At 53.3% G+C, this 57,671-nt stretch carries 54 protein-coding genes (2 of these 54 cut by a window edge); 25 read left to right on the plus strand and 29 right to left on the minus strand.

Features of this window, described 5'->3' with window-relative positions; translation table 11 throughout:
• Together gpsA and cysE are read left to right on the plus strand one after the other, a co-directional pair.
• Positions 1–176, plus strand: partial view of an NAD(P)H-dependent glycerol-3-phosphate dehydrogenase gene (gene gpsA, locus G8S19_RS00565; RefSeq protein ID WP_061066824.1) — the final stretch only. The gene continues 844 nt to the left of window position 1, outside the view; 176 of the gene's 1,020 nt are visible here — the last part of the coding sequence; the start codon falls outside the window, past its left edge; the stop codon is at positions 174–176.
• A gap of 78 nt (positions 177–254) precedes the next feature.
• Complete coding sequence (gene cysE / locus G8S19_RS00570) at positions 255–1,076, plus strand: serine O-acetyltransferase (protein WP_003024160.1); 822 nt, start codon at positions 255–257, stop codon at positions 1,074–1,076.
• Positions 1,077–1,162: 86 nt separating this feature from the next.
• Here cysE and trmL read toward each other — a convergent pair whose 3' ends face one another.
• The 6 genes from trmL to G8S19_RS00600 all read right to left on the minus strand — a co-directional run bounded on the left by trmL (position 1,163) and on the right by G8S19_RS00600 (position 7,460).
• The gene (gene trmL / locus G8S19_RS00575; protein WP_003024163.1) at positions 1,163–1,636 is read right to left on the minus strand and encodes a tRNA (uridine(34)/cytosine(34)/5-carboxymethylaminomethyluridine(34)-2'-O)-methyltransferase TrmL; all 474 of its coding nucleotides are present in this window, start codon (positions 1,634–1,636) and stop codon (positions 1,163–1,165) included.
• A gap of 46 nt (positions 1,637–1,682) precedes the next feature.
• Positions 1,683–3,023, minus strand: a complete 1,341-nt coding sequence (locus tag G8S19_RS00580) for an aromatic acid/H+ symport family MFS transporter (protein WP_101742502.1) — start codon at positions 3,021–3,023, stop codon at positions 1,683–1,685.
• Between the two features lie 196 nt (positions 3,024–3,219).
• Positions 3,220–4,410 carry an FMN-dependent L-lactate dehydrogenase LldD gene (gene lldD, locus G8S19_RS00585; protein ID WP_124021918.1) on the minus strand — a complete coding sequence of 397 codons (1,191 nt, stop codon included), beginning with the start codon at positions 4,408–4,410 and terminating at the stop codon, positions 3,220–3,222.
• A complete protein-coding gene (lldR, locus tag G8S19_RS00590) occupies positions 4,407–5,183 on the minus strand; it encodes a transcriptional regulator LldR (RefSeq protein WP_048213701.1) in 777 nt (258 codons plus the stop codon). The genes lldD and lldR overlap by 4 nt, the downstream gene beginning before the upstream one ends.
• Entirely contained in the window at positions 5,180–6,835 is a 1,656-nt protein-coding gene (gene lldP, locus G8S19_RS00595; RefSeq protein ID WP_003837651.1) for an L-lactate permease, read from the minus strand. Before lldP ends, lldR begins: the two co-directional genes overlap by 4 nt.
• 262 nt (positions 6,836–7,097) lie before the next feature.
• Complete coding sequence (locus G8S19_RS00600) at positions 7,098–7,460, minus strand: YibL family ribosome-associated protein (RefSeq protein WP_048213700.1); 363 nt, start codon at positions 7,458–7,460, stop codon at positions 7,098–7,100.
• A 292-nt stretch (positions 7,461–7,752) separates the two neighbouring features.
• On the opposite strand from G8S19_RS00600, the gene G8S19_RS00605 reads away from it, so the two are divergent.
• Positions 7,753–7,959: a hypothetical protein gene (locus tag G8S19_RS00605; protein ID WP_048213699.1), complete on the plus strand. Its 207-nt coding sequence runs from the start codon at positions 7,753–7,755 to the stop codon at positions 7,957–7,959.
• Between the two features lie 12 nt (positions 7,960–7,971).
• Here G8S19_RS00605 and mtlR read toward each other — a convergent pair whose 3' ends face one another.
• The 3 genes from mtlR to mtlA form a co-directional block, all read right to left on the minus strand.
• Positions 7,972–8,562, minus strand: coding sequence for a mannitol operon repressor MtlR (gene mtlR, locus G8S19_RS00610; protein WP_048213698.1), 591 nt, complete (start codon positions 8,560–8,562; stop codon positions 7,972–7,974).
• Entirely contained in the window at positions 8,559–9,707 is a 1,149-nt protein-coding gene (gene mtlD, locus G8S19_RS00615; RefSeq protein ID WP_048213697.1) for a mannitol-1-phosphate 5-dehydrogenase, read from the minus strand. The genes mtlR and mtlD overlap by 4 nt, the downstream gene beginning before the upstream one ends.
• A gap of 220 nt (positions 9,708–9,927) precedes the next feature.
• Entirely contained in the window at positions 9,928–11,844 is a 1,917-nt protein-coding gene (gene mtlA / locus G8S19_RS00620; RefSeq protein ID WP_061066820.1) for a PTS mannitol transporter subunit IICBA, read from the minus strand.
• Positions 11,845–12,377: 533 nt separating this feature from the next.
• On the opposite strand from mtlA, the gene G8S19_RS00625 reads away from it, so the two are divergent.
• The 9 genes from G8S19_RS00625 (at position 12,378) to G8S19_RS00665 (ending at position 22,538) form a co-directional block, all read left to right on the plus strand.
• Positions 12,378–12,740: a DUF3302 domain-containing protein gene (locus G8S19_RS00625; protein WP_061066819.1), complete on the plus strand. Its 363-nt coding sequence runs from the start codon at positions 12,378–12,380 to the stop codon at positions 12,738–12,740.
• A gap of 2 nt (positions 12,741–12,742) precedes the next feature.
• A complete protein-coding gene (locus G8S19_RS00630; RefSeq protein WP_101742499.1) occupies positions 12,743–13,879 on the plus strand; it encodes an HlyD family secretion protein in 1,137 nt (378 codons plus the stop codon).
• A gap of 98 nt (positions 13,880–13,977) precedes the next feature.
• A complete protein-coding gene (locus G8S19_RS00635) occupies positions 13,978–14,586 on the plus strand; it encodes a glutathione S-transferase (protein ID WP_048213693.1) in 609 nt (202 codons plus the stop codon).
• 98 nt (positions 14,587–14,684) lie between these two features.
• Positions 14,685–16,076, plus strand: coding sequence for an L-seryl-tRNA(Sec) selenium transferase (selA, locus tag G8S19_RS00640; protein ID WP_101742498.1), 1,392 nt, complete (start codon positions 14,685–14,687; stop codon positions 16,074–16,076).
• On the plus strand, positions 16,073–17,917 hold the full coding sequence (gene selB / locus G8S19_RS00645; RefSeq protein ID WP_253685919.1) for a selenocysteine-specific translation elongation factor: 1,845 nt from the start codon (positions 16,073–16,075) through the stop codon (positions 17,915–17,917). The genes selA and selB overlap by 4 nt, the downstream gene beginning before the upstream one ends.
• Positions 17,918–18,105: 188 nt before the next feature.
• The gene (gene yiaY, locus G8S19_RS00650) at positions 18,106–19,257 is read left to right on the plus strand and encodes an L-threonine dehydrogenase (protein ID WP_253685921.1); all 1,152 of its coding nucleotides are present in this window, start codon (positions 18,106–18,108) and stop codon (positions 19,255–19,257) included.
• 92 nt (positions 19,258–19,349) lie between these two features.
• Positions 19,350–20,888 (plus strand): aldehyde dehydrogenase AldB, encoded by a 1,539-nt coding sequence (gene aldB, locus G8S19_RS00655; RefSeq protein WP_003837670.1) that lies wholly within the window; start codon positions 19,350–19,352, stop codon positions 20,886–20,888.
• Between the two features lie 184 nt (positions 20,889–21,072).
• Positions 21,073–21,396, plus strand: coding sequence for a DUF3302 domain-containing protein (locus G8S19_RS00660; RefSeq protein WP_101742495.1), 324 nt, complete (start codon positions 21,073–21,075; stop codon positions 21,394–21,396).
• Between the two features lie 5 nt (positions 21,397–21,401).
• Positions 21,402–22,538 carry an HlyD family secretion protein gene (locus tag G8S19_RS00665; RefSeq protein WP_061066812.1) on the plus strand — a complete coding sequence of 379 codons (1,137 nt, stop codon included), beginning with the start codon at positions 21,402–21,404 and terminating at the stop codon, positions 22,536–22,538.
• A 25-nt stretch (positions 22,539–22,563) separates the two neighbouring features.
• Here the strand turns inward: G8S19_RS00665 and G8S19_RS00670 are convergent, their stop codons facing one another.
• Complete coding sequence (locus G8S19_RS00670; protein ID WP_048213686.1) at positions 22,564–23,508, minus strand: LysR family transcriptional regulator; 945 nt, start codon at positions 23,506–23,508, stop codon at positions 22,564–22,566.
• 121 nt (positions 23,509–23,629) lie between these two features.
• Between G8S19_RS00670 and G8S19_RS00675 the strand changes: the two genes are divergently transcribed.
• On the plus strand, positions 23,630–24,370 hold the full coding sequence (locus G8S19_RS00675) for a MipA/OmpV family protein (RefSeq protein ID WP_061066811.1): 741 nt from the start codon (positions 23,630–23,632) through the stop codon (positions 24,368–24,370).
• A gap of 92 nt (positions 24,371–24,462) precedes the next feature.
• Here the strand turns inward: G8S19_RS00675 and G8S19_RS00680 are convergent, their stop codons facing one another.
• Positions 24,463–26,418, minus strand: a complete 1,956-nt coding sequence (locus tag G8S19_RS00680; RefSeq protein ID WP_142878727.1) for a glycoside hydrolase family 127 protein — start codon at positions 26,416–26,418, stop codon at positions 24,463–24,465.
• A 10-nt stretch (positions 26,419–26,428) separates the two neighbouring features.
• Complete coding sequence (locus tag G8S19_RS00685; protein ID WP_253685923.1) at positions 26,429–27,829, minus strand: MFS transporter; 1,401 nt, start codon at positions 27,827–27,829, stop codon at positions 26,429–26,431.
• A gap of 251 nt (positions 27,830–28,080) precedes the next feature.
• On the opposite strand from G8S19_RS00685, the gene G8S19_RS00690 reads away from it, so the two are divergent.
• On the plus strand, positions 28,081–28,896 hold the full coding sequence (locus G8S19_RS00690) for a helix-turn-helix domain-containing protein (protein ID WP_048213682.1): 816 nt from the start codon (positions 28,081–28,083) through the stop codon (positions 28,894–28,896).
• Between the two features lie 4 nt (positions 28,897–28,900).
• On the opposite strand, the gene araD is transcribed toward G8S19_RS00690, so the two are convergent.
• The 8 genes from araD to yiaK all read right to left on the minus strand — a co-directional run bounded on the left by araD (position 28,901) and on the right by yiaK (position 36,476).
• Positions 28,901–29,596, minus strand: coding sequence for an L-ribulose-5-phosphate 4-epimerase (araD, locus tag G8S19_RS00695; RefSeq protein WP_048213681.1), 696 nt, complete (start codon positions 29,594–29,596; stop codon positions 28,901–28,903).
• A complete protein-coding gene (locus tag G8S19_RS00700) occupies positions 29,590–30,450 on the minus strand; it encodes an L-ribulose-5-phosphate 3-epimerase (RefSeq protein WP_201442940.1) in 861 nt (286 codons plus the stop codon). The genes araD and G8S19_RS00700 overlap by 7 nt, the downstream gene beginning before the upstream one ends.
• Positions 30,443–31,105 (minus strand): 3-keto-L-gulonate-6-phosphate decarboxylase UlaD, encoded by a 663-nt coding sequence (gene ulaD, locus G8S19_RS00705; protein ID WP_201442973.1) that lies wholly within the window; start codon positions 31,103–31,105, stop codon positions 30,443–30,445. The genes G8S19_RS00700 and ulaD overlap by 8 nt, the downstream gene beginning before the upstream one ends.
• On the minus strand, positions 31,105–32,607 hold the full coding sequence (locus G8S19_RS00710; RefSeq protein WP_253685925.1) for an FGGY-family carbohydrate kinase: 1,503 nt from the start codon (positions 32,605–32,607) through the stop codon (positions 31,105–31,107). Before G8S19_RS00710 ends, ulaD begins: the two co-directional genes overlap by 1 nt.
• A gap of 97 nt (positions 32,608–32,704) precedes the next feature.
• Complete coding sequence (locus G8S19_RS00715; RefSeq protein WP_005120509.1) at positions 32,705–34,024, minus strand: MFS transporter; 1,320 nt, start codon at positions 34,022–34,024, stop codon at positions 32,705–32,707.
• A 31-nt stretch (positions 34,025–34,055) separates the two neighbouring features.
• A complete protein-coding gene (locus G8S19_RS00720; RefSeq protein WP_101743225.1) occupies positions 34,056–34,988 on the minus strand; it encodes a DUF4862 family protein in 933 nt (310 codons plus the stop codon).
• A gap of 13 nt (positions 34,989–35,001) precedes the next feature.
• Complete coding sequence (locus G8S19_RS00725; protein WP_253685927.1) at positions 35,002–35,466, minus strand: YhcH/YjgK/YiaL family protein; 465 nt, start codon at positions 35,464–35,466, stop codon at positions 35,002–35,004.
• An 11-nt stretch (positions 35,467–35,477) separates the two neighbouring features.
• Positions 35,478–36,476 carry a 3-dehydro-L-gulonate 2-dehydrogenase gene (gene yiaK, locus G8S19_RS00730; RefSeq protein ID WP_253685929.1) on the minus strand — a complete coding sequence of 333 codons (999 nt, stop codon included), beginning with the start codon at positions 36,474–36,476 and terminating at the stop codon, positions 35,478–35,480.
• 217 nt (positions 36,477–36,693) lie between these two features.
• On the opposite strand from yiaK, the gene yiaJ reads away from it, so the two are divergent.
• Both yiaJ and G8S19_RS00740 read left to right on the plus strand, forming a co-directional pair.
• A complete protein-coding gene (gene yiaJ / locus G8S19_RS00735; RefSeq protein WP_048213806.1) occupies positions 36,694–37,509 on the plus strand; it encodes an IclR family transcriptional regulator YiaJ in 816 nt (271 codons plus the stop codon).
• Positions 37,510–37,626: 117 nt separating this feature from the next.
• The gene (locus G8S19_RS00740) at positions 37,627–38,100 is read left to right on the plus strand and encodes a 4Fe-4S dicluster domain-containing protein (protein ID WP_086550582.1); all 474 of its coding nucleotides are present in this window, start codon (positions 37,627–37,629) and stop codon (positions 38,098–38,100) included.
• Between the two features lie 34 nt (positions 38,101–38,134).
• Here G8S19_RS00740 and avtA read toward each other — a convergent pair whose 3' ends face one another.
• Positions 38,135–39,385: a valine--pyruvate transaminase gene (gene avtA / locus G8S19_RS00745; RefSeq protein WP_371925569.1), complete on the minus strand. Its 1,251-nt coding sequence runs from the start codon at positions 39,383–39,385 to the stop codon at positions 38,135–38,137.
• Positions 39,386–39,561: 176 nt separating this feature from the next.
• Positions 39,562–41,592, minus strand: a complete 2,031-nt coding sequence (malS, locus tag G8S19_RS00750; RefSeq protein WP_253685933.1) for an alpha-amylase — start codon at positions 41,590–41,592, stop codon at positions 39,562–39,564.
• A gap of 316 nt (positions 41,593–41,908) precedes the next feature.
• Here malS and G8S19_RS00755 point away from each other — a divergent pair, with 316 nt between their 5' ends.
• On the plus strand, positions 41,909–42,733 hold the full coding sequence (locus G8S19_RS00755) for a protein bax (protein WP_061066797.1): 825 nt from the start codon (positions 41,909–41,911) through the stop codon (positions 42,731–42,733).
• Positions 42,734–42,823: 90 nt separating this feature from the next.
• Here G8S19_RS00755 and xylR read toward each other — a convergent pair whose 3' ends face one another.
• A complete protein-coding gene (gene xylR, locus G8S19_RS00760) occupies positions 42,824–44,002 on the minus strand; it encodes a D-xylose utilization transcriptional activator XylR (RefSeq protein ID WP_048213671.1) in 1,179 nt (392 codons plus the stop codon).
• A gap of 359 nt (positions 44,003–44,361) precedes the next feature.
• Between xylR and xylA the strand changes: the two genes are divergently transcribed.
• The 4 genes from xylA (at position 44,362) to yiaA (ending at position 48,185) form a co-directional block, all read left to right on the plus strand.
• The gene (gene xylA, locus G8S19_RS00765) at positions 44,362–45,684 is read left to right on the plus strand and encodes a xylose isomerase (RefSeq protein WP_048213670.1); all 1,323 of its coding nucleotides are present in this window, start codon (positions 44,362–44,364) and stop codon (positions 45,682–45,684) included.
• A 72-nt stretch (positions 45,685–45,756) separates the two neighbouring features.
• Complete coding sequence (xylB, locus tag G8S19_RS00770; protein ID WP_253685935.1) at positions 45,757–47,211, plus strand: xylulokinase; 1,455 nt, start codon at positions 45,757–45,759, stop codon at positions 47,209–47,211.
• A gap of 167 nt (positions 47,212–47,378) precedes the next feature.
• Positions 47,379–47,747: an inner membrane protein YiaB gene (yiaB, locus tag G8S19_RS00775; RefSeq protein ID WP_101742807.1), complete on the plus strand. Its 369-nt coding sequence runs from the start codon at positions 47,379–47,381 to the stop codon at positions 47,745–47,747.
• The gene (gene yiaA, locus G8S19_RS00780; protein WP_253685937.1) at positions 47,748–48,185 is read left to right on the plus strand and encodes an inner membrane protein YiaA; all 438 of its coding nucleotides are present in this window, start codon (positions 47,748–47,750) and stop codon (positions 48,183–48,185) included.
• Between the two features lie 41 nt (positions 48,186–48,226).
• On the opposite strand, the gene G8S19_RS00785 is transcribed toward yiaA, so the two are convergent.
• Positions 48,227–49,222 (minus strand): acyltransferase, encoded by a 996-nt coding sequence (locus G8S19_RS00785; RefSeq protein ID WP_124021937.1) that lies wholly within the window; start codon positions 49,220–49,222, stop codon positions 48,227–48,229.
• A 171-nt stretch (positions 49,223–49,393) separates the two neighbouring features.
• On the opposite strand from G8S19_RS00785, the gene G8S19_RS00790 reads away from it, so the two are divergent.
• The 3 genes from G8S19_RS00790 to glyS all read left to right on the plus strand — a co-directional run bounded on the left by G8S19_RS00790 (position 49,394) and on the right by glyS (position 52,788).
• Entirely contained in the window at positions 49,394–49,702 is a 309-nt protein-coding gene (locus G8S19_RS00790; protein ID WP_253685939.1) for a YsaB family lipoprotein, read from the plus strand.
• A gap of 95 nt (positions 49,703–49,797) precedes the next feature.
• Positions 49,798–50,709 (plus strand): glycine--tRNA ligase subunit alpha, encoded by a 912-nt coding sequence (gene glyQ / locus G8S19_RS00795; protein WP_001168551.1) that lies wholly within the window; start codon positions 49,798–49,800, stop codon positions 50,707–50,709.
• A 9-nt stretch (positions 50,710–50,718) separates the two neighbouring features.
• The gene (glyS, locus tag G8S19_RS00800) at positions 50,719–52,788 is read left to right on the plus strand and encodes a glycine--tRNA ligase subunit beta (protein WP_124021938.1); all 2,070 of its coding nucleotides are present in this window, start codon (positions 50,719–50,721) and stop codon (positions 52,786–52,788) included.
• Between the two features lie 113 nt (positions 52,789–52,901).
• Here glyS and cueP read toward each other — a convergent pair whose 3' ends face one another.
• The 3 genes from cueP to G8S19_RS00815 form a co-directional block, all read right to left on the minus strand.
• Entirely contained in the window at positions 52,902–53,441 is a 540-nt protein-coding gene (cueP, locus tag G8S19_RS00805; RefSeq protein ID WP_137346501.1) for a copper-binding periplasmic metallochaperone CueP, read from the minus strand.
• A gap of 187 nt (positions 53,442–53,628) precedes the next feature.
• Positions 53,629–53,841, minus strand: a complete 213-nt coding sequence (cspA, locus tag G8S19_RS00810; protein WP_000014594.1) for an RNA chaperone/antiterminator CspA — start codon at positions 53,839–53,841, stop codon at positions 53,629–53,631.
• A 278-nt stretch (positions 53,842–54,119) separates the two neighbouring features.
• Positions 54,120–54,410, minus strand: a complete 291-nt coding sequence (locus tag G8S19_RS00815; RefSeq protein ID WP_048213664.1) for an HTH-type transcriptional regulator — start codon at positions 54,408–54,410, stop codon at positions 54,120–54,122.
• Positions 54,411–54,790: 380 nt separating this feature from the next.
• Here G8S19_RS00815 and G8S19_RS00820 point away from each other — a divergent pair, with 380 nt between their 5' ends.
• Complete coding sequence (locus G8S19_RS00820) at positions 54,791–55,501, plus strand: DUF3053 domain-containing protein (protein ID WP_048213663.1); 711 nt, start codon at positions 54,791–54,793, stop codon at positions 55,499–55,501.
• Between the two features lie 61 nt (positions 55,502–55,562).
• Here the strand turns inward: G8S19_RS00820 and ghrB are convergent, their stop codons facing one another.
• Together ghrB and G8S19_RS00830 are read right to left on the minus strand one after the other, a co-directional pair.
• A complete protein-coding gene (gene ghrB, locus G8S19_RS00825; protein WP_048213662.1) occupies positions 55,563–56,537 on the minus strand; it encodes a glyoxylate/hydroxypyruvate reductase GhrB in 975 nt (324 codons plus the stop codon).
• Between the two features lie 22 nt (positions 56,538–56,559).
• Positions 56,560–57,671, minus strand: the 3' portion of a protein-coding gene (locus tag G8S19_RS00830; protein WP_040231622.1) for an MFS transporter. Its footprint extends 169 nt past the window's final position; the window shows 1,112 of its 1,281 coding nt (coding positions 170–1,281); its start codon lies beyond the right edge, outside the window; its stop codon occupies positions 56,560–56,562.

Here is a 57,671-nt window from a genome sequence, read left to right on the forward strand (position 1 = left end):
AGGTGGTTGAAGGCTACCGCAATACGAAAGAAGTTCGTGAATTGGCGCACCGTTTTGGTGTCGAGATGCCAATAACCGAGGAAATTTATCAAGTATTGTATTGCGGAAAAAATGCGCGCGAGGCAGCATTGACGTTATTAGGTCGTGCGCGCAAGGACGAGCGAAGCAGCCACTAGCCGTAAGGAACCGTTTCAATCTAACGACCCGACCCGCGAAGAACGGGTCGGTCGTTTTGCTACCTTCTGGAGTACGCAATGCCGTGTGAAGAACTGGATATCGTCTGGAAAAACATTAAAGCGGAAGCCCGTGCACTGGCGGAATGTGAGCCAATGCTGGCCAGTTTTTACCACGCAACGCTGCTCAAGCATGAAAACCTCGGCAGTGCGCTGAGCTATATGCTGGCGAATAAACTCGCCTCTCCGATCATGCCTGCTATTGCGATTCGCGAAGTCGTGGAAGAGGCCTACGCGGCCGATCCTGAAATGATTGCCTCGGCGGCTTGCGATATCCAGGCGGTACGTACGCGTGACCCGGCAGTCGATAAATATTCCACCCCACTTCTGTACCTGAAAGGCTTCCATGCGCTGCAGGCATACCGCATCGGCCACTGGCTATGGCATCAGGGGCGTCAGGCACTGGCGATCTTCCTGCAAAATCAGGTCTCTGTTACCTTCCAGGTGGACATCCACCCGGCAGCAAAAATTGGCCGGGGGATTATGCTCGATCACGCCACCGGTATTGTGGTGGGCGAAACGGCGGTCATTGAAAACGACGTCTCTATTTTGCAATCCGTCACGCTTGGCGGAACCGGTAAAGCAGGCGGCGACCGTCATCCGAAAATTCGTGAAGGCGTGATGATTGGCGCTGGCGCGAAAATCCTTGGCAATATCGAGGTTGGACGCGGCGCGAAGATTGGCGCAGGTTCCGTCGTTTTACAGCCGGTACCCCCGCATACAACCGCCGCAGGCGTTCCGGCGCGCATCGTCGGCAAGCCTGACAGCGATAAGCCATCTATGGATATGGATCAGCATTTCAACGGGATTCATCATACGTTCGAGTATGGCGATGGCATCTGATTTCGAGCTATGCCCGGCGGCGCAGTGCTTACCGGGCCTACAAACCTCGTAGGTCGGATAAGGCGTCAACCGCCATCCGACATAAATCAACTGCGTAATACCGCGCCAGGATAACCTAACTGGCGCCAGGCCTCATACACCACTACTGACACCGCGTTAGACAGATTCATGCTGCGGCTGTCCGGCATCATCGGAATACGAATTTTTTGTTCGGCAGGCAACGCGTCGAGGATGCTGGGTGGCAGACCGCGAGTTTCCGGGCCAAACATCAGATAATCCCCATCCTGATAGCTTACCGCGCTATGCGCTGGCGTACCTTTGGTGGTCAGGGCAAACAGACGTTGCGGATTTTCTGCGGCGACGAAGCTGGCGTAATCAGGGTGGCGCAGCACGGCGGTAAACTCATGGTAATCCAGCCCCGCGCGACGCAGGCGCTTGTCGTCCCAGGTAAAGCCCATTGGCTCAATAATATGCAGACGAAAGCCGGTGTTGGCGCAAAGACGGATAATATTGCCGGTATTTGGCGGGATTTCTGGTTCGAACAAAACGATGTTAAGCATACTGCCCCCTTGATAGCGGGGGGCAGAATAGCAGAAAGAGCGGGTACTATGCGACGGTCAGCGCGTGAGGTTTATAGCGTTGCAGCTTGTAAATCGTCGCGGCAGCGGCGGCCAGCGCCGGAACGCTGAGGAACATCAGTATGCTATCAGCCTGCCATTGCATAGACAGCAGTTGGGCGCTGGTCATGGTCCCGGCGACGCCGCCAAAGCGGCCCACGCCCTGCATCCAGGCAATGCCCGTTGCGCGGCAGTGGGTTGGATAAAACGTGGCGGCTAGCGTCTGCAGTCCGGACTGCGCGCCGTTCATGGTAATTCCCATCAGGAAGATCAGCGCGCCGAACAGGATGATGTGGTTATGTTCAAACCCGAGAGCGAGGGCAAACAGCATCGTCAGAATAAAGCCGAGTGACACCACTTTATGCGCTTCCCAGCGATCCATTAACCAACCGGCCAGCAGGATCCCTGCGGTACCGCCGAAGGTAAATAGCGACGTCAGCCAGGCGGATTCGGCCAGCGGATAGCCCATTCCCAGCATCAGCGTTGGCATCCAGCTCAGCAGCACGTAATAGATAACCAACCCCATAAAGTAGGTCATCCAGAGCATCAGCGTTCCCGGCAGCCAGGGCATGCTGAATAGCTGTGCCACGCTGCCTTTTTTGACCGTGACGCGGTCTTCATCCAGATAAAACTGGGTTACCTGTTCCAGGCTTCCCGATATAAAGCGTTGAGCAATGCGTTTAACCTGTGCTACCCCTTTACCGCGATGAACCAGATACTTAACCGATTCCGGCAGGAACAGTACCAACAGTACGGTAAGAGCCAGCGGGGCGATCGCGCCAGCAAGCAGGACGCTGTGCCAGCCGTAGTTGGGGATAAGCCAGGAGGAGATCACCCCGCCGCCCGCAGCCCCTAACGGAAAGCCGCAGTACATGGTGTTAATCGCCATTGAACGACAGCGTTTTGGTGCAAATTCTGAGACCAGGGTGATGGCATTGGGCATTGCCGCGCCAAGGCCCAGGCCGGTGAGAAAGCGCCAAAATGTGAGCATATTCAGCGTCTCGGCATAGGCAGTACCCAGACTGGCGAGGCCAAAGAACAGACAGGAAAAGACCAGCACGCGCTTACGGCCCAAACGATCGGAAATCGGCCCGGCCAGCAGGGCGCCAAAGGAGAGGCCCAGTAGTGCGGCGCTTAACACCGGTCCAAGATCCTGCTTCTTGATGCCCCAGTCGGCTGAGAGCGTGGGGGCAATATAGCCCATCGCCGCCGTATCGAAGCCGTCAATGGCTAAAACCAGAAAGCCCAGGACAATAATGACCCAGTGGAAGCGCGAAAAAGGACTGTCATCTATCGCCTGCTGGATATTCACTTTGCCGGAATAAGCCATGTCACCCTCGCCCGTTATGATGGAAGTTATACGTGTGAATTGTTGTTGTATTAGCTTGTATATACATTTGGCAGGTGGATAAAAAGTTGTCAAATATATTGGTTGTAAGTGTTAACCAATCGTTATTTTTCGAATAAAAAATGGTCGGGCTGGAAACAGGCCGACCATTGAGAAAAAGGGGGGTTACGGGGGATTGTTACGCTGCGCTACCCTGGGCCAGGGGAGCCAATGCGGCAGGCAGGCTCTTGCCCAGTTCCTGTACCAGCGAATCGCGGCTGATTTCGCTAATGGTTTTTGCACCGGTCAGGGTCATTGCCACCTTCATCTCTTTCTCGATCAGGTTCAGCAGATTCGCCACACCAGCCTGTCCGTGTGTTGCCAGCGCGTACAGATAAGCACGGCCCAGCAGCACGCTATCGGCACCCAGTGCAATCATACGCACCACGTCCAGGCCGTTACGGATCCCGCTGTCGGCCAGAATAGTGATATCGCCCTTCACCGCATCGGCAATGGTGGGCAGTGCGCGGGCGGAAGACAGCACGCCATCTAACTGGCGCCCACCGTGGTTAGAAACAACGATGCCATCTGCGCCAAAGCGTACGGCGTCGCGGGCATCTTCTGGATCGAGGATCCCTTTGATCACCATCGGACCCTCCCAGAATTCGCGGATCCACTCGAGGTCTTTCCAGGAGATGGACGGATCGAAGTTATTCGCCAGCCAACCGATGTAATCCTCAAGGCCGGTGGGTTTGCCAAGATACGTCGAAATATTGCCTAAATCATGCGGCCGACCGTTCAGGCCAACGTCCCATGCCCATTGTGGATGGGTGACTGCCTGCCAGTAGCGACGCAGTGCCGCATTTGGACCGCTCATACCGGAATGCGCGTCACGGTAACGTGCGCCGGGCGTGGGCATATCGACGGTAAAGACCAGCGTGGAGCAGCCCGCCGCTTTGGCTCGCTCCAGGGCGTTACGCATAAAGCCGCGATCGCGCAGGACATACAGCTGGAACCACATTGGACGCTTGATGGTCGGGGCGACTTCTTCAATTGGGCAGACGGATACCGTCGAAAGCGTAAACGGAATGCCTTTAGCATCAGCGGCGGCGGCGGCCTGAACTTCGCCCCGGCGTGCATACATGCCGCATAAACCGACAGGCGCGAGGGCCACCGGCATCGACAGTTTTTCGTTAAACAGGGTGGTTTCCAGACTGAGATCTGACATGTTCTTCAGCACGCGCTGGCGGAGTGCCACCTCTGATAAATCTTCCACGTTACGGCGCAGGGTATGCTCCGCGTACGCGCCACCGTCAATGTAGTGGAACAGGAAAGGGGGCAGAATGCGCTGGGCTGCGGCGCGATAATCGCTGGCTGCTGAAATAATCATGTGTTGTTCTCCCTGCTAATTTCATTATGGTCACCGGGCAGACGGGTGATACGCGCCTGGCGGGCCTGGTCTTCATCAAAGCGTTTAATGGTGGTATGGACAAAACTGAGGTGCGCCATCATCGCCTTACGCGCGCCATCGGCATCCCCGGCGACAATCGCGTCCAGCACAGCAAGGTGTTGTTCTGTGAGCTGTGAAAATACCGGTGGCACCAGGTACATACGCTGGCGACTCTGTTTTACCGAAGACTGCAATACGTCGAAGAAACCGCGCATGGTCTGTAGCAGCACCACGTTGTGCGAGGCTTCAGCGATGGCAAGGTGAAAGCGAACGTCTGCTTGTGAAGCGAGATCCGGATCTTCACTTTGCGTGGCCTCGAAACAGAGCCTGATTTTCTCTTTGTCGGCGGCTGTGGCGCGCATGGCGGCGTGCCAGGCGGTGCTGGCCTCAATGGCGTGGCGGGCTTCGAGAATATCGAAGCTGTAATCAGGGTCGTCCGCCATCAGGCTTTTCAGCGGCTGAACGATGTTTTGTTCGGACCACGCTTCATGCTGCCAGCGGATAAACGTCCCACCACCACGACGGCTAATCAGCACGCCTTCACTTACCAGCTTTGCCAGCGCCTCGCGCAGCGAATTGCGCGACACGCCGAGCTGTACGGCCAGCTGGCGCTCGGCGGGCAACTTCATGCCCGCTTCCAGCTGTTGTTCTTCAATCAGCGCCCGCACACGAGATGCGACCTCGTCTGACAGGCGTCTGGGCATCACAATCATGGAATCATCCAGGTTAAGACATAGGCCTGCAGCGTGGTAATCACACCCACCATGCAGGTGAAAATCAGGCTGTGTTTGACGGTGAAGCGGAACAGATCAGACTCTTTGCCAACCAGTCCCACTGCCGCACAGGCGATGGCGATAGACTGCGGAGAGATCATCTTTCCGGTCACGCCGCCGGTGGTATTTGCAGCCACCATCAATACGTCAGAAACACCGATTTGCTGCGCTGCCGTTGCCTGTAGCGCTGCGAACAAGGCGTTTGACGAGGTATCAGAGCCCGTCAGGAATACCCCCAGCCAGCCGAGGAACGGCGAGAAGAAAGTGAACGCGCTGCCCGTGTGAGCCAGTGCTAACGCCAGCGTTGAAGACAGCCCGGAGTAATTAGAGATAAAGGCGAATGCCAGCACCATTCCGATGGAGTAAATAGGCAGCGCCAGATCTTTCAGCGTACTGCCAAAGGTCTGCAGAGCGGCGGAGGGTTTCATCTTCAGCCAGACGATAGACAGCAGCGCGGCAAACAGGATGGCGGTGCCGGTTGCCGAGAACCAGTCGAACTTGTACACCGCCGCGTAGGCTGTGGCTTCGTGTACCACCGGCGGCATGCGGGCTACCAGCTTATCGAGGAACGGAACCGGAATGTTGACGACCCAGTGGTACATCGCCCCGCCAGGGGCAAACAGCGCTTTAAACGGCGGGATGCTCCACAGTGTGACGGTGGCGGTCAGGAACAGGAACGGCGACCAGGCGCGGATGATTTGCCCGGCGGTGTAGCGGGTGCGCGACAGGTCCATATCGACCTGTGAAGCCCCCATATCGCCAAAACGGAAGATGCGTACCGGCTGCCAGCGCTTCAGGAACAGCGTCAGACACACCAGAGAAACCAGAGAAGAGATGATGTCCGGCAGTTCCGGCCCGATAAAGTTAGAGCTGAGGTACTGCGCGATAGCAAACGAGCCGCCCGCGACCATCACCGCAGGCCAGGTCTCTTTCACGCCGCGCCAGCCGTCCATAATCGCCATGATCCAGAACAGTACGATAATCGTCAGGAACGGTAGTTGGCGGCCAACCATCTGACCAATCTCAAAGCTGTCCAGCCCGGTGACCTGACCGGCAACCAGAATAGGAATTCCCATCGCGCCAAACGCTACTGGCGCGGTGTTTACGATCAGGCACAAACCTGCTGCATACAGTGGGTTAAAGCCAAGGCCAACCAGCAGCGCGGCGGTTATCGCCACCGGCGCACCGAAGCCCGCGGCCCCTTCGAGGAATGCCCCAAAGGAGAAACCGACAATCAGCATTTGCAGACGCTGGTCTGGGGTAATCGAGAGTATCGAGGAGCGGATGATGTCGAACTGCCCGGTCTTTACCGAGATTTTATAGACGAATACCGCGGCGATAATGATCCAGGCAATTGGCCACAGACCGTAGAAGAAACCGTACACCACGGAGGCCAGCGCGTGATCGACCGGCATTTTGTAAAACAGCAGGGCGACCGACAAAGCGATCACCACCGTCCATGACGCCGCAACGTAGCCTTTCAGCTTGAGCTTAATCAGGGCGAAGAAAAAGAACAGGATGGGGAGCGATGCGATCAGACTGGAAAGCCAGATGTTACCGGCCGGGTCGTAGTTTTGTTGCCAGAGATTCATTGCAGGTCTCCTGGGGGCCGCTGACATAATGCAATGAGTCTGTGCTCATCTCTTCGTCACACTATGTGTAAAAGTGGCCCTGCCAATATTGTTGTGTAGGGGTAATGACAATGAATGGTTAATCAAATGTTATTTATTGGCAACGGTATTGTACGCACATTTTAATGAAATGTGAGGTATTGGTAGGATCTGACTGAAATTGGTAGGGCCAATTACGAAGGGAAGTTAAGGACCGGGCAAGCGAGTGTTGCCCGGTGACAGATTAGAACTCGCTTTTCGCGAAGCCCGTCATCTCTTTCAGGCCCATTTCACGGCCAAGCTCGGTCATCGGGTGAACGACGATCAGGCCGCGCACGCTCTTCTTCAGCTTGCCCATGTCGGCCTGTTCTTTTTTGGTGATGGCACGACGGAACGGGAGTTTGCTGAGCTTTTGCGCTTCTTTGCTCAGCTTCTGGCCGTGTACTTCACGCAGTCGTGCGATCTCAGTTTCCAGAGTTTCTTTCTCTTGCTCCAGCTCGGCATATTTGTCGGCGGCTTCAACCAGGGACAGGTCAGCCTGCTGGTGGCGGATAGCGTCAAGACGATCGCTCAGGCGTTTAATTTCGTTTTTTTCGACTTCTTTCATAGGATAGCTTCTGATAAAAATAGGATGAATATCCTATAGTATGCGCGCAGAGCGGGATTATTCACAACTAATCGAAGATAAATAATCAAATGCCGCAAGTATTATTAAGCTAATGGTAATGCTACTTTTTTGATTAATAAGGAATTTTAAGCGATAAGATTGGCCATGGCGCTTTTTATTGGCGGGTTTATAGCGAAGCACGTTTTCCTCAATATAATCGCCCAACCGATCCTAAACTTAAATGAGCAACCGCACAGGCTGAGCGCGGTTAATACATGGAGGAGGGAAGATTATGGCGAAAATAGGTGAGAACGTTTCGGTTCTGATTGATAAGACGGTCGATTTTATGGCTTCCAGCCAGGCTTTTCGCGAATATCTGAATAAAACACCGCCGCGCGACGTAGTCCCTTCTGAAATACCACAGGAGAACGCGCAGCTGTATCTGCAACGTCTGGCGTACTATCGGCAACTGTATCGACCGCAGCAGGAAGAGAAGTAAGCCTGCAGGGTCTTATTTTTGAAAGGCTTTTTTTAAGCTGATTTTAGAAATCAGCTCGGTCAGGGAAAGTACCATCGTGGAGCGTACCATTTGCTGGTAGCGCTGGATTTGCATGGCGTGCAGACCTGAGTCTGAGGTATCAAACTGCGGTGGCGGCGGGAGTGCTGCTACGCAGTGAAGTTCGCCAAACGGACCAAGAATCTCATCGTCGGTGAACGCGTATTCATTGCCGTCATGGTTTAACTCTTCCCGCAGCGCCATCAGTAGTTCCGCATCTTCATACTCCGGGCGGCTGAGTACGCCCAGACCGTAGATGAGCTTGAGACGAACGGAAAGATCGCCCAGCGGACCGTCGCCGTCGAGCAACGGTTCTACGGCATATTTTACCGCATAGTCATCTTTGCGAAATACCTGAAGCACAAGGATATTCACCGCCTCGGTGAGCAGTTCTACGGCGGTGATGAGGAAGCTGCGTACGGTTTTGCCAGCATTCAGACGCTCAAGCACACGATTTTCAAAGGCCTGCGTTTGTTCCATTATTGCCTGCATATCTGACAATCTGTCATTTGGGCGCAGGCAGACCTGCGCCACATTCTCAATCATTTGGTCGCGTTATATGCGTTAACCGCCTCCGCCACCACATCACTATTGGCATCCAGACCGGAAACCTGCGCCAGCGCGGCCTGCGGACCTTTTTCGTCAATCAGCGCGGCCAGTTCCTGTGCCTGCGGATCTTCTTCGCTGCGATAGTGCATTGCTGCCGCAATACCGATAACCAGATTCGTGTGCGGCAGGCCGTACTCCAGCGTGCCCAGCAGCGGTTTAATCAGACGGTCGCCCGCGCTCAGTTTACGCAGTGGCTGACGGCCAACGCGCTCAACGTCATCTTTCAGATACGGGTTTTCAAAGCGACCGAGGATTTTCTGAATATATGCTGCATGTTTTGCCGCATCAAAGCCATAGCGTTTGATCAGTACCGCGCCGCTCTCTTCCATCGCACCTTTTACCACTGCGCGGATTTTCTCGTCGAGAATCGCGTCACGGATGGTCTGATGACCGGTCAATTTTCCGAGGTACGCGGTTATAGCATGCCCGGTGTTCAGCGTGAAGAGTTTACGTTCGACAAATGCCATCAGGTTATCAGTTAATTCCATTCCCGGGATGTTTGGCAGTTCGCCTTTAAATTGCGTTTTGTCGACAATCCACTCGCTGAAGGTTTCGACGGTGACTTCCAGCGGATCGTTGGTCGCAGAAGCGGAAGGGGGAACGATGCGGTCTACGGCGGAATCGACAAAACCAACGTGTTCTTCGACCCAGGCTTTGTCTTCATCTGCCAGCGCGTTCATGACGTGGCCTTTCAACTGGGTCGTGCCGCGCACCATGTTCTCACAGGCGATGATATTCAGCGGAGTCGCGATGCCTTGCGCCTTGCGTTTAACCAGCCCTTTAGCGATGGCAGGTGCGATGCGCTCAAGCACGACCGGACCAACGGCGGTGGTGACTAAATCTACGTGGGCAATCAGTTCAACGACATCATCGCCGATGCTGCTCACCGCGTTGACGCCGGAAACGGTATCAACCTGCTCGTTTTCACCGACCACATGAACCTGATAGCTATGACGGGCATTCAGGGCATCGAGCACGACCTGGTTTACATCCGCGAACGTCAGCTGTATCCCCGCGTCCGCCAGCAGTTTGCCGATAAAGCCACGACCGATATTACCTGCGCCAAAATGTAATGCTTTCATAGTATTAACCTTCATTAATGTTTTTACCCAAGAGGGCTGGGGTGAGGCTTTTCCCTCAACCTAACCCTCTCCACAAGGGAGAGGATATCGCCTTCATATTTCGAACTGCAGATGCGTTGGCTCTCCTCGCTCACCCCAGTCACGTACTTATGTACGCTCCTGGGGATTCACTGCGTTGCCGCCTTCCTGCAGCTCGAACTATTTTGGAGATACTTAACCGTTAAGCTTTTTTACCCGCCAGCAGCGCCAGAACTTCATCCACGCTGGTGGTATGAGCCAGACGTTCGATCACGGATTCGTCATCCAGCGCGTTGGTCAGGCTGGTAATCACCTGGATGTGCTCGTTGTTACGTGCAGCGATACCAATGACCAGACGGGCGATATCGTCTTCTTCTTCGCCGAAGCGTACGCCTTGCGGATACTGGCAGAACACCACGCCGGTTTTCAGCACGCGGTCTTTGGCTTCAACCGTACCGTGCGGTACAGCGATGGACTCGCCGAGGTAAGTCGGGGTCAGTTTTTCGCGGTCCAGCATCGCCTCGACGTACTCTGGCTCAACATAGCCGCCTTTCACCAGTTGCTCACCGGCAAAGCGAATCGCTTCTTCTTTGTTGGTGGCTTTACGGCCCAGGAAGATATTCTCCGCACCCAGTTTGAACAGGTGGGTATCACCCTCTTCAAAGCTGTCTTTCAGGTGGTCGCGGACTTTCTCTTCGTTTACGTTGTGGCGCTGTGCAGCGACCAGACGTTCGGTCAGATTGGAGTACAGACCGCTGTCGAGGAAGTTGGTCAGCGAAATGTGCTGTGCCTGCGGAACCTGGCGCATAGCGCGTTCGGTCAGGTCACGGTGGGTAATGACCAGATCCACATCCGGCGGCAGATTGTTAATCGCGCTGTTGGTGACGGAAATCTGCGACAGGCCGGCATCCTGCACTTTCTTACGCAGTACGCCCGCACCCATGGCACTGGAACCCATGCCGGCATCGCAGGCGACGATGATTTTACGCACATGGCTCAGGTCGTTGGTTACGTCGCCCGCTGCTAGCGGAGATGCGCCTTTGGATTCCGCTTTCATGTCGTTCATACGACGGGTTGCGGCTTCAATGTCATCTTCTTCTTTCACTTTGCTGGTTTTCAGCAGAATCGCCGAGACCACAAAGGAGACCGCCATTGCCGCACAAATTGCCGCGATGTTGGCGAAGTAAGCGCCCTTCGGCGTCATTGCCAGTACGGCCAGGATAGAACCCGGAGAGGCCGGAGACACCAGACCACCGTTCAGGATAGTCAGCGTAAATACGCCAGTCATACCGCCGAGGATAACGGCCAGGATCAGACGCGGGTTCATCAGCACGTACGGGAAGTAAATTTCGTGGATACCACCCAGGAAGTGGATGATAGCCGCGCCGCCTGCAGACTGCTTAGCGCTGCCGCGACCGAAGAACATGTATGCCAGCAGAACGCCCATACCCGGACCCGGGTTAGCTTCAATCAGGAAGAAGATGGATTTACCCATCTCATGGGACTGCTGAATGCCCAGCGGTGAGAAAATACCGTGGTTGATGGCGTTGTTGAGGAACAGGATTTTCGCCGGTTCAACGAAGATAGACGCCAGCGGCAGCATGTCATGGACAACCATGAAGTTAACGCCTGCCGCCAGGATTTTGGACAGTGCTTCAACCAATGGGCCAATGCCAAGGAATGCCAGAATGGCGAGGATCATCCCGATGATGCCAGCGGAGAAGTTATTCACCAGCATCTCAAAACCGGACTTGATCTTACCGTCTACCCAGCCGTCGAAATGCTTGATAGCCCAGCCGCCCAGCGGACCTGCGATCATCGCACCGAGGAACATCGGCATATCAGCACCGACGATCACGCCCATGGTGGTAATCGCGCCCACTACGCCGCCGCGTTCGCCGCCAACCAGCTTACCACCGGTATAACCGATCAACAGCGGCAGCAGATAGGTGATCATCGGGCCGACCAGCTTCGCCAGCGTTTCGTTCGGCAACCACCCTGTCGGAATGAATAATGCGGTGATAATACCCCACGCGATAAACGCGCCGATATTTGGCATCACCATGTTGCTGAGGAATCGACCAAAGCTTTGCACCTTGATCTTAATATCGGATGACATAAAAACACCCCTTCTTATGTTTGCTATCGCGCAGGCTGAAAGCCCGAGGTTTGTTAATGTAGCGGCAGGAGGTAGCCGGACCCTGTAGATACTGCGAAATCTGGCACTGAATCGTTCAACTGTCCAGTCGATGACTTTTAATGTGATCAATGTCACGTAAATATAGGGTTTACGGCATCACTTAATGTGATTTCGATCACAAAACACCGGTATAAAAAAACATCATTACGCGGAAATAGGCTGGAAAAGGCACTTAAATGTGAAGTTGTTCACGTTTTTGCTTTGGCTGTTTGTTGGGTATTTGTGATCTACTTCGCAATAAATATTTGCCAGGATTTCTCCTGATGTGATCTGAGGCGGATTCTGTTTCATCTCCCATTTCTTGCTGCTACCCCGCGAGTCGTTCACCTGCAAATTTATACCCTGGTGGTATGGCGGAAATGACTAACTGCAATTATGTTCAAATTACCAGCCATGACTCCTTTCGGCTGCCTGCAATTGAAAGCTCTGATTAGCGTGAATACGAGGCGGGTATGTTTCTAAACTATTTCGCGTTAGGTGTGCTGATCTTCGTTTTTCTGGTTCTGTTTTACGGAATCATCGCCATCCATGATATTCCCTATAACATGGCTAAGAAGCGCAACCATCCCCATGCCGATGCCATCCATACGGCAGGTTGGGTGAGCTTATTTACGCTGCACGTTATCTGGCCGTTTCTGTGGATCTGGGCCACGCTCTATCAGCCAGAACGAGGCTGGGGGATGCAGTCACACATTACGCCGACCGGAAAGGAACAAGACCCTGAAATTGCCGCGCTGGCAGCGCGCATTACCCAGTTAGAAAAAAGGCTGGCTGGGGAGAAAAAAGACGATAACTCCACCTTTCCGGAGATTTGATCATGGATTTGTTGATTGTCCTGACTTACGTGGCATTTGCCTGGGCCATCTTTAAAATATTCCGTATTCCGGTAAACCAATGGACGCTTGCCACAGCCGCATTAGGTGGGGTGTTTATTGTGGCGGGACTCATCTTATTAATGAACTATAACCACCCGTATACCTTTACGGCGCAAAAGGCGGTTATTTCAATACCTGTTACCCCGCAGGTCACTGGAATTGTGAGTGAAGTGACAGATAAAAATAATCAACTGATTAAAAAAGGCGAGGTGTTATTTAAACTCGATCCCGTGCGTTATCAGGCGCGAGTGGACCGACTGCAAGCCGATCTGGTGACCGCCACGCACAATATCGACAATCTGAAAGCCCAACTTTCTGAAGCCGTCGCCAATACCACCCGCGTTTCCGCTGAACGCGACCGCCTGTATAAAGATTATCAACGCTATTTGAAGGGCAGCCAGGCGAAGGTTAATCCCTTCTCTGAAAGCGATATCGACAACGCCCGGCAGAACTATCTGGCACAGGACGCGCTGGTAAAAGGCTCCGTCGCCGAACAGACGCAGATTCAGAGTCAGTTAGACAGCATGGTCAACGGAGAGCAATCTCAGGTTGCGTCCCTGCGCGCTCAGCTCGCTGAAGCCAAATACAATCTTGAGCAGACTATCGTCCGAGCCCCCAGCAACGGCTATGTTACGCAGGTGCTTATTCGGCCCGGAACCTACGCCGCCGCGCTGCCTCTGCGCCCGGTGATGGTGTTTATTCCGGAACAAAAACGGCAAATCGTGGCGCAATTCCGCCAGAACTCGTTGCTGCGTCTTAAACCGGGTGATGAAGCGGAAGTGGTCTTCAACGCGCTGCCAGGCCAGGTATTCCCCGGCAAGCTCACCAGCATTCTGCCGGTTGTACCGGGCGGTTCTTATCAGGCCCAGGGAGCATTGCAGTCTCTGACGGTGGTGCCGGGTACCGATGGCGTGCTGGCCACGATTGAACTGGCTCCCAATGCAGATGTGGATGCACTACCGGACGGTATCTATGCCCAGGTGGCGGTCTATTCCGACCATTTCGCCCACGTTTCGGTGATGCGTAAAGTGCTGCTGCGTATGACCAGTTGGATGCATTATCTTTATTTGGATCATTGAGACCAGCATCACCTGCCATTTGTCGTGGCCTGAGCCATACTAAGCGGTGTCCAGATATTCGTTGGACATCGCTTTTTTGTTGGCAAAAAGGACACGGCATGAAACTCATTGGCAGCTATACCAGCCCTTTTGTGCGTAAAATTTCTATTCTGTTGCTGGAAAAGGGCATCACCTTCGAATTCGTTAATGAACTCCCCTATAACGCGGATAGCGGCGTGGCGCGATACAATCCATTGGGAAAAGTGCCCGCGCTGGTCACCGATAAGGGAGAGTACTGGTTTGATTCTCCGATCATTGCTGAATATATAGAGTTGTTGGATATTGCACCCGCAATGCTGCCGCGTGAGCCGCTGGCGGCACTCAAAGTTCGTCAACTGGAAGCGCTGGCCGACGGTATTATGGATGCGGGATTAGTCTCGGTGCGCGAACAGGCTCGCCCCGCTGCGCAGCAGTCAGAAACTGAATTGCTACGCCAGCGAGAAAAAATTACCCGCAGCCTGGATGTGCTGGAAGGTTATCTGGCGGACGGTACGCTGAAAACGGATACGGTTAATCTGGCAACGATTGCGATTGCCTGTGCCGTGGGCTATCTCAATTTTCGTCGGGTTGCGCCTGGCTGGTGTGTGGACCGTCCACGTCTGGTCAAACTGGTGGAAACACTCTTTCAACGCGAAAGTTTTGCCCGTACGGAACCGCCAAAGGCTTGATGCAGATAATACCCGCCTGAGCAAAGTCACGGTACAATCCTTCCTATATCGATATCCCTCTCCACGGTGGAGAGGGCCACCAACAGCCAGGCCCTTTCATGACAACCGACATGCGTTCACTCTACAGCCAGCTTCCTGCTATCGATCGTTTACTGCGCGATAGCGCTTTCCAGGTCTTACGTGAGTCCCACGGTCATACCCGCGTGGTGGATCTGCTGCGTCATATGCTCGATGAAGCCAGAGAGGCGATTCGCGACACGCAGGCGCTTCCAGCATGGGGGGAAGACTGGGCGCAAGAGGCCAGCGCCCGGCTGGAACGAGAATCGCAAAGCGCGCTACGTCCGGTGATTAACCTGACCGGAACGGTGCTGCATACCAATCTTGGGCGTGCATCACAAGCTGAGGAGGCGATTGCTGCGGTGGTGCAGGCGATGCGTACGCCGGTGACGCTGGAATACAGCCTGGATGATGCCGGACGTGGACATCGGGATCGGGCGCTGGCGGATCTACTCTGCCGCCTGACCGGCGCGGAAGATGCCTGTATTGTCAATAATAATGCCGCTGCGGTTCTGCTGATGCTGGCCGCCACGGCCAACGGCAAAGAGGTGGTCGTTTCGCGCGGCGAGCTGGTAGAAATTGGCGGCGCGTTTCGTATTCCCGACGTGATGTGCCAGGCCGGATGTATCCTGCGCGAGGTTGGCACCACCAACCGGACCCATGCGAAAGATTACCGTCAGGCGGTGAATGAAAACACCGGTCTGCTGATGAAAGTCCATACCAGTAATTACAGCATTGAAGGCTTTACCAGCTCGGTTGATGAAGCTGAGCTGGCCGCCATTGGTCAGGAACTGGATGTGCCGGTAGTGGCGGATCTCGGCAGCGGCTCGCTGGTCGATCTCAGTCAGTATGGTTTGCCGCAGGAACCGATGCCGCAGCAGCTCATTGCCGCAGGTGTGAGCCTGGTGAGTTTCTCTGGTGACAAACTGTTGGGCGGGCCGCAGGCCGGGATTATCGTCGGTAAAAAAGAGATGATCGCCCGCTTACAGAGCCATCCGCTGAAACGCGCGTTACGGGCTGATAAAATGACGCTGGCAGCGCTGGAAGCAACGCTGCGGCTCTATCTGCACCCGGAAGCGCTGGCGGAGAAGTTGCCGACGTTACGCCAGCTCACCCGCACGAAAGAGGCTGTCCACGCGCAGGCGCTACGATTACAAGCACAATTGACAGAACATTATGGTGCCGAGTTTGCGTTGACTGTCATGCCTTGCCTGTCGCAGATTGGCAGCGGCTCGCTACCAGTTGATAGGCTGCCGAGCGCGGCATTAACCTTTACCCCCCATGACGGGCGTGGAAGCCGCCTCGAAGCGCTGGCCGCCCGCTGGCGTTTGCTGCCCGTGCCGGTCATTGGGCGAATTTATGATGGCCGCTTGTGGCTGGATCTGCGCTGCCTTGAAGACGAGACCCGGTTTATGGAGATGATGCTGAAATGATTATTGCAACCGCCGGACACGTTGACCACGGAAAAACAACGTTATTACAGGCGATTACCGGCGTGAATGCCGACCGGCTGCCGGAAGAAAAAAAGCGCGGTATGACTATCGACCTCGGCTATGCCTACTGGCCGCAGCCGGACGGGCGGGTACTGGGATTTATCGATGTCCCTGGTCACGAAAAGTTTCTGTCCAACATGCTGGCGGGTGTCGGTGGTATCGACCACGCGCTGCTGGTGGTGGCGTGTGATGACGGCGTGATGGCGCAAACGCGTGAACACTTGCAAATCCTGCAACTGACGGGCAACCCACAGCTTACCGTGGCGCTCACAAAAGCCGATCGCGTCGATGAAGCACGCATTGACGAAGTACGTGCCGAGGTGCAAACCACGCTGGGTAACTATGGTTTTGCCGATGCGATACTGTTCGTAACTGCCGCCGGTGAAGGCCGTGGTATCGAAGCGCTGCGTGACCACTTGCTGCAGTTGACGCCGCGTGAACTGGCTCGCGATCACACCTTCCGCCTGGCGATTGACCGCGCTTTCACGGTAAAAGGCGCAGGTCTGGTCGTAACGGGAACGGCGCTCAGCGGAGAAGTGAACGTCGGGGATGTGTTGTGGCTTACGGGCGTCAACAAACCGATGCGCGTACGTAGCCTGCATGCGCAAAATCAGCCGACCGAATACGCTCACGCCGGACAGCGAATTGCGCTGAACATTGTCGGTGATGCGCAAAAAGAAGAGATTAACCGTGGTGACTGGCTGCTTGCAGATGCGCCGCCAGAGGCCTTCTCACGCGTCATTGTCTCTTTAGAACACTCGGCTCCGCTGATGCAGTGGCAGCCGCTGCATATCCACCACGCGGCCAGCCACGTGACCGGACGTATCTCACTGCTCGAAGGGACGCTGGCGGAACTGGTATTTGATACGCCGCTGTGGCTGGCTGATAACGACAGGCTGGTGCTGCGTGATATTTCTGCCCGTACGACGCTGGCAGGCGCACGTGTCGTGACGCTGAATCCACCGCGTCGTGGGAAGCGTAAGCCGGAGTATTTACAGTGGCTGTCGGCGCTGGAAAATGCGCAGAATGACGGCGAAGCGCTGGCATTGCATCTGACTCGCGGGGCGGTGAATATTCCCGATTTCGCATGGGCACGCCAGCTCAATGGCGACGGCATGCGTTCGTTGATTGAGCAACATGGATTTATTCGCGCCGGGTATAGTCTGTTGAATGCGCCCGTTGCTGCACGCTGGCAGCGTAAGATTCTGGATACGCTGGCGACCTACCATGAACAGCACCGTGATGAGCCGGGACCTGGACGTGAACGCCTGCGTCGTATGGCCCTGCCGATGGAAGATGAAGCGCTGGTCCTGCTGCTGATTGAAAAGATGCGCGATAGCGGCGCTATTGATAGCCATCATGGCTGGCTACATTTGCCGGATTATAAGGCCGGTTTTAGCGATGAGCAGCAGGCTATCTGGCAAAAAGCAGAACCGCTTTTTGGCGATGAGCCGTGGTGGGTGCGCGACCTGGCGAAAACCACGGCTACGGACGAGCAGGCGATGCGTCTGGCGCTACGGCAGGCGGCGCAGCAGGGCATTATTACGGCGATCGTCAAAGATCGTTATTACCGTAACGATCGGATTGTGGCCTTTGCCAATCTGATCCGCGAACTGGATCAGGAAAGAGGATCGACCTGCGCTGCCGATTTCCGCGACAGGCTTAACGTCGGGCGTAAATTGGCTATTCAGATTCTGGAATATTTTGACCGTATTGGTTTTACGCGTCGTCGGGGAAATGATCATTTATTACGCGATGCATTACTGTTTCCCGAAAAGTAATGAAACAATTAATTCAAAAATTAAATGAATTAATACAAAATAGATATTGATTGAAATAAGCACATTAGATTATGAACCTAATGTGCTTTTTAATTTTCAATGTTATTAAAATAACAACCACGATCATATTTTGTTGGGATTATCACTCGTATGCTTCCTGCCTCTTTTGAGTAATTAAGGATCGTACAATGGCTGCTTCAACATTTTTTATTCCTTCCGTGAATGTAATTGGCGCTGGTTCATTAAAAGATGCAATGAATACAATGGCGGAATATGGTTTTCGTCGTACGTTAATTGTCACGGATGCCATGCTGGCGAAATTAGGTATGGCGAGTGAAATTCAAAAAGCGCTGCAGGAACGTGATATTTTCAGCGTAATTTATGATGGTACGCATCCTAATCCGACAACCAGCAACGTTGCCGCAGGTCTGCAAATGCTGAAAGAAAATGCCTGTGATAGCGTAATTTCCCTCGGTGGCGGTTCCCCACACGATTGTGCGAAGGGGATTGCGCTGGTGGCGGCTAACGGCGGCGATATTAGTGATTACGAAGGCGTCGACCGTTCTGCAAAACCGCAGTTGCCGATGATTGCCATTAACACGACGGCGGGAACGGCATCTGAAATGACCCGTTTTTGCATCATTACCGACGAAGTACGCCACATCAAAATGGCGATTGTCGATAAGCACGTTACACCGCTGCTGTCCGTCAATGATTCTTCGCTGATGGTCGGTATGCCGAAGTCCCTGACAGCGGCAACCGGTATGGATGCGCTGACTCACGCGATTGAAGCGTATGTCTCCATTGCGGCAACGCCGATCACCGATGCGTGTGCGCTTAAAGCCGTGACGATGATTGCCGAGAACCTGACGATCGCCGTGGAAGATGGCGCCAATGATCAGGCACGTGAAGCGATGGCTTACGCACAGTTCCTCGCAGGTATGGCATTCAACAACGCCTCTCTGGGTTACGTTCACGCAATGGCGCATCAGTTGGGTGGTTTCTACGACCTGCCGCACGGTGTCTGCAATGCGGTACTGCTGCCGCACGTTCAGGTCTTCAATAGCAAGGTGGCCGCAGCTCGTCTGCGCGATTGTGCTGCGGCAATGGGCGTCGACGTGGCTGGATTGAACGATACGCAAGGAGCCGAAGCCTGTATCGCGGCAATCCGCGAACTGGCGCAGAAAGTGAATATTCCGGCAGGTTTGCGTGAGCTGAACGTTAAGGAAGAAGATTTTGCTGTTCTGGCGACCAACGCTCTGAAAGATGCCTGTGGTTTTACTAACCCGATCCAGGCGACCCATGAAGAAATCATGGCGATCTATCGTGCAGCCATGTAATTCGTGATACCTGTCGTAAAGCAGTAAAAGGCTGGCGAATAATTCGCCAGCCCCGTCTACCCTTGTAGTACCCCTACAGCAAGGAGACGGTCATGACCAACAACCCCCCTTCAACGCGTATTTATCCCGGCGAGTATGGTTACCCTCTGAAGTTAAAGGCCCGATACGATAACTTTATCGGCGGCGACTGGGTTGCACCAGTGGACGGTGAGTATTACCAGAACCTGACGCCAGTTACCGGGCAATTACTGTGCGAAGTGGCCTCTTCCGGCAAAAAAGATATCGATCTGGCACTGGATGCCGCGCACAAAGTAAAAGACAAGTGGGCGCAGACATCCGTGCAGGACAGGGCGGCGATTCTGTTCAAAATCGCCGACCGTATGGAGCAAAACCTGGAACTGCTGGCGACGGCAGAAACCTGGGATAACGGTAAACCCATCCGCGAAACCAGCGCGGCAGACGTGCCGCTGGCGATTGACCATTTCCGCTATTTCGCGTCCTGTATTCGTGCGCAGGAAGGGGGGATCAGCGAAGTCGATAGCGAGACCGTGGCTTATCACTTCCATGAACCTCTTGGCGTGGTCGGGCAAATTATCCCGTGGAACTTCCCCCTGCTGATGGCCAGTTGGAAGATGGCGCCTGCGCTGGCGGCGGGTAACTGCGTGGTGCTCAAACCTGCGCGCCTGACGCCACTGTCCGTGCTGTTGCTGATGGAAGTCATCGGCGATCTGCTGCCGCCTGGCGTGGTGAACGTGGTCAACGGCGCGGGTGGGGAGATCGGTGAGTATCTGGCGACGTCTAAACGCATTGCGAAAGTGGCGTTTACCGGCTCAACGGAAGTTGGGCAGCAGATCATGCAGTACGCTACGCAGAACATTATCCCTGTGACGCTGGAGCTGGGTGGGAAATCGCCCAATATCTTCTTCGCTGACGTGATGGATGAAGAAGATGCGTTTTTTGACAAAGCGCTGGAAGGTTTTGCGCTGTTTGCCTTCAATCAGGGCGAAGTGTGTACTTGTCCGAGTCGGGCGCTGGTACAGGAATCCATTTACGAACGTTTTATGGAAAGAGCCATTCGCCGCGTGGAGAGTATCCGCAGCGGCAACCCGTTAGACAGCGTGACGCAGATGGGGGCGCAGGTATCGCATGGTCAACTGGAAACCATTCTGAATTACATTGATATTGGTAAGAAAGAAGGGGCGGATGTTCTCACCGGCGGGCGGCGCAAGCAGCTGGATGGCGAGTTAAAAGAGGGTTACTACCTCGAACCGACCATTCTGTTTGGCAAGAACAACATGCGGGTTTTCCAGGAAGAGATCTTCGGACCGGTGCTGGCCGTCACGACCTTTAAAACCATGGAAGAGGCGCTGGAAATCGCCAATGACACTCAATATGGACTGGGCGCTGGCGTCTGGAGCCGTAACGGAAATCTGGCGTACAAGATGGGTCGTGGGATTCAGGCGGGACGCGTCTGGACCAACTGCTACCATGCTTACCCGGCGCATGCGGCGTTCGGCGGCTATAAGCAGTCGGGCATCGGGCGCGAGACGCATAAGATGATGCTTGAGCATTATCAGCAAACCAAGTGCCTGCTGGTGAGCTACTCGGATAAACCACTGGGACTGTTTTAATTTCTCGTCACTTATTGCCCGGTTTTTCGCCGGGCATATCTTTATTCTGCAGTTATATAAAAACCCATATGTCGTTATATAAACAAGATAATTGCACTCCATGTACATATTCATCTACTATCCTCCAATCTATTTTTAAATCCAAATAGAATTCTTATTTGTTATTTCAATCTCTGAGGCAAATATGTTTCTTGATTATTTTGCATTAGGAGTGCTTATTTTTGTATTCCTGGTCATTTTTTATGGGGTTATTATTCTGCATGATATTCCCTATCTCATTGCAAAAAAACGTAATCATCCTCATGCCGACGCAATACATGTTGCGGGTTGGGTGAGTTTGTTTACCTTACATGTTATTTGGCCCTTTTTATGGATCTGGGCAACGCTTTATCGCCCGGAGCGCGGATGGGGCATGCAGAGCGCGGATTCTTCCCTGATCCAGTTGCAGGCAAGGGTTGCCGATCTGGAAAAAAAATTGGGTGAGGTGAAGACCTCTGCGGCGGAGTAATATCGATGGATTTACTGATTGTTCTGACCTATGTAGCGTGTGCATGGTCAATATTTAAGATTTTTAAAATTCCTGTCAATAAATGGACAGTACCTACCGCAGCATTGGGCGGTATATTTATTGTGTGCGGACTGATATTACTGATGAATTATAATCATCCGTATACCTTTAAGGCGCAAAAGGCGGTAATTTCTATTCCCGTAGTGCCGCAGGTAACGGGTGTCGTGACGGAAGTGACAGATAAGAAGAATACACTGATCAAAAAAGGCGAGGTGCTATTCAAACTTAATCCGGGGCGTTATCAGGCGCGGGTCGATCGTCTGAAAGCCGATATTGTCACCGCACAGCATAAAGAGCAGGCTCTTGCTGCGCAACTGGATGAAATGCAAGCCAACACGCAACGGGCAAAGGCTACCCGTGACAAGCTGGCGAAAGATTATCAGCGCTATGCGCAGGGAAGCCAGGCGAAGGTGAATCCTTTTTCTGAACGCGATATCGACGCGGCGCGGCAAAACTATCTGGCGCAGGAAGCATCGGTGAAGTCCTCCATTGCGGAACAACAGCAAATCCAGAGTCAGTTAGACAGCCTGGTGCTGGGGGAAAATTCACAAATTGCCAGCCTGAAAGCACAGTTAGCAGAAGCGGAGTTCAATCTGGACCAGACCGTGGTTCGCGCGCCCAGCGATGGCTATGTGACGCAGGTGCTGATGCGCCCGGGAACCTATGCCGCCGCACTGCCTATGCGCCCGGTGATGGTGTTTATCCCGGATCAAAAACGGCAAATTATCGCCCAGTTCCGTCAAAACTCGCTGCTGCGACTGGAGCCAGGCGATGAAGCGGAAGTGGTGTTTAACGCCCTGCCGGGTAAAGTATTTAGCGGTAAACTGGCTGCTATCAGTCCGGCCGTACCGGGTGGTACATACCAGTCGAACGGGGCGCTGCAATCCTTAAACTCTACGCCCGGTTCTGAAGGGGTGATCGCCACGATTGAGCTGAATGATAATGCGGAGGTTAGCGCGTTACCTGACGGGATTTACGCGCAGGTCGCCGTATATTCTGACCACTTCGAACATGTGTCAGTCATGCGCAAAGTCTTGTTGCGAATGACCAGTTGGGTGCATTACCTGTATCTCGATCATTAAACCCAGGCTGTTTTGCTTGCTCAGTCTACTGCTCCAGCGACTGAGTAAGCTGCCGGCGAATCTCAGCCAACATCTCATCAAGAATATACTGCACCCGCCAGGGCTGATACTCACGCTTGCGGAAAATCGCTACCAGATCCAGCCACCATTCATGTTGTTCAGAAAAACACGGAACCAGCAACCCGACCTGAACATCCTTTTGCACGCTCGTATTCGGCGCAAAAACAATGCCCAGATGGTTTCGAGCCAGCGCCAGTGCAGACTGTGTGTTGTCGCAGACGTAATTTCCCGTCACGCGGTAGTCGTGCATCTCTTTGCCACCGGTGGAGGTAAATCGCCAAATATTGGCATCGTCGATCATCATGGAATCAATCAGAATACAAGAGTGCTGTTCAAGATCTTCAGGGCCGCTTATAGGATGAGTGCTAATATATTCCGGGCTGGCAAAGGCAGTTACTGCATATTTAGTAATAAAACTGGCGACCAATGATTCGTCTTTGGGATGCGCATAGGTGATTAAAACATCACAATCATCAGGAAAGTCGACGCCTTCATAAAATGCTTTCCGTTCAAGATTACATGTTTTCAGTGAGAGGCTAATGTCGCCGATATTCTGAATTTTTGCGATAACATGTTGCGACAGGTAAGCAATAATCCCGGTTGGCGCATATACCGTTACCCGGCCGCGTTTTTCGTGCTTATAATCAGCAATGAAATTATTCAACTGATCGTTTCGGTCTAGCATGTCATTGATGTAAGGGAGCAGCGCAGTACCAAACGGCGTGAGGGTCAACTGTCGGGTGGTGCGGTCAAACACCTTTAATCCAACCTTTGATTCAAAATCAGCAAGATACTTACTGACGTTGGCTTGTGCAATGCCGAGGATGGTCGCTGCGTGGCTGATGTTTTCACTGGCAGCGATTACCGAAATAATCTTCAGTTCCCGGTGTTTAAGTTGTAATTTATTCATCGCCAAGCCCGATATATATAATTTTTTATATATTACTATATAAATATGGATGTTGCACCGATGAAATTGTAAGCATTATTATGCACGCGCTTTGTAGCTTATTTTAAAATGGAATGTTGGCATGTTAATTAAACGCAATATTGTGGCACTATTTGCCTTTTCTTTTATGGCGAGTGCGACAGCCGCAGAATTTTCTATTGGCGGTGGCGCTGTATATAATGAATCTCCTTATCGTGGATATAATGATAATGTTCACGCAGTACCGCTTGTCAGTTATGAAAGTGAATCATTTTATTTTAGGCAAACAACGTTAGGTTATATTCTTTCAAAAAACGAAAGCAATGAATTTAGCATTACTGCCTCATATATGCCGCTTGAGTTTGATCCAGGTGATAACGACGACCAGGCGATGAAAAAGCTGGATAAGCGTGACGCTACCGCGATGGCGGGTGCAGCATGGTATCACCATGAAAAATGGGGCAGCGTGAAAGTCTCCGCGGCGGCAGATGTGCTGGACAACAGCAACGGTTGGGTAGGAGAAGCGTCTCTGTTCCGCCAAATGCCGATGGGCAAGCTGACGCTGACCCCGGCTGTTGGCGTGCTCTACTATGACGAAAACTTTAACCAATATTATTACGGCATCTCTGGCAATGAATCCCGCCGTAGCGGGTTATCAAGTTATTCCCCTGGCGATAGCTGGACACCGTATGTTGGCTTGTCCGCTAAATATGCATTGACCAGCAACCTGACGCTGTTGGCCAGCGCTAACTATAGCGTGTTGCCGGATGATATTAAAAATAGCCCGATGGTCGATCGCGATGACAGCTTCACTTTCCTGTCAGGGGTGAGCTGGCGCTTCTGATTCTCACCCGTTTGTCCTCATGGAGGAGGGCAATTTTTTCAGTGTTGCAGGCCGGATAAGACGTGAAGCGTCGCCATCCGGCACGTTTTCACTTACCGCTCATTTACCCAGATACGCATTTCGCCTTCACCACGGTTCGCCCAGCTAAACCACGGAATAAACGTCAGGGTATGCGCCTGACGCGAAGCCGGTGAAACATCATAGTGCCACAAGGATTGCTGCGTCGCGTCGGCGCGACTTTGCTTCACACCTTCAGCCTGAATTAACATCTTATGGCTGAACAGCCCCTTACCCTCGAATACTCTGAACTCACTCTCTTTTGGTAGCCACAAGTTATGCAACTCCTCGCCGTTGTCGGCCTGCTCCAGGCAATACACCAGCGGCCCACGTTGAATAGCGACCTTCCCTGCCACATGGCGTACCAGTGGATTTCCGTACACCCGGCGCACCGGCATCGGCAGGGTCAGACTGAGCGTATCGCCTTCCTGCCAGGTCCGGCTGATGTGCAAGTAGCCTTTGCGAATATCCTGCTCAACCGGCTGACCATTCAACAAAACCTGTGGCGCGGAGCACCAGTCTGGCAGGCGCAGAGCGAGGGTGTGATACACCGACTGCGGTGATTCGATGGCGATTTTTACCTGTTCATGCCATGGGTAATCCCCGCTAATACGTAGCTTAAGCGAGCCATTTGCAACAGGGACCTCCATGCTATTGCCCACGTACATATTGATATACAGCGCGTCCTGACGTGGCGTGTAGAGGTAATGACCAATTGAGGTTAACACACGGGCGATATTCGGTGGACAGCAGGCGCAGCCGAACCAGCGCTGACGAACGGGCTTCACGTGGTCATAAATATGATTAAATTTTAATGATTTAGGATGCACTTCCAGCGGGTTAACGTAGAAGAAGTGCTTGCCGTCGAGTGCCATGCCGCCAAGTACCGTATTGTACAGCGCGCGCTCCATCACGTCGGCATACTGACTGTCGGCCTCCATTTCCAGCATTCTGCGGGCGAACATCATCAGACCGATTGAGGCGCAGCTTTCCGCGTACACGGAGTCGTTGGGCAGATCGTAATCGCTGCTAAACGCCTCACCACTGCTTTGCGAGCCGATCCCGCCGGTAATATACAACTGGCGCTGGGCCATGTTTTTCCACAGACGCAGGCAATCCTGACGCTTGCCTTCGTCCTGGCTTAAGCGTGCCAGATGCGCCACGCCGGTCATCAGGTAGACAAAGCGTACCGCATGACCGATAGCCGTTTGCTGTTCTGAAATAGGCTGATGTGCCTGGCTGTAGGGCTTGTCCTTCACCATCCACGCCGGGCCGTAGGTGTGCCAGTAAGAGGTTTTTCCGCGTTTTTCGTACTCTTCGTCGTAGAAATGAGGCTGTGCGCCGCGCTGCTCAACAAAGTAATTTACCAGCGCCATATAGCGAGGTTGCTGGGTCACTTCGTACAAGCGCATCAGCGCCAGCTCGATTTCCGGGTGTCCGGGGTAGCCGCGCAGTTGATTCTCCCCGAGTCCAAACACGCTGTCGATGTGATCCGCCAGGCGACACACCACCTCTAACAAACGGCGTTTTCCCGTCGCCTGGAAGAACGCGACGCCCGCTTCAATTAAATGACCGGCGCAGTACAGCTCATGACACTCGGCGAGGTTGGTCCAGCGTTCATTCGGGGCTTTCACCGTGAAGTAAGTATTGAGATAGCCATCTTCACACTGGGCGGCCGCCACCAGTTCAATGACTTCATCGGCCGTTTTCTCAAGTTCCGCATCGGGTTTCTGGCACAGCGACCAGGCAACGGCCTCCAGCCATTTCGCCACGTCGCTATCCTGAAAAACCATGCCGTAAAACTCGCCATCCTGCAGACCTGCGGCGATACGGAAATTCTCTATCGCATGGCTGGGTTCCGCCTCTGCAATGCGGTCATTGAGCGCATCCCACTGATAGGGGATCACTACATCGCGCACCAACTGCTGATATTGTCCGAGGAACGGATCGCTGACGGTGAGCTTATGCAGGTCGACTTCCAGTACGTTCATTTCGTGCTCCTTAAGGCTGTACATGACGCTGACGCAGATCGGTGGAAATACGCGACATCATCGGGTTATTGAGTTTGCAGATGCGGACAGATAGCGCCAGCAGCAGGTGGAACAGCGCGGGCAGCAGCGTTTCCATCGCAGTAATCCCTTGCAGCGAACTGGCGGTTTGATTACCGGCGCCCGGCTGATAGGCGACAAAAATAAACAGCAGGCTGATGATCCCCGCACTTGAGGCCCAGGCCAGCTTGATGAAGAACAGATTGAAGGCGAAATTCATGCCGGAGGAACGCACGCCGGTTTTCCACTCGCCGTAATCGTCGGCGAAGGCCATCAGCGAGAAGTGCAACGGCAGCGTGAAGCCTAAAATAATGCCATTACCGAGGATCACCGCCAGCCACAGCGTCTGATAAGCTGGGCCGGTTGGCAGGAACCACATCATTACCGCCAGCGCGGCCAGTACCAGGTTGGTGTAGTAATAGAGTTTGACGGTATCGATGCGACGGGTCAGGGGGCTGACGATCACTGAACCGATGATGGACGCAAAGGTCACCATGGTGAAAAACAGCGACGTATAAGCGGTGCTGCCTTCCAGCACGTAGGTAATAAAATACATGTACCCGCCGCCGCGAATATTAAAGACGTTGATCAGCAGGAAAGACATCACCAGCATCAGCAGCAACTGGTCATTTTTGCGCAGTCCACCAATGTGTTCACGCAGGGTAAATTTTCCCATCATTGCCAGTGGCACACGCTCGCGCACCCAGAAGAAGCAGCACAGGAACATCACCACCGCGATGGTGCACAGGATGCCCACGCCAAACTGATAACCCTGTGCGGCATTGCCCTGACCCAGAATATCCACCATCCACGGCAGACCAACGGAAACCAGGAATCCCGCCACGCCGCACAGCACAAAGCGCCAGGACTGACAGGCGATCACCTCGTTATGGCGGGTCGTCATCGTATTGATCAGCGCACAGTACGGCACGTTGATGGCGGTATAGCCGACGGAGAGCAGCAGATAGGTACCGAATGCCCAGGCGATCTTGACCCCCATGCTGGCGTCCGGGACGGTAAAAGTGAGCACGCCAATAATACCGATCGGAACCGCGACCCACAGTTGCCACGGGCGAAAGCGCCCCCAACGGCTTTGTGTGCGGTCGGCCAGCACGCCCATAATGGGGTCGGAAATGGCGTCAAATACACGCAAAGCAATAAATAATGTGCCGACCAGCGCAGGCGTTAACCCGAAGACATCGGTGTAGAAAAATGTCAGGAAGTTCATGATCAGGCAGGTAATGACCGTCCCACCCGCATCGCCTAATCCATAACCAATCTTTTCACGCAGAGATAATTTATCGTCTTGCGCACGATGCGCTAAATCGCTTGTCGTAATCGGAGCCGAAGTCATAAATAACTCCCGGAGAGGATGTTCAGAAAGTGTCCCGCTACATTGCGGGTTTTTTAGTGGTAATTTGCAAAGTACGTTATTTATTCTGCACGAAATGTTTAGCGCAACAAGGGAAGGGAAAAGTATAAAAAGATGACAATTCCGACTTTATAATGAAAATGTGATTTCGATCCGGTGAAAAGTAATTTTATGATTAATAATCAATGATAAAGGTATTTTGAATAATACGAAAAGTGGGAATTTGAATATATATGCTCGAATTGTCCATGTCTCTTCCGATTAAAGTGCAAAATGGTGGGTTATTTATTTCCCGAGGCGTGGGTAGCCATCCGGCGCGGCAATTGCACTCCTGGGAGATTATCTTTGTTGAAAAAGGGACATTAACGATTCGCGAAGACCATACAGTTTTTTGCGTGAATGCTGGGGAAAGTTTGCTGCTGTGGCCGCAGCGCTTGCATATTGGCGTTGGGCAATTTCCGGCTGATTTGAAATTTTACTGGCTGCATTTTGAGGTGACGGCAGAAAACGACGCATCAATAACGGAACCGTTACTTGCTATCCCTCAACATACCCGGGTGAGCGAGCCACAATATATTATTTCGCTGTTTCGCCAGTTCTTACGCGAGCAGGAAAATATACATCGCAGTATCGCGCTGGAACTGATCCTGCTGCTGATTTTGCAGCAAATATCCGCAGCCGCCAGCGAGCAACCTGTCGACAGCCCCGGGAATGCGTTGGCCTGGAAAGCGCAGCAAATCATTCACACCCGGTTCCACCTGCCGATTTCCGCCTCAACGTTGGCGAAAGAGCTGCATTGCAATGCGGATTATCTGGGGCGCGTTTTCCGTGGCGCTTTCCGGCTGACGCTAACCGAAGCGTTGCACCGTCAGCGGGTAAGGGCGGCAGAAAAACTGTTAATCAGTGACTCGCTGTCGCTAACCGAGGTGGCAATGAAATGTGGGTTTAATGACGTGGGTTATTTTCGCAAAATATTCCACAAGCACACCAGCCTGACGCCCGCGGCGTGGAAACGGCGCTATTGCAAAGAACATATCAATAGCGCCTGACCCGTTATTGCCCGTAATAGGCATTCGCTCCGTGTTTACGCAGATAATGTTTATCCAGCAGCTCAGACTGCATATCCGGCAACTGCGGGGCTAACTGGCGAGAGAACAACCCCATGTAGGCGCACTCTTCGAGCACCACAGCGTTATGCACCGCGTCTGCCGCGTCTTTACCCCAGGCGAACGGTCCGTGGGAGTGCACCAATACCGCCGGAACCTGCAGCGGATTGAGATCGCGCTGCTCGAAGGTCTGAATGATCACCTCTCCGGTTTGATATTCATATTCGCCGTTGATCTCTTCAGCGGTCATCAGACGCGTACACGGAATAGAACCATAGAAATAATCGGCATGGGTGGTGCCCCATGCCGGGAGATCCAAACCCGCCTGCGACCAGATCGTCGCGTGGCGAGAATGGGTATGGACGATCCCGCCGATCTGGGGATAACGACGATACAGCGCCAGATGTGTTGGCGTGTCGGACGACGGTTTTTTACTGCCTTCCACCACGTTGCCGCTGGCAATATCCACCACCACCATATCGTCGGCGGTCATCACCTCATATTCCACGCCGGATGGCTTAATCACCATCAGTTTACGCGTTTCATCCACTGCGCTGACGTTGCCCCAGGTAAAGGTCACTAAACCATGTGCCGGAAGCGCCAGATTGGCCGCCAGCACCTCGGCTTTCAGTTGTTCTAACATGGAAATCCTCCTTCCTGCATGCGTGCTTCTATCCAGCGCCGTGCCTGGATAATTTCCAGTACCGGCTCTTTCGCTTTTTCAGTCCACATTTCAATCAGAAACGACCCGCGATAGTTCAGCTGATGCAGCGTTTTGAAGATGCCAACAAAGTCCACGCACCCTTCGCCAAACGGCACATCGCGAAACTGGCCCGGATGGGTTTCGGTTACCGGCAGCGTGTCTTTCAGGTGGATAGCAGCGATGCGGTCAATGCCCAGCGTCAATTCGGCAGTGACATCATTCCCCCAGGCGCTTAGATTGCCCACGTCCGGATAGACGGTGAACCACGGTGAGGACAACATCTGGTCCCACTTTTTCCATTTGCTGATAGAGTTCATAAACGCGGTATCCATGATTTCTACCGCCAGCATCACCTGTGCGGCGGCGGCCTGCTCGACTGCCCATGCCAGCCCTTCGGCAAAGCGCTGCTGCGTGCCTTCGTCATGTTCTTCGTAATAGACGTCGTAACCAGCCAGTTGAATAGTGCGGATACCTAAATCGCGCGCCAGACGAATGGCTTTGCTCATTATTTCTCGCGCCCGCTCACGCACGGCTTCATCGCGGCTGCCAAAAGGAAACCGGCGGTGGGCCGACAGGCACATTGACGGGATCGCCACGCCGGTTTCCAGCATCGCACTCACCAGCGATGCACGCTGAGCAGGGCTCCAGTCGAGGCGCGACAAACGTTCATCGGTTTCATCCACCGACATCTCGACGAAATCAAAACCGCAACTTTTTGCCAGCACCAGCCGTTCTGGCCAACTGAGGTCTTTCGCCAGCGCTTTTTCATAGATACCTAATGGATGATTACGCATGCTGTGTTCCCCAGATGGCGTCGATTTGCGCATGGAATTCAGCGGCAACCTGCGCTGGGTTTTGCGCTCCTGCCAGCGCGCGCCCGGCAATAAAAGCTTTGACGTTAATATCGCGAAACAGCGGCAGATCGGCGGGCGTGATCCCACCGGTAATCGACAGTTCCAGACCAATATCAGAAAGCGCCTTCATGCGCGCCAGGTCTGCTTCTCCCCACTGTTGTCCGCTGGCCTGCGCATCGCGGCCACGATGGTAAATCGCCTGGCGAACGCCAACGCGATACCAGTCGCGGGCATCATCCAGCGTCCAGTTACCAAACAGCTCCATCTGAATTTCGCCGCCGCAGGACTGCGCGACGCCATGGCCTTTCTCTACCGTCGCCAGCGGGGCGGCGCAGATGATGGTCATCCAGTTAGCTCCAGCGCCGAACGCTTGTTGAGCGAGGGTTTCGCCCGCATCGGCCACTTTCCAGTCGGCGACGATGATTTTATTCGGGCACTGGGCGCGCAGGGCTTTCACGGCGCTCAGCCCTTCGGTTAAGCAGAGAATCGTCCCCGCCTCAACGATATCAACGCTCTCTTGTAGCAGCGCGACGTCGCGTTGTGCGGCTTCAAGGCTGGTGTGGTCGAGCGCCAGTTGCAGTAATGGTCGACTCATCATTCGTGCTCCTTAATGCGGGCGTGGTAGCCCTGTAGTGCGGTAATTAAATCCAGGTATTGGCGGTATTTACGCTGGTAGCTCGCCTGCGCGGCGGTGTCCGGCAAAAGTGTGCGCACCGGGTGCTCCAGGCTGCGCTGGGCGTCGCTGAAGTTGGAATAAACGCCGGTGCCGACGCGGGCGGCGAGCGCAGCGCCAAAGCAACCGGTCTCTTCAATCTGCGGCAATTCGATACGTAAACCGCTGACGTCTGCCAGCATTTGCATCCAGATGTCGGAGTGCGCCGGGCCGCCGGTGACGCGCAGGGTATGCGCCTGCGTAAAGCGTTCGCGCATGCGGTTGAGGTGGGTCATGTGGCTAAAAACCACGCCTTCGTAGATGGCCTGCAATAAGTGGGCGCGAGTGTGTATTGCCTGCATGCCATAAAAGCCGCTGGTCATCTCCAGCCCGGCGTTGCTGCCGTACAAAAAGGGCAGGAAGAAAAGATCGCTGCCGGCTTTCGGTAAGCTGGCCACGGCCTGGTTGATCTCAGCAAAAGAGAGTTCGCTCCACTGGGCGGTAAACCATTCCAGATTGCCGGAAGAGGTCGGGCTGGCTTCGTGAACGATGTACTGCCCGTCGTTGACATAGCGCCCATAGACATAGGGATGGGCCTCGTGGTCGCGCAGGCCGTGCGCGATCCCGCTGGTGACCGCCCAGGTCCCCATTACCGCGTTGAGGGTGTGTTCATCTTCGATACCGGCGCAGAGTGCGGTGGAAACCACATCAAACAGTCCGCCGACGACGGGCGTGCCCGCCGCCAGACCGGTTATGGCGGCTGTCTGAGCGGTGATTTCCCCGCATATTTCTGCTGAGCCGACAATCGGCGGCAGCGCATTGTCGATCTCACTGATGCCCAGCCACTGGGTCAGGCGCGGGTCGTACTGACCCGTAGTCATGTTGTAGAGGTTCGACTCGGAGATATTGCTTTCTTCGCAGCCTTTAACACCGGTTAAGCACCAGCGCAGATAGTCATGGCCCATCATCACGCAGCCAATTTGCGCGTAACGTTGGGGTTGATTCTCTTTCACCCAGCGCAGCAATGATGCCGGGTGCCCGGTCCACAACGTCTGGCGGGTAACCGGGTAGAGCTGCTCAGGGATCCCATCCTGCTGCCAGCGCTGAACGATGTCCATCGCCCGGCGGTCGGAAGAAAGGATGGCATTGCCCAGCGGTTTATCCTGCTTATCGAGGAGGAACAGGCCTTTGCCCTGAGCGGAAATACCGACGCCTTTGATTTGATCGCCGCAGACGCCGGTGCGCGCTAACAGCCCGGCGATCGTGGCGACACACTGTTGCCACAACTGGTGCATATCGCGTTCGGCGTAACCGGGCAATGGCGATGCGGTCTGCAACGATTGCCGGTTAATGCCATGTTCATGACCTTTGGCGTCATACAACCCGGCTTTCAGATACGTACCGCCACAATCAATACCCAGCCAGAAGGTCTCTTTCTCACTCATCTTGTTATCTCATTTTTGCCGGATGGCGCTGCGCTTATCCGGCCTACGACGGTTGCTACGTGTAGGCCCGGTAAGCGAAGCGCCACCGGGCATTGTTTTACGCTGTACGTTTATGTGGATTCAGTGTCTTTAGCGGAGCGGCACCGGCGTCGCATTTGGCTGGCAGCAGCAGCGCCATCAGCGCGGCCAGAGCCAGTGAGATAGCCAGGCAGTAAACCCCCGCATCTTTGCTATACAGGGTGATGAGTACGCCGACCGCATAAGGACCGCAGAAGCCGCCGAGGTTGCCCAGCGCGTTGATGACTCCACGCGCGCCACCGGCCATTTCCGCACTGAACAAACGCGCCGGAATGGTCCAGAACACGCCCGCTGCCGATTGCAGGAAGAAGCCGCAGCCGACCAGCGCGGCATAAGCCAGCCAGACGTTATTTTTCAGCGCCACGGAGAGGAACATGCACAGAGCAAAGCCAATCAACGGCAGGCAGACGAACAGCTTGCGTTTGCCGGTGCGGTCAGAGAGAGACGAGAACAGGAACATCCCGGCAATGGCCCCGACGTACGGCAGAATGGCGAGCATACCGACCTGTCCCATGCTGCTGTGCGTCAACTCTTTGAGGATGGTCGGCAGCCACAGGGTGTAACCGTAAATCCCGGTCTGATAGAAGAAGTTCAGCGCGATGAGCTGCCACATGGTTTTATCGGAAAGCACCGCGCCCAGAGAGGCATTTTTGACTTCCGTTCCGGCAATGGCTTTTTGCTCGGCGGCCAGCGTTTCGACCAGGTAATTTTTCTCGGCCTCAGAGATCCAGCGTGCCTCCTGCGGACGGTCGTAAACGGTATAGGCCCACAGCACCAGTACAACGACGGAAAGCAAACCTTCAATGATGAACAGCCAGCGCCAGTCGAGAACGGTGATAATCCAACCCGAGAGCGGAGCGGTGATGATCCCGGCAATCGGCACAAACATAATCACAATCGCATTGGCGCGACCGCGTTCGGCATCGGGGAACCAGTTACTGATCATCGTCAGCACCACCGGCAGCATGCCGCCTTCGGCAACGCCGAGTAAAAAGCGCAGAACCAGCAGTTGGTACTGATTAGTGATTAACCCCGTGAGGACGGAAATAACCGCCCAGGCAACCAGCGACCAGCCAATAAATTTCTTGCCGCTGCCGTGAACGGCAATTTTTCCGCCGGGAACCTGTAAAAACAGATAACCGATAAAGAAAATACCGCCAGCCAGTCCTGCCATGGTGGCGGAAATACCTAATTCGGCGTCCATTCCGCCCGGCATCGCGAAAGCGATATTGACGCGGTCCATATAAGAAATAATACAGGCGATGAGAATAGGTGGAATAATCCGCAGCCAGCGCTGACGGGGTATATCTTTGAGTGTAGGGCGAGAGGTCATGTTCATATTAATATTCTCGTAGAGTAGTATTTTATTTTTATAGTTTTGCTTTATTTAATGCGGCGATACCGTCGCGCAATATTGCTACGCGATGGTTCACATCTGCATTGGCGTTTATTTCCAGCAATTTAATACCGGCAAATTGCAATGGTTCGGTACTCGCGCAGACGAATAATTCGCGGGCATGGTCGGTGGTCATCAGGCTTTGTGGGCAGAACGGAGCAAACGGGGCGTGTAAGTCCTGCCACTCGCCGTAGTCTCCCGTTATTGTGGTGCCGGAGAACATCAGCGCGCCCAGTTTTCCAGCCCGTTTGGCCTGCTGCGTGTGGGCCAGCGCCAGGGCGGGATTCTGCCCTTCAATGGCCGATCGCGCCCAGTTAATGCACACGCTGATGTCATACCCGGCAATGACCTCCAGCACGTTGTCTAACGGCAGAAAGCCTTTGCGCGGCGCAATGCCGGTCATGGCGTCGCAATGTTCCAGCACCAGATCGCAGGACCAGTCCCAGGAGGTAATCTCTTTCAGCGAACGGGCAAACGCGTCGGTGGCCTGTGCAACATTTGGGTTGCTGGCATTGGGGGCGGCATGCAGCTCCAGTGCAATCACTTTTCCAGCGTGGATCGCATTGATATGGTTGATTTTCTGCTGCAGATGACGGTAATACGCTACGCAGGCTTTACGCTGTTCTTCGTCGCTGGAAGCCAGCCCAAAAGCGCTGTTTGCGCCGCGATGGCGCATGGTTTCCATAATGGCGGTGACCACGATTTGCCAGTCGCCCGGCGTATGACGTAATAACCATTCGTCGCCTAACGGGTGAAGATGTTCAAGGCAGGGCTGCTCCAGCCCGCGAATATCCGGGGTATCGGCGAGCTGTCGCCAGAATTCCTTCTCTTCCTCTTCACTCTTTTGGTGAAATGAGGGTGCACAGGGGTACGCACCGATAATATAACCGGCATTATTAACGCTCATGTTGTGCTCCTTTTTATAAAACTGAAATAGCGACCTTCACGACTATTTTGCGGATCGGCGTGGCGACAGTTTTATGACATGCAGGGCGGTGAACATCCTGCGGGAAAAATATGGCGTAGCTTCCCGGAATCATTTCAATAAACGATTCATGTTCGCTGGCGTGATAAAAAATAATATCGCGCTGTTCTAATAACGATTCACTGATTGGGTTATTCCCGGTATCAATGGCGATACCGATTTTTTCTTCACCCCAGGCCAGAAATTGAATATCCAGATAGCGGCGATGCACTTCCGGGCGATTTTCGGCAACGTCACGCGTGGTTAAATCAATAACCTGCGCGAAGATATTTTTACCGTCGATCTCCACCACGCCCGGCTCCAGTTTGCGAAAATCTGTGGTGCGCAGAAAGTCGAGCGCCCTTTCAATCGCCGCGGGTAAACGACATGGGTTAGGCTGAGCGATATGTCCAAAGATCATATTCTGACTCCTTACAACGCCTGAATTTTGGCCCAGACGCTGTCGTCAACGGTGATACTGTTGCGGCGGTTTTCTTCCAGCAGCCTGGTAAACTCGTGCCCCGGGAGGCGGACAGGCGTGTTTTCATCTGCGCGTTCGGCGGTGGTGATGAAATCCATAATCCGCTGTAGCTTGGCATCACGGGTGGCGCCATCGATCAGCTTGTCTACTTCAATGGCGATGAAAATCTGTGAAACGCCATATTCATCGCTGTTGTCCTGGGTGACTTCGGCCACGGAAGAACCGTCTGAAAGCAGGGTGGCAATCATATCCAGCACAATCGACAGGCCTGAACCTTTCCAGTAACCCATTGGCAAAATACGGCGATTTTTCTCGATAACGCCAGGTTCTCTGGTGAGATTACCTTCGTCGTCGAATCCGCCGTCCACCGGCAGTTCACGGCCCGCCAGACGGTTAACTTCCAGCATGCCGTAGGAGAACATCGACATCGACATATCGACCATGGTGATTGGCGTGGAGGGGATGGCAACAATCAGCGGGTTAGTGCCGATGCAGCACTCTTTAGAACCCCATGCAGGCATCACGGCAATGGAGTTGGTCCAGCAGATACCGATGTAGCCTTTCTCCGCCGCCTGCCAGCCATAGCTGCCGCCGCGCATCCAGTGGTTGGCGTTACGCAGCGCGACCAGGCCAATACCGTGATCGGAGGCCAGTTCGATGGCACGGTCCATCATCTTTTTCGCCGTCAAATTGCCGATCGAACGTTGGGCATCCCACTGCTCAATTGCCCCCAGGCTGGTAATGCGCTGCGGTTTGGCCTCAGGAAGGATGTCGCCGTTATCCAGTTGCTGAATGAAACGGGGAAAACGGTTAACACCGTGCGAATACACACCGGATTCGGTGGTACGGGCAAACATTTCGGCACAGGCATCGGCGGTTTCAACGGCGATACCGCGTGCCAGCAGTACCCGATTGAACGCATCTTTCAACTGCTCAAAAGTGACTTTCATTCCTGTTTCCTTGTTTAAATTTGATCGCTTTTTTATCTCTAAATTTCACTATGCGAAATCTGATTTCAAATATAGCGATCAAATTTTGACAGATCAACGGGGCACCATGTTTTTTAAAATCATGAAAATCAAATGGTTGTGTTTTTTCGGTTCAGATCGTGAACTGAAACACACTTTGCGCTACCATCAGAGCGCGACGAAAAGGGGAGCGGAAACGATGGGCACAAAAGAGAGTGAGATGACGCAAGACAAAGAGCGGCCAGCCGGAAGTCAGAGCCTGTTCCGTGGTTTGATGTTGATTGAGATTTTGAGCAACTATCCGAATGGTTGCCCGTTGGCGCATTTGTCTGAACTGGCAGGGCTGAACAAAAGTACTGTGCATCGACTGCTGCAAGGGCTGCAATCCTGCGGATATGTCACCCCCGCGCCCGCGGCAGGGAGTTATCGCCTGACCACCAAATTTATTGCCGTGGGTCAGAAGGCGCTGTCGTCACTGAACATCATCCATGTTGCTGCGCCGCACCTTGAAGCGCTGAATATCGCCACCGGTGAAACCATCAACTTCTCCAGTCGTGAAGACGACCATGCGATTTTGATTTATAAGCTGGAGCCGACGACGGGCATGCTGCGTACCCGCGCTTATATCGGTCAGCATATGCCGCTGTATTGCTCGGCGATGGGCAAAATTTATATGGCGTTTGGTCATCCGGACTATGTGGAATCTTACTGGCAGAGCCATCAGGATCTGATTCAGCCGCTGACCCGCAATACGATTACTGGTTTACCGGCCATGTACGATGAGTTGGCGCAGATCCGCGAAAGCAGCATGGCAATGGATCGGGAAGAGAACGAGCTGGGGGTTTCCTGCATCGCCGTGCCGGTGTTTGATATTCATGGGCGGGTGCCGTACTCGGTATCGATTTCACTTTCTACCTCGCGCCTCAAGCAGGTCGGAGAAAAGAATTTACTCAAGCCGCTGCGCGAAACCGCGCAGGCCATTTCCAATGAGCTGGGCTTTACCGTTCGCGATTAGGCGCATGCCTGACGTCGTTCAGGCACCTGACACTATTTAACCGTTTCCCCTGTCCGATCAAAGCGACGGGGGGAATCTCTCTGGCACTCTGTGGTTTTCACGCAGAGGGAGGGGGCAATGAACGCGTTTATTATGGCGGATGCGGCAAAATGTATTGGGTGTCGTACCTGCGAAGTGGCCTGTGTCGTCGCGCACCAGCAAAACCAGGACTGCGCGTCGGTCTCTTCTTCTGCGTTTATACCGCGGATTCGGGTAATCAAAGATGACGCCTTTACAACGGCGGTCGCCTGCCATCAATGCGAAGACGCTCCCTGTGCGAATGTTTGTCCAACTTACGCCATTCATCGTGAACATGGGCATATCTTCGTTGAACAGACACGTTGTATTGGTTGTAAAAGCTGTATGCTGGCCTGCCCGTTTGGGGCAATGAATGTCGTTGCCCGTTCGTCGCGGGTGCAGGCGATAAAATGCGATTTGTGCTGGCATCGTGAGACGGGGCCTGCGTGTGTAGAAGCCTGCCCGACCAGCGCGTTGCAGTGTATTGATGCCGTCAGTATTCAGCGACAGCGTCTGCGTTCACAACCGCTGTGAAGTGAGCCCAACCCGCACTTGGGTCGGGTTTGCGTTAGCCTTCCAGCCAGGCGCGTTCGATCTCTTCAGCCAGAATCTTCACGCCAGCTTCGATTTTCTCTGGTTCTGGCACGTAGTTCATCCGCATGCACTGATGGGTATGCGGCCAGGGTTTATCCAGCCCCGGGAAGAAGTAGTCACCGGGAACCATCAGTACGCCGCGCGCTTTCAGGCGCTGATACAGCAGTTCAGTAGTAATGGGCAAATCTTTGAACCAAAGCCACAGGAAAATCGCGCCCTCTGGTTTATGGATAAGGCAGCGATCTTCTGATAAGTAGCGGCGAATAATCGCAATCGTCTCCTGAACGCGCTGATAGTAAAACGGTTTAATAACCGTTTCGGACAGGCGCAGTAGATCGTTACGTTTAATCATCTCGCACATCATCGCCGGTCCCATCCCGCCAGGAGCAAGGCTGATGATGCCGTTCATATTGGTAATCGCAGTGATGATTTTTTCATTGGCGATAATGATGCCGCAGCGGGAACCTGGCAGACCCAGCTTGGAAAGGCTCATGCACAGCACAATGTTAGGGTTCCACAACGGGCGTGCTTCGCTAAAGATGATGCCGGGGAACGGTACGCCATAGGCATTATCAATCACCAACGGGATCCCATGCTGGTTGGCCAACCGGTCCAGCTTCATCAGCTCTTCATCGGTGATCACGTTGCCTGTTGGGTTGGTCGGACGTGACACGCAGATCATGCCCGTCTCTTCACCGATGTGCAGGTGTTCAAAATCAACGTGATACTTAAACTGACCTTCCGGTAACAGTTCGATGTTTGGGCGTGCTGAGACAAAGAGATCTTCTTCCAGGCCGGAATCGGCATAGCCAATATATTCCGGGGCCAACGGGAACAACACTTTTCGGGTGGTTCCATCGGCGCGACGTCCGGCGAAGAGGTTGAATAAGTAGAAAAACGCGCTCTGACTGCCATTTGTCAGTGCAATATTTTGTGGTTCGATATCCCAGCCCAGCTTCTCACGTAGTAATTTCGCCAGCTCAGACAGTAGCTCGGTTTTACCTTGTGGACCGTCATAATTACAAAGCGCATCAGTGGCTTTGCCGTTTTCCAGCATTTCTGCCAGCAGAGACTGAAAGTAATTTTGCATCTCTGGTATTTGCGCCGGATTACCGCCACCGAGCATGATAGCGCCTGGGGTGCGTAAGCCGTCGTTGAGGTCCTCCATCAGGCGTGTGATGCCTGAATGGCGGGTAAATTTGTTGCCAAAAAGTGAGAATGTCATAGCAGGTGATCTGTCGAACTCAGTATTAAAGTGGCTAACCATAGCGCTACCTATGGCGGGGTGCAAATCAGGCCCATGGAGCAGAATTGATGTTTTGTGCTGCAGATTTTTTTCTGGATAGTTTTTTATATTGAATCTGGCTTCCCGTGCCGTTGAGCATGAGAAGCCTGTTGGGATCAGGGTTGACCGGCCCACACCACCATGGCTTTATCGTCGCCATGTTCGCGGATAAATCCATATCCCTGTTTCAGAGTTAGCGTGGTTTGTTTACCGGCACCAATGGCGGGATGTCTGGCCCTGAACTGGCTGATGCGCTGCCAGTGCGCGACGCTGGCGGCAGATTTTCCGCTAACGTCCTGCCAGTTCATCTGCGAGCGTGTACCCTGTAACGGATCTGAGCCGGTTGGGCCGAAAGGTCGTGCCGACTCGTCGCCATAAAAGAGTTGTACCGCGCCCGGCGCCAGCAGCAATAGCTCGGCGGCTTTATCTCCACCTTCGCGGAACAAACGCGTATCGTGCGAGGAGAGATAGCTCAGGACGTTGAAGTCCTGCAGTTTATCCGCCATCTGCTGCCAGGTGAGATCCATATTTGCCAGACAATCGACGGCCTTTGCCGCCTGCTCCTGATAGTCGAAATTGATCATCGCGTCGAAGCCGTGATGGTAATAATCGCTTTGCATGACGCCGTGACCCCAGGCTTCGCCGGTCATCCAGAAGGGTTTATCATCCAGCGCTTTATCCGGGTTGGCTTTCTTCCATTCGACTAACGCCGCGCTGGCCTGTGTTTTTAGCTGCTGCCAGGCGGGAAGCTCGACGTGTTTGGCGGTATCGACCCGAAAACCGTCAATCCCGTAATCACGTACCCACTGACTGAGCCAGTGCGTCAGATAATCCCGGGGCGTGTAACCAGCAATGGCTTTGGCGTGCGTATCCGGCTTGTGCTGATAAAAGTTTGGCAGTCCGGAAGGTGTGGTGGATTCGGTTTTCAGATCGGGCAGGAACGCCAGCGACATGGTCAGGTCATCAAAGCCAGGATTGTCGTAATCGCCAATATCGGTGCGGATCCAGTTTTTCCCCCACCATTTTTCCCAGCCGGCTTTATCACTGAAATTGATGTAATCATTAAAACTGTGCCAGCTCTGCCCGGCAGCGGGTTTCCAGTCCGTCCAGCGTTCACCGAGCGTTTTTTTCAGCTCATCGCCCGATAAGTACAGCGCCCCAAACTGATACTCCTGCATATCCGCCAACGTGGCGTAGCCGGTATGGTTCATCACCACATCAAACAGGACACGGATACCGCGCTGGTGTGCGCCATCTACCAGCGCACGCAGATCCACTTCGTTACCCATGTTGGCATCAATCGTTGTCCAGTCCTGGGTGTAGTAGCCGTGGTAAGCGTAGTGGGGAAAATCGCCTTTGGCGCCACCCCCAACCCAGCCGTGGATTTGCTCAAACGGTGCGCTGATCCACAAGGCGTTGACGCCCAACTGTTGCAGGTAGTCGAGTTTACTGGTGAGTCCGCGCAAATCGCCACCGTGGAAAGTGCCAATTTCCTGCATGCCGTCGTTGCGACGTCCGTAGCTGTGGTCGTTGCCTGGGTCACCATTTACAAAGCGATCCGTCAGAACGAAATACACCGTAGCGTTATGCCAGTCGAAAGCAGTCGGGGCATCGGTTTCTGCCCGTTCCAGCAGCAATAGCCCGTTACTGGTTGCGGCGGGCTGTAAGGTAATCGACCCGTTTTTCACCGTTGCCGTTTGCTGACTGTAGAAATCGCGCACCACGGCGCCTTCCGGGAAAGTCTGGCTCACGTCCAGTGTTAACGGCGAACCATCCCATTTCGGGCACTGGCGAATCTGGGTCGTGACAGGGTCTGCGTCGCTTTTTACCGAGAGCATCAACGTTGGCGTTCCGGAGCGGGTATCGACTTCCAGCGTGTAATCGCCGTCTTTGAATAAACGCCACTGCGGCGGCACGCCTTCACACGGTTTTAGCGACAGCATCTGGTTGAGTTTTATCGCATCAGCAGGCTGCCAGCACTGTTGGTCAAAATTCAGGATTAAAGGGCGAGTACCCTTCGTCAACGCTGCATGGCTGACGAATTTACCCGTACCTTCCGCTTCGAAGGTGGGAAGTTCTGGAGAAGTCCATGATGAGGCGATGGCAATGCCGGGTATCAGCGCCAGCGCAACGGCGGCAAGTTTCATAATGCTGTCCTTGATGCTGCGATTTACGCCAGTTTGCCAGTGAAATCAGAGCGGAAACTCATCCTTAGCGTCGATTCCGCCCGGATGAGAGATGAGGGTGAGCGATCACGCGCAAAAAACGACCTAATTTTGCGATAACCTCCACATTTTCTTCGAATTAACCGCACCCGGAACGGTTTGTACGTGACATAGTTTCAGAATTGGACTATTCCTTTGGGTGCTCTTGACGGCTATTTTTGATATGATTTGAGATTCATCTCTCATTTTTGTGAAAAATATAAGGTGTTGGAATGTTTAAATCCGACCAGGAGACCTAATGATATTGACTCCCATTCGACGATATGGGGCAATGATTCTTATGTTACTCACCATTGCATTTTCGGGTGAGGTGCTGGCAAAGACACACACGGCGACAACGAGTCATAAGCCCCAGGTAATCAAGGCAAGTAATACACAGGTAAGCAGTAAACAAGAGTATTCTCGCAATAGTGCAAAGAGTAGTTCACTTCCTGATTTGCGAAAATACCCTTCCGGAACACCAAGGAAAAAAGCGTTTCTCCGGACGGTTATGCCTTATATTACCAGTCAAAATGCTGCCATTACGGCGGACCGTAACTGGCTGATCTCAAAGCAGTACCAGAATCGCTGGTCACCGACTGAGCGTACGCGTATGAAAGACATCGCGAAACGCTACAAGGTGAGCTGGTCTGGCAACACGCGTAAAATTCCATGGAATACGCTGCTTGAACGCGTAGACATCATTCCTACCAGTATGGTGGCGACTATGGCTGCGGCTGAAAGCGGTTGGGGCACATCGAAACTGGCGCGTAGCAATAACAACCTGTTTGGCATGAAATGTGTCAAAGGCCGCTGCAACAATGCACCCGGTAAGGTGAAAGGCTACTCACAGTTTGAATCGGTAAAAGAGTCGGTGAATGCCTATGTCATTAACCTGAACACGCATCCGGCATACTCTTCCTTCCGTAAATCGCGCGCGCAGTTGCGTAAAGCTGATCAGGAAGTGACAGCGACCGCGATGATCCATAAGCTGAAGGGGTACTCCACCAAAGGACAGAGTTACAATAACTATCTGTTCGCGATGTACCAGGATAACCAGCGTTTAATCGCCGCGCATATGTAATTTCCACAGGCCTGATGGCACGACGCTTATCAGGCCTGTGAGCCGCTCTGCAGGCCGGATAAGGCGAAACCGTCATCCGACACAATTCCCCTACAGCAACACCTCACTGTTCATGTCACGGTACTCTTTTGGCGTCGTGTCGTATTCTTTCTTGAAAACGGAATAGAAATACTGCAACGACGGGTAGCCGCACATTTGTGAAATTTCGTTTATCGCGAGCGTCGTGGAGATCAACAGGCTACGCGCTTTTTCCAGTTTTTCGGCATGAATCACGGCGTGGATGGTTTCCCCGACCTCGTCTTTAAAGCGCTTCTCGAGATTCGAACGTGAAATCCCTACTGCATCCAGCACTTGCTCGACTTTGATGCCTTTACAGGCATGGTTGCGGATAAAGTGCATTGCCTGAATGACAGCGGGATCGGTCAGTGAGCGATAGTCGGTTGAACGACGATTCACGACGCGTACCGGAGGCACCAGAATACGTTGCAGCGGCAGTTCTTCATTCGCCAGTAAGCGGTGCAGAAGTTTTGCTGCCTGATAGCCCATTTGTCGCGCGCCCTGAGCAACGGATGACAGTGCGACGCGGGACAGGTAACGGGTGAGTTCTTCGTTATCGATCCCAATAACACACAGTTTTTCCGGCACCGGGATATGCAAATGCTCGCAGGCCTGCAGAACATGCCGCGCACGCGCGTCGGTCACGGCGATAATACCGGTTTGCGGGGGTAAAGTTTGCAGCCAGTCCGCCAGTCGATTTTGGGCGTGTTGCCAGTTTTCTGGTGCGGTTTCCAGCCCCTGATAGACAACACCACGGTACTTCTCTTTGGCGACCAACTGGCAAAAGGCATATTCACGCTCGGCAGCCCAGCGCTTGCCGCTGGAAGAGGGCAGACCATAAAATGCGAATCGGTTGACCCCTTTTTCTTTCAGATGCAAAAAAGCGCTTTCCACCAGTGCATGGTTATCGGTCGCAATGTAATGGACGGGTGGATAATCGCTTTCAAGATGGTAGGAACCCCCAACGCCGATGATCGGAACATCGACATCGGCAAGTAATTGCGCAATGTCATCATCGTCATAATCAGCAATAACACCGTCGCCTAACCAGTCTTTGATATTATCAATACGGGCACGGAAATCTTCCTCAATGAATATATCCCACTCGGATTGCGATGCCTGTAAATATTCACCTACGCCCTCTACCACCTGACGGTCATAGGCTTTATTAGCATTAAATAATAGGGTGATGCGGTGTCGTTTATCAAACATAAGAGCCTGTCCTGAAAGGTTAACGTGGCCTGTCAATACTACCAAAACCGCAGGTGCGACTACTTGATGAAGCGTGACAAATTTCTTATTTGCGTAACGCTACGCAAAATTCACACACCCCGACCAGGAAGACAATTGTCATTTCTTATCTGTGTATTACGGTTTTTTGTTTATTGATGAAGAGCCGATCGCGATCGCTTTTTTAATTGCTTATTCAGTGTGCATTTTTGGGAGCCAGCGCACATTTGGGTATTCTCTTAATGGCGGTGTGAAATAACGTAATTGAGCAATAAATCAGGAAATTCCAGTATGACTGTATCGCAGTTTACTTGCCGTATTACCTGATTATGGAGCTTATTATGCAGGCTTATTTTGACCAACTCGATCGCGTTCGTTTTGAAGGTACAAAATCCACTAACCCACTCGCATTTCGCCATTACAACCCTGATGAAATCGTGCTGGGCAAGCGCATGGAAGAGCATCTGCGCTTTGCCGCCTGCTACTGGCACACTTTCTGCTGGAACGGCGCGGATATGTTCGGTATGGGGGCATTCGACCGTCCCTGGCAACAGCCGGGTGAAGCATTGGCGCTGGCAAAACGTAAAGCGGATGTGGCATTTGAGTTTTTCCATAAGCTGAATGTGCCTTACTACTGCTTCCATGATGTTGACGTCTCGCCTGAAGGCGCGTCACTGAAAGAGTATAAAAATAACTTTGCCCAGATGGTGGATGTGCTGGCGGCAAAACAGGAACAGAGCGGCGTGAAACTGCTGTGGGGTACGGCAAACTGCTTTACTAACCCACGTTATGGCGCAGGTGCGGCGACTAACCCGGATCCGGAAGTCTTCAGCTGGGCGGCTACGCAGGTCGTGACTGCCATGGATGCCACACATAAGTTAGGTGGCGAAAACTACGTCCTGTGGGGCGGCCGTGAAGGTTATGAAACGCTGCTTAATACCGACCTGCGTCAGGAACGTGAGCAGATTGGCCGCTTTATGCAACTGGTGGTCGAGCATAAACACAAAACAGGTTTTCAGGGCACCTTACTGATCGAACCGAAGCCGCAGGAACCCACTAAACATCAGTATGACTACGATGCCGCGACTGTTTACGGATTCCTGAAGCAGTTCGGTCTGGAAAAAGAGATCAAACTGAATATTGAAGCAAACCATGCCACGCTGGCAGGCCATTCGTTCCACCACGAAATCGCTACGGCGATTGCTCTGGGGCTATTTGGTTCCGTCGATGCGAACCGTGGCGACGCGCAACTGGGCTGGGACACTGACCAGTTCCCGAACAGCGTAGAAGAGAATGCGCTGGTCATGTACGAAATCCTGAAAGCGGGCGGTTTTACCACTGGAGGCCTGAACTTTGATGCCAAAGTCCGTCGTCAGAGTACTGATAAATACGATCTGTTCTATGGTCATATTGGTGCGATGGATACCATGGCGCTGTCGCTGAAAATTGCGGCCCGTATGATTGAAGACGGTGGCCTGGATCAGCGCGTGGCAAAACGTTATGCCGGTTGGAATGGTGAGCTGGGCCAGCAAATTCTGAAAGGTCAGATGACGCTGACGGAAATTGCGCAGTACGCTGAACAACATAACCTGGCACCGGTGCACCAGAGCGGTCATCAGGAATTGCTGGAAAATCTGGTAAACCATTATTTGTTCGACAAATAACGGACTGCTGAGTACGTCCGTAAGCCCGGATAGCGATTTGCTACCGGGCCTTTCTTTAAGGAACGATACCCTATGTATATCGGGATAGATCTTGGTACATCAGGCGTAAAGGCCATTCTGCTCAACGAGCAGGGCGATGTGGTGGCCTCGCACACGGAGAAACTGACCGTCTCGCGCCCGCATCCGTTATGGTCGGAGCAGGATCCTGAACAGTGGTGGCTGGCGACGGATCGGGCTGTGAAAACGTTGGGCCAGCAGCATTCGCTTCGCGAGGTGAAAGCGCTGGGGATTGCCGGACAGATGCACGGTGCGACGCTACTGGATGAGCAACAGAAGGTTCTGCGTCCGGCAATCCTGTGGAACGATGGTCGCTGTGCTGAAGAGTGCGTCATGCTTGAGGAGCGGGTTCCGCAATCGCGTGCCATCACCGGCAACCTGATGATGCCTGGCTTTACCGCCCCTAAATTGCTGTGGGTGCAGCGCCACGAACCGGACATTTTCAGCCGGGTTGATAAAGTTCTGCTGCCGAAAGATTACCTGCGTCTGCGTATGACCGGAGAGTTTGCCAGCGATATGTCGGATGCCGCAGGTACGATGTGGCTGGATGTCGCGAAACGTGACTGGAGTGACGTCATGTTGTTTGCGTGTCAACTGACTCGCGCACATATGCCGACCTTGTACGAGGGCAGTGCGATTACTGGAACGCTGTTGCCTGGTGTCGCGCAATCCTGGGGCATGTCAGAGATTCCCGTAGTGGCGGGTGGCGGTGATAACGCGGCGGGGGCGGTTGGCGTCGGCATGATGAATGCCGGTCAGGCTATGCTCTCGCTGGGGACTTCCGGGGTCTATTTTGCGGTCAGCGACGGTTTTCTCAGCAAACCGGAAAGCGCAGTCCATAGCTTTTGCCATGCTCTACCTGAACGGTGGCACCTGATGTCCGTGATGCTAAGTGCGGCATCCTGCCTGGACTGGGCGGCAAAACTAACCGGGATGGCAAGTGTACCTGCGCTGATTGATGCCGCACAGCAGGCAAATGAGCAGGCTGAACCGGTCTGGTTTTTACCCTATCTCTCAGGTGAACGTACGCCGCACAACAACCCGCAAGCGAAGGGTGTCTTTTTTGGTCTGACGCATCAGCATGGTTCGGCAGAACTGGCGCGAGCGGTACTGGAAGGTGTGGGATTTGCCTTAGCCGATGGTATGGATGTGGTACATGCCTGTGGCGTGCAGCCCGCCAGCATTACACTGATTGGCGGTGGGGCGCGCAGTGAATACTGGCGTCAAATGCTGTCTGACATCAGCGGATTGCAACTGGATTACCGTACCGGCGGTGATGTTGGCCCTGCACTCGGTGCGGCGCGCCTGGCGCAAATTGCCATCAATCCGCAACGGCCATTATCTGACCTGTTGCCTCAGCTTACGCTGGAGCAGGCGCATTATCCTGACGCCGGGCGTCATGCTCTTTACCAACAGCGTCGAGAAACCTTCCGCCGAATCTATCAGCAATTACAACCACTGATGTCCTGACCCTAAATCCCCTCTGGTAAACAGAGGGGATTTATCAAATATATATTTCAATCTAATAAATAATTGGCGTGCATGAATTTATTCTGAAAGTCCGGCGTAGTGGCATTTTTCTGTGTTGTCTTTAGCGGGTTATTCATATTGTATCCATGATGGATAAGGAGATCCCAATGAAGACGACAAGGCTGTTGCCCTGGATATTATTCCTCTCTGGCGCGCTGATTTACGTTATTGGCTTTTGGCAGGCATGCCCGTTATTGAGTGGCAAAGGCTATTTTTTCGGCGTGCTGATGGCGGGAATGTTTGTGACATATGTTTATCAGCGTGGTGAAAATCTCAATCAGAGCGACGAACGCTTCGCCTCTGTGTGTCAGATGGTGGCACTCATCACGATAGGATTGCTACTGGTGGGGGTGTGGAACGCTCCATTAGCGCCCATTGAAAAGGCGCTGTACCCAGCGGCATTCTTTATTTGTTTATGGGGGCAAATTTTATTGTTGCGCTCATCAGAAAATACACCTAAAGGACAGGAACTCTGAATGGATAACAGAACTTCAACGTATTCTCCCGCATTTAGCATTATGTCATGGATAGCGCTTTTCGGCGGCATTGCGACGTATCTGCTGGGGCTGTGGAATGCGGATATGCAGTTGAATGAAAAGGGGTATTACTTTGCTGTGTTGGTGCTTGGTTTGTTTTCTGCTGCGTCGTATCAAAAGACGGTACGGGATAAATATGAAGGTATCCCTACGACGCCGATTTACTATGTAACCTGTCTGGCCACGTTTGTTATCGCGGTAGCATTACTGGTTGTTGGTTTGTGGAACGCCACGCTGTTACTTAGTGAGAAAGGGTTTTACGGTCTGGCTTTCTTTTTGAGTCTGTTTGGCGCAGTTGCCGTGCAGAAAAACATTCGCGATGGTGGTTTTGAACGTTCAAAAGAAACTGTGGCGATTGCAGAAGAGTTTACGGAATAATCGGTAGCCCCCCGTTCGGTAACGAGCGGGGGTTTTTCATTTTAACTTACCAGCCTGTGCGTATCGATGCGCTGCAACAATATGGACAACAGTAAACTTCCTGCCAGCGTGGCGCTAAAAATCCACAATATATCCAGCGGCGGCCAGTTCTTGAGTTCTATGCCGTTGGTGCGCAGCGCGTGAATGATCAGCGCATGAAAGCCATAGATGCCCAATGAGTGGCGGGAAATAAGGCCCAGTACTGGCAAAGTGCGCGTGCTGAGCGTATTTTTGACCAGCGTCAGAAGTGAGGCGGCACAGATAAATACCGCTGGTCCGCAGTAGAGATACCAGGTATCGGCAAAATTGCCTCGCCACTGGAGCTCATGCAGCGTCCCGCGGGAAATAACAAACACGGCGACGATACACAACGCTGCGCAGAGCCAGGTGAGTGAGCGCTTTTGTGTCTCCATCATACCAATTGCCCGGCCCAGCATGCCGTATAGAATGTAGTAGAACGTATCGCCGCTGATGTACAGGTTGATGGGAAGCCACTCAAAGCCGCCAATTTTTTGCGAGACGGTATTGGGATTGGCAATCACGCCTATCACCACCATCAATGCCAGCAGCATTTTTCCGCTGACATTTTTCACCTGAATAAGCGGGGATACCAGGTAGATAACGGCAATAGCGAAGAAAAACCATAGGTGGTAGAACACCGGCTTTTGCAGCAGGTTCTTCAGCGACAGCTCAGCGTTGATCGAGGTAAACAGCAGGATGTAGGCCAGCGCCACGCTACTGTAAAACAGAATGCAGAGCGCGATGCGCGTGAAATGGCGCGGTTTGGCGCTGCGTTCGCCGAAAAAGAGATAACCCGAGATCATAAAAAACAGCGGGACGCTGACGCGAGAGGCGGAATTGAGCACGTTGGCCAGATCCCAATTTACCGGGCTGACGCTTTGCGCATTGGTGATGTACCAGGTCGTGGTGTGAATCATCACAACCATTAAACAGGCGATCCCGCGCAGATTATCAATCCAGTAAATTTTGGGCTGCATCAGTTCCTCTGTTTTCATTAAAAAAAGTCTGACCAGTATTTGCGAACATCGCTCACTGGATTAATCCGAGTTATTACGCTAAAGCTTGTGATGGCCTGGGGAGATTCTCACAATAGGATCCGTTCCAAGACACTAATAATAAGACTGACCAGCAAACCAGGCGGTAATAAAATGATGATGAGGTATTTCTTTCCCGCAATCCTCACGCTGCTGCTGGTGGGATGCGCCGATCCACAATCGTCAACACCCGTGCAGAAAGCGCAAAAGGGCAAAATTACTGCCACGCGTTCGCTGGATATGGAGTCATTGTGCAAAAGTGAAGCATCGGAGCTTTATAATACGGGTGCCCAGAAAATTGCTATCACCGGTCTTGAGCAATTTCAGGGTAGCTATGAGATGCGCGGTTCTACCTTCCGCAAAGAGAGTTTTGTCTGCTCATTTGACGCAGACGGGCAGTTTTTGCACCTTTCCATGCGCTAAGTTCCCCCTTTTTCCCGTTTCGTACTGTATATCTTGCAGCCAGCGGGTATACTGATCGCTTCCTTTAAATCCACACGTATCCAGCACGAAATAATATGCAAAAGTTTGATACCAGGACCTTCCAGGGCTTGATCCTGACCTTACAGGATTACTGGGCTCGCCAGGGCTGCACCATCGTTCAACCATTGGACATGGAAGTCGGCGCGGGGACATCTCACCCAATGACCTGCCTGCGTGCACTGGGGCCGGAACCGATGGCGACTGCTTATGTGCAGCCTTCTCGTCGTCCGACCGACGGGCGCTATGGCGAAAACCCGAACCGCTTACAGCACTACTATCAGTTCCAGGTGGTGATTAAGCCGTCACCGGACAATATTCAGGAATTGTACCTGGGTTCTCTGAAAGAGCTGGGTATGGACCCGACCATTCACGATATCCGTTTCGTGGAAGATAACTGGGAAAACCCAACACTGGGCGCCTGGGGTCTGGGTTGGGAAGTGTGGCTGAACGGCATGGAAGTCACGCAGTTCACCTACTTCCAGCAGGTTGGTGGTCTGGAATGTAAGCCAGTTACCGGGGAAATCACCTACGGTCTGGAACGTCTGGCCATGTACATTCAGGGCGTAGACAGCGTTTACGACCTGGTCTGGAGCGACGGTCCGCTGGGCAAAACAACCTACGGCGACGTATTCCATCAGAACGAAGTGGAGCAATCCACCTACAACTTCGAATACGCCGATGTGGACTTCCTGTTCACCTGCTTCGAGCAGTACGAGAAAGAAGCGCAGCAGCTGCTGGCGCTGGAAAACCCGCTGCCGCTGCCTGCGTATGAACGTATTCTGAAAGCCGCCCATAGCTTCAACCTGCTGGATGCGCGTAAAGCCATCTCCGTCACCGAGCGTCAGCGCTACATCCTGCGCATTCGCACCCTGACCAAAGCAGTGGCAGAAGCTTACTACGCTTCCCGTGAAGCCCTTGGCTTCCCGATGTGCAACAAAGACAAATAAGAGGCGGCCATGTCTGAGAAAACTTTTCTGGTGGAAATCGGCACTGAAGAGCTGCCACCAAAAGCACTGCGCAGCCTGGCTGAGTCCTTTGCTGCGAACGTTACCGCGGAGCTGGACAACGCTGGCCTCGCGCACGGCAATGTTGAGTGGTTTGCCGCTCCACGTCGTCTGGCGCTGAAAGTCGCTGCCCTGGCAGAATCTCAACCCGATCGTGAAGTTGAGAAACGCGGGCCGGCCATTGCCCAGGCGTTTGATGCTGAAGGTAAACCGAGTAAAGCGGCAGAAGGTTGGGCGCGCGGTTGCGGTATCACGGTTGATCAGGCTGAGCGTCTGACCACCGACAAAGGCGAGTGGCTGCTGTATCGCGCGCATGTGAAAGGCGAAAGCGCTGAAACGCTGCTGCCGAACATGATCGCCACTTCGCTGGCGAAGCTGCCGATCCCGAAACTGATGCGCTGGGGCGCGTCTGACGTTCACTTCGTGCGTCCGGTTCACACCGTGACCCTGCTGCTGGGCGACAAAGTCATTCCGGCAACGATTCTGGGAATTCAGTCCGATCGCGTGATCCGCGGTCATCGTTTTATGGGCGAACCGGAATTCACCATCGATTCTGCCGATCAGTACCCGGAAATCCTGCGTGAGCGCGGCAAGGTGATTGCCGATTACGCCGAGCGTAAAGCGAAAATCAAAGCCGATGCTGAAGAAGCGGCGCGTAAGATTGGCGGTAACGCTGACCTGAGCGAAAGCCTGCTGGAAGAAGTCACCTCGCTGGTAGAATGGCCGGTCGTGCTGACCGCGAAATTCGAAGAGAAATTCCTCGCGGTTCCGTCTGAAGCGCTGGTACACACCATGAAAGGTGACCAGAAGTACTTCCCGGTTTACGCGAACGACGGCAAATTGCTGCCGAACTTTATCTTCGTGGCCAACATCGAATCGAAAGATCCGACCCAGATTATCTCCGGTAACGAGAAGGTGGTTCGTCCGCGTCTGGCGGATGCCGAATTCTTCTTCAATACCGACCGTAAAAAACGACTGGAAGATCATCTGCCGCGTCTGCAAACCGTGCTGTTCCAACAGCAGCTGGGTACGCTGCGCGACAAGACTGACCGCATCCAGGCGCTGGCGGGCTGGATTGCTGGTCAAATTGGCGCTGACGTTAACCACGCAACGCGTGCTGGCCTGCTGTCCAAGTGCGACCTGATGACCAACATGGTCTTCGAGTTCACCGACACCCAGGGCGTGATGGGTATGCACTACGCGCGTCACGATGGTGAAGCGGAAGATGTTGCTGTGGCGCTGAACGAGCAGTATCAGCCGCGCTTTGCCGGTGATGACCTGCCGTCTAACCCGGTGGCTTGTGCCGTGGCGATTGCTGACAAGATGGACACCCTGGCGGGTATCTTCGGTATTGGTCAGCATCCGAAAGGCGACAAAGACCCGTTTGCGCTGCGTCGTGCTGCGCTGGGCGTGCTGCGTATCATCGTTGAGAAGAACCTGAATCTGGATCTGCAAACGCTGACGGAAGAGGCTGTTCGTCTGTATGGCGATAAGCTGACCAACGCGAAAGTGGTTGATGACGTTATCGACTTTATGCTTGGTCGCTTCCGCGCCTGGTATCAGGACGAAGGTTACACCGTCGATACCATTCAGGCCGTGCTGGCGCGTCGTCCGACTCGTCCGGCTGATTTCGACGCACGTATGAAGGCGGTTTCACACTTCCGTACGCTGGAAGCTGCTTCTGCACTGGCTGCCGCGAACAAGCGCGTATCAAATATTCTGGCGAAGTCTGAAGAAACGCTGAATGACCGTGTGAATGCGGCAACGCTGAAAGAGCCGGAAGAAATTGCGCTGGCGATGCAGGTTGTGGTGCTGCGCGATAAGCTGGAGCCTGTCTTCGCTGCCGGTCATTACCAGGAAGCGCTGGTTGAGCTATCTGCGCTACGTGAACCGGTCGATGCGTTCTTCGAGAAAGTGATGGTCAACGTGGAAGATAAAGATCTGCGTATCAACCGTCTGTCCATGCTCGAAAAACTGCGTGAACTGTTCCTGCGCGTGGCGGATATTTCGCTGCTGCAGTAACGGTCATGAGCTGACTTAGAAAATGCCGGATGGCGGCTTCGCCTTATCCGGCCTACGAGATAAACACCAGTAGGCCGGATAAGCATTGCGCCATCCGGCATTTTTTTATGTTGTTAGCGCAGCTGTAATTTAGTCAGACAGGTCTGGCTGTCTTCCATGGTCTTAATGGGATACTCCGCTGTTTTGCCGTTGTAGCTTACTGCGATGGAGCCTGCCATATTGCGCGGTAGCCAAACCCCGACGAAGCCATTTCGACCGCTCTTCATCTCTTTTTGTAGCACTACATCACCCTTGTTATCCGTCACTTTGACATTGAATGTCTTCTCCGGCATTTCGCCCTGGCAACCGGAAAGGCTGTGGTTGAAGCAAGGATGTGTTTGCCATTCATAAGGGGCAAATGACAGATAGAACTTGTCACCGAGCGGCAGGGTATAGATCTGATCGCCTGAAGAGAGCTTCAGTTCAGTGCTGGTGACGGATGCCGAGTAGGGCAGTGGGCGGCTCTGGGGAGACTGGTCAATGGCCTCGACGATTTGCTCGACGGATTTTCCGCTGAGCCCGTGTTCCGCCAAAAAGGTGGCTTCAGGGGTTGCGGCGAACGCGCTACCGGTGGTGAGTAAACCTAAAACCAGCAGCAATGAGGATTTCGACATAGCTTCAATTCCTTGTGAACGTTGTGGAATACAGACTGGCTCACTATAAAGCTTGCCCTTAGGGAAAGGTCAAAGGGGCGGCGGGTAAAGTAATGCAAAGACGCGTGTGGGCGAGGCGTTTTTCGAAGTACAGATAAAAAAAATCCCCGCCGTTGGGCAGGGATTCAGAATTTTGAGCTTTTTAAGCTTACAGGCTGGTTACGTTGCCAGCTGCCGGGCCTTTAGCGCCGCTTTCGATGGTGAAGGAAACTTTCTGACCTTCGTCCAGAGATTTGTAGCCATCGTTCTGGATAGCAGAGAAGTGTACGAACACGTCTTTAGAGCCATCGTCAGGAGTGATGAAGCCGAAGCCTTTGTCAGCGTTGAACCATTTTACGATACCAGTCATTTTACCGGACATAGTGTATTACCTTTTAAAAAATAAGTGTGCCTTTCGGCGATATGGCGTGCTTTACAGATTTTTTAACAGTAAAGGAAATGCTCACTACGAGGGTATCAACGATAACTCTTGAAGGGACTTGCCTTACTAACTGCTGTAATGGTCTGTACGTCAAACCGTTGAGGGCATTAACTCATTTTACGCAGGTGGATGCAACTACTATTTTCTTTTTTGCGGATATTGGCAGTGGAGGAACGGCCCTTCTGCAGGACCGCTCTTATGTCAAACTTGAAAATAACTTAATCCATCAACTGCTTACTTAATCGTGGGTCTGCCTGAATCAGGCGCATCAACTTCAATTCGGTACTGGATGGCTTCACTCGTTTAGACTCCCATTCATGAACCATCGCGACCGTTACGCCCATCACCCGGGCGAAATCATCTGTTTTTAAACCTGTCCCTCGTCGTAGTTGTTCAAATTCAGCGAAAGGGTTGGTTTTTTGCGTCTGGGTAACCGTCTGCGATACATCTTTAAAAACAATCTGCTCCAGACTGCTTAGCAGTTCAAACATAGGATCTTTGTATTCCATTGAGAACTCCTATAAATCACACAGCGGGATCGTGAATTTCATCGAAGCTCATTAAGCGTAGTCGGAAAAAATGAAGGCGAATTTAAGGTATGCGTTGTGGATTCGTTTCAGCGAATCGCGGGTGACAACCTTTAGTTGGCTAACGAACTGATAAAGGTCGGGATCTCCGATCGAACCATTCCAATTGTAAAGATGACTAAAATAGAGTGCCGCTATGTGAAGGGAGCATTGTTGAGCAAAACACAGGGCGGCGGAAACCGTTATTTTCCCCCACAAGATTACGCGGAAAGGGTATCTTGCGGGGCTGACCTGGACTATCCTTGTCAACGTCAGGCACGCGGGTGTCGTTGTGCGCATTTTTGGGTGAAAGGAGTATTAAAATGGCGACAGGTAAGTCCTGCTCTCGCTGGTTTGCGCCTGTTTTGGCGCTCTTAATGGTAGTTGGCCTGAGTGGGTGTTTTGATAAAGAAGGCGATCAACGCAAAGCGTTTATCGATTTTCTGCAGAATACTGCAATGCGTAGCGGAGAGCGTTTACCGACGCTGACTGCCGATCAGAAAAAACAGTTTGGCCCGTTTGTGTCCGATTACGCGATTCTTTATGGCTATTCACAGCAGGTTAATCAGGCAATGGACTCCGGTCTGCGCCCGGTTGTTGATAGCGTAAATGCAATCCGTGTTCCTCAGGATTATATGACTCAGCGTGAACCGCTGCGTCAGGCAAATGGCGCGCTGGGTGTGTTAGGACAACAGTTGCAGAATGCGAAGCTACAGGCAGATGCTGCCCATGGCGCGCTGAAGCAGGGTGATGACCTGAAACCTGTCTTTGATCAGGTTTACAGCAAAGTCGTGACCGCACCGGCAGAGGCGTTACAGCCGCTGATCCCAGCCGCGCAAGTTTTCACGCAGCAGTTGGTGCAGGTAGGCGATTTTATCGCGCAGCAGGATACGCAGGTGAGCTTTGTCGCCAACGGCATCCAGTTCCCAACCTCACAACAGGCCAGTCAGTACAATACGCTGATTGGCCCGCTGGCGGCGCAGCATCAGGCATTTAATCAGGCATGGACTGCTGCGGTGAATGCCGCGCAGTAATCGTCGTACGGTAAGACACATTAAAGGCCGGGTGAGCATCAATGCTACCCGGCCTTTTGTGTTATTTGGCCACTTGCGGATTCACGCAGTTCTTCTCAACTTTCCCCTGCAGTGCGTCAATTAAGTTATCCACAGCACAAGCCGCCATGTTATAGCGCGTTTCATGCGTGGCTGAACCAATATGCGGTACCGCCACCACATTCGGCAACGACAGCAGCGGTGAGTCTGACGGCAACGGCTCTTGTTCAAACACATCCAGGCCCGCGGCATGAATCTCCCCGCTTTGCAGTGCGGCGATCAGTGCGTTTTCATCCACCACCGGGCCACGCCCAGCGTTAATGAAAATGGCAGAAGACTTCATTTTGGCAAACTGTTCGGTACTGAACAGATGGTGGGTTTCGTCCGTTAACGGCAGAATCAGGCAAACAAAATCCGCTTCCTGCAGCAGCGTATCCAGGTCGCAGTAGCGCGCGTTGAAACGTTCTTCCGCTTCCTGATGGTGACGACGCGCGTTGTAGAGAATCGGCATGCTAAAGCCGAAATGCGCGCGTTGCGCCAGCGCCAGCCCAATGCGTCCCATGCCGACAATGCCCAGCGTCTTGTGGTGAACATCGGTACCAAACCAGTCGGCTCCGATGCTTTTTGTCCATTCGCCTGCCTTCACGCGCTCGGCGACTTCCACCACGCGGCGAGCGGTGCTTAACACCAGCGCCATTACCGTGTCTGCCACGGTTTCTGTCAGCACCGTTGGCGTGTGCATCAGCAGCACCTTACGTGCGTTAAGGGCATCGACATCGAAGTTGTCATAGCCTACGGAAATGGTGGAGGTCGCGCGCAGTTTCGGCATTTTCTCCAGCAGGGCGGTATTGACGGCTTCACTGGAGCCCAGCAGGCCTTCCGCGCTGGCAAAGGCTTCGGCGTGCTGTGCTACGGTTTCTGAACGCAGGTTAGGCACCTGAGTGACAGTAAAATGCTCTTCCAGGCGATGCAGTAAATCGTCAGGTAACGCTTTATAGAGAATAATGGACGGCTTCATGCGAATCTCCGTAAGTTAAAATTTAAGCGTGGCGTGCGCCAATAGGTAGCTGTTGATTATTAGCAGGCTTAACGATCAGAGTTAGCCATACTGAGACAAAAAGCGCTACCCCCATAAAAATGTATGAGGCGGACGGGCTGCCGGTGGTGCCATTGAGGTAGCCGACAAACCAGGAACCAAAGAATGAGCCTAATGCGCCCATGCTGTTGATTAATGCCATTGCTCCCCCAGCGACGTTGCGCGGCAACATTTCAGGAATGATGGCGAAGAAGGGGCCATAAGGGGCGTACATGGCCGCACCGGCGATAACCAGCAGTGTGTAAGAAATCCAGAAATGGTCTGCGCCAACGGCCCAGGAGCCAATAAAGGCGAAAGCGGCAATCAGCAGCAGTGGCCAGACAAACAGCTTACGGTTTTGCAGTTTATCGGAAGCCCATGAAACCAGGATCATCGCCGCCGTTGCGGCCAGATACGGAACGGACGAAAGCCAGCCGACCTCTACCATACCCAGGTTGGCACCGCCGCTGCGGATAATTGACGGCAACCACAGAACAAAACCGTAGACGCCAATACTCCAGGCAAAGTACTGCATGCACAGCAGAATAACGTTACGTGAACGGAACGCTTCGCCGTAGTTACGCACGGCTTTGATACCCTGCTGTTCTTTTTCTAACTGGGCCTGCAGCGCGGCTTTTTCGGATTCTGACAACCAGCCTACCTGCGACGGTTTATCTTTTACCAGTACCCACCAGCAGAACGCCCAGATGATGGCCGGAAAACCTTCAATGATGAACATTTCACGCCAGCCCAGCGCCTGAATCAGGTATCCGGACACGACGGACATCCATAGGACGGTGACGGGGTTACCGAGGATCAGGAAGGTATTAGCACGCGAACGCTCGGACTTCGTAAACCAGTTACTGATATAAATCAGCATTGCGGGCATGACCGCGGCTTCAACGACGCCAAGAATAAATCGGATGGCGGCAAGCATTGGAATGTTGCTGACCATCCCGGTCAGTGACGCGCAGGCGCCCCACAGAATCAGGCAGATAAAAATCAGTTTACGTACGCTGCGGCGTTCGGCGTAAATTGCGCCTGGGATCTGGAAGAAGAAATAGCCAAGAAAAAACA

This window comes from Citrobacter sp. SX206, assembly GCF_024181025.1.
GTDB lineage: Bacteria > Pseudomonadota > Gammaproteobacteria > Enterobacterales > Enterobacteriaceae > Citrobacter > Citrobacter youngae.

Coding starts and splice junctions, on each gene's coding strand:
- cysE (WP_003024160.1), top strand. CDS start 255: ATGCCGTGTGAAGAACTGGATATCGTCTGGAAAAACATTAAAGCGGAA.
- trmL (WP_003024163.1), bottom strand. CDS start 1,636: ATGCTTAACATCGTTTTGTTCGAACCAGAAATCCCGCCAAATACCGGC.
- G8S19_RS00580 (WP_101742502.1), bottom strand. CDS start 3,023: ATGGCTTATTCCGGCAAAGTGAATATCCAGCAGGCGATAGATGACAGT.
- lldD (WP_124021918.1), bottom strand. CDS start 4,410: ATGATTATTTCAGCAGCCAGCGATTATCGCGCCGCAGCCCAGCGCATT.
- lldR (WP_048213701.1), bottom strand. CDS start 5,183: ATGATTGTGATGCCCAGACGCCTGTCAGACGAGGTCGCATCTCGTGTG.
- lldP (WP_003837651.1), bottom strand. CDS start 6,835: ATGAATCTCTGGCAACAAAACTACGACCCGGCCGGTAACATCTGGCTT.
- G8S19_RS00600 (WP_048213700.1), bottom strand. CDS start 7,460: ATGAAAGAAGTCGAAAAAAACGAAATTAAACGCCTGAGCGATCGTCTT.
- G8S19_RS00605 (WP_048213699.1), top strand. CDS start 7,753: ATGGCGAAAATAGGTGAGAACGTTTCGGTTCTGATTGATAAGACGGTC.
- mtlR (WP_048213698.1), bottom strand. CDS start 8,562: ATGATTGAGAATGTGGCGCAGGTCTGCCTGCGCCCAAATGACAGATTG.
- mtlD (WP_048213697.1), bottom strand. CDS start 9,707: ATGAAAGCATTACATTTTGGCGCAGGTAATATCGGTCGTGGCTTTATC.
- mtlA (WP_061066820.1), bottom strand. CDS start 11,844: ATGTCATCCGATATTAAGATCAAGGTGCAAAGCTTTGGTCGATTCCTC.
- G8S19_RS00625 (WP_061066819.1), top strand. CDS start 12,378: ATGTTTCTAAACTATTTCGCGTTAGGTGTGCTGATCTTCGTTTTTCTG.
- G8S19_RS00630 (WP_101742499.1), top strand. CDS start 12,743: ATGGATTTGTTGATTGTCCTGACTTACGTGGCATTTGCCTGGGCCATC.
- G8S19_RS00635 (WP_048213693.1), top strand. CDS start 13,978: ATGAAACTCATTGGCAGCTATACCAGCCCTTTTGTGCGTAAAATTTCT.
- selA (WP_101742498.1), top strand. CDS start 14,685: ATGACAACCGACATGCGTTCACTCTACAGCCAGCTTCCTGCTATCGAT.
- selB (WP_253685919.1), top strand. CDS start 16,073: ATGATTATTGCAACCGCCGGACACGTTGACCACGGAAAAACAACGTTA.
- yiaY (WP_253685921.1), top strand. CDS start 18,106: ATGGCTGCTTCAACATTTTTTATTCCTTCCGTGAATGTAATTGGCGCT.
- aldB (WP_003837670.1), top strand. CDS start 19,350: ATGACCAACAACCCCCCTTCAACGCGTATTTATCCCGGCGAGTATGGT.
- G8S19_RS00660 (WP_101742495.1), top strand. CDS start 21,073: ATGTTTCTTGATTATTTTGCATTAGGAGTGCTTATTTTTGTATTCCTG.
- G8S19_RS00665 (WP_061066812.1), top strand. CDS start 21,402: ATGGATTTACTGATTGTTCTGACCTATGTAGCGTGTGCATGGTCAATA.
- G8S19_RS00670 (WP_048213686.1), bottom strand. CDS start 23,508: ATGAATAAATTACAACTTAAACACCGGGAACTGAAGATTATTTCGGTA.
- G8S19_RS00675 (WP_061066811.1), top strand. CDS start 23,630: ATGTTAATTAAACGCAATATTGTGGCACTATTTGCCTTTTCTTTTATG.
- G8S19_RS00680 (WP_142878727.1), bottom strand. CDS start 26,418: ATGAACGTACTGGAAGTCGACCTGCATAAGCTCACCGTCAGCGATCCG.
- G8S19_RS00685 (WP_253685923.1), bottom strand. CDS start 27,829: ATGACTTCGGCTCCGATTACGACAAGCGATTTAGCGCATCGTGCGCAA.
- G8S19_RS00690 (WP_048213682.1), top strand. CDS start 28,081: ATGCTCGAATTGTCCATGTCTCTTCCGATTAAAGTGCAAAATGGTGGG.
- araD (WP_048213681.1), bottom strand. CDS start 29,596: ATGTTAGAACAACTGAAAGCCGAGGTGCTGGCGGCCAATCTGGCGCTT.
- G8S19_RS00700 (WP_201442940.1), bottom strand. CDS start 30,450: ATGCGTAATCATCCATTAGGTATCTATGAAAAAGCGCTGGCGAAAGAC.
- ulaD (WP_201442973.1), bottom strand. CDS start 31,105: ATGAGTCGACCATTACTGCAACTGGCGCTCGACCACACCAGCCTTGAA.
- G8S19_RS00710 (WP_253685925.1), bottom strand. CDS start 32,607: ATGAGTGAGAAAGAGACCTTCTGGCTGGGTATTGATTGTGGCGGTACG.
- G8S19_RS00715 (WP_005120509.1), bottom strand. CDS start 34,024: ATGAACATGACCTCTCGCCCTACACTCAAAGATATACCCCGTCAGCGC.
- G8S19_RS00720 (WP_101743225.1), bottom strand. CDS start 34,988: ATGAGCGTTAATAATGCCGGTTATATTATCGGTGCGTACCCCTGTGCA.
- G8S19_RS00725 (WP_253685927.1), bottom strand. CDS start 35,466: ATGATCTTTGGACATATCGCTCAGCCTAACCCATGTCGTTTACCCGCG.
- yiaK (WP_253685929.1), bottom strand. CDS start 36,476: ATGAAAGTCACTTTTGAGCAGTTGAAAGATGCGTTCAATCGGGTACTG.
- yiaJ (WP_048213806.1), top strand. CDS start 36,694: ATGGGCACAAAAGAGAGTGAGATGACGCAAGACAAAGAGCGGCCAGCC.
- G8S19_RS00740 (WP_086550582.1), top strand. CDS start 37,627: ATGAACGCGTTTATTATGGCGGATGCGGCAAAATGTATTGGGTGTCGT.
- avtA (WP_371925569.1), bottom strand. CDS start 39,385: ATGACATTCTCACTTTTTGGCAACAAATTTACCCGCCATTCAGGCATC.
- malS (WP_253685933.1), bottom strand. CDS start 41,592: ATGAAACTTGCCGCCGTTGCGCTGGCGCTGATACCCGGCATTGCCATC.
- G8S19_RS00755 (WP_061066797.1), top strand. CDS start 41,909: ATGATATTGACTCCCATTCGACGATATGGGGCAATGATTCTTATGTTA.
- xylR (WP_048213671.1), bottom strand. CDS start 44,002: ATGTTTGATAAACGACACCGCATCACCCTATTATTTAATGCTAATAAA.
- xylA (WP_048213670.1), top strand. CDS start 44,362: ATGCAGGCTTATTTTGACCAACTCGATCGCGTTCGTTTTGAAGGTACA.
- xylB (WP_253685935.1), top strand. CDS start 45,757: ATGTATATCGGGATAGATCTTGGTACATCAGGCGTAAAGGCCATTCTG.
- yiaB (WP_101742807.1), top strand. CDS start 47,379: ATGAAGACGACAAGGCTGTTGCCCTGGATATTATTCCTCTCTGGCGCG.
- yiaA (WP_253685937.1), top strand. CDS start 47,748: ATGGATAACAGAACTTCAACGTATTCTCCCGCATTTAGCATTATGTCA.
- G8S19_RS00785 (WP_124021937.1), bottom strand. CDS start 49,222: ATGCAGCCCAAAATTTACTGGATTGATAATCTGCGCGGGATCGCCTGT.
- G8S19_RS00790 (WP_253685939.1), top strand. CDS start 49,394: ATGATGATGAGGTATTTCTTTCCCGCAATCCTCACGCTGCTGCTGGTG.
- glyQ (WP_001168551.1), top strand. CDS start 49,798: ATGCAAAAGTTTGATACCAGGACCTTCCAGGGCTTGATCCTGACCTTA.
- glyS (WP_124021938.1), top strand. CDS start 50,719: ATGTCTGAGAAAACTTTTCTGGTGGAAATCGGCACTGAAGAGCTGCCA.
- cueP (WP_137346501.1), bottom strand. CDS start 53,441: ATGTCGAAATCCTCATTGCTGCTGGTTTTAGGTTTACTCACCACCGGT.
- cspA (WP_000014594.1), bottom strand. CDS start 53,841: ATGTCCGGTAAAATGACTGGTATCGTAAAATGGTTCAACGCTGACAAA.
- G8S19_RS00815 (WP_048213664.1), bottom strand. CDS start 54,410: ATGGAATACAAAGATCCTATGTTTGAACTGCTAAGCAGTCTGGAGCAG.
- G8S19_RS00820 (WP_048213663.1), top strand. CDS start 54,791: ATGGCGACAGGTAAGTCCTGCTCTCGCTGGTTTGCGCCTGTTTTGGCG.
- ghrB (WP_048213662.1), bottom strand. CDS start 56,537: ATGAAGCCGTCCATTATTCTCTATAAAGCGTTACCTGACGATTTACTG.